At 53.6% G+C, this 57671-nt stretch carries 53 protein-coding genes, 3 tRNA genes and 6 pseudogenes (1 of these 62 running past the window's edge); 26 read left to right on the forward strand and 36 right to left on the reverse strand.

Annotated features, from left to right (window positions below):
* Positions 1–112: 112 nt before the first annotated feature.
* Positions 113–1014 (reverse strand): annotated as a pseudogene (locus tag AU511_RS06875) (LysR family transcriptional regulator).
* A 116-nt stretch (positions 1015–1130) separates the two neighbouring features.
* Between AU511_RS06875 and AU511_RS06880 the strand changes: the two are divergent.
* Positions 1131–2126: an aldo/keto reductase gene (locus AU511_RS06880; RefSeq protein WP_094109210.1), complete on the forward strand. Its 996-nt coding sequence runs from the start codon at positions 1131–1133 to the stop codon at positions 2124–2126.
* Between the two features lie 58 nt (positions 2127–2184).
* On the opposite strand, the gene rsmC is transcribed toward AU511_RS06880, so the two are convergent.
* Positions 2185–3225 carry a 16S rRNA (guanine(1207)-N(2))-methyltransferase RsmC gene (gene rsmC, locus AU511_RS06885; protein ID WP_094109211.1) on the reverse strand — a complete coding sequence of 347 codons (1041 nt, stop codon included), beginning with the start codon at positions 3223–3225 and terminating at the stop codon, positions 2185–2187.
* A gap of 112 nt (positions 3226–3337) precedes the next feature.
* Between rsmC and AU511_RS06890 the strand changes: the two genes are divergently transcribed.
* The 9 genes and pseudogenes from AU511_RS06890 (at position 3338) to AU511_RS06920 (ending at position 11264) form a co-directional block, all read left to right on the forward strand.
* Complete coding sequence (locus AU511_RS06890) at positions 3338–3775, forward strand: DNA polymerase III subunit psi (RefSeq protein WP_094109212.1); 438 nt, start codon at positions 3338–3340, stop codon at positions 3773–3775.
* Positions 3720–4163 (forward strand): ribosomal protein S18-alanine N-acetyltransferase, encoded by a 444-nt coding sequence (rimI, locus tag AU511_RS06895; RefSeq protein ID WP_094109213.1) that lies wholly within the window; start codon positions 3720–3722, stop codon positions 4161–4163. The genes AU511_RS06890 and rimI overlap by 56 nt, the downstream gene beginning before the upstream one ends.
* 135 nt (positions 4164–4298) lie before the next feature.
* Entirely contained in the window at positions 4299–4841 is a 543-nt protein-coding gene (locus AU511_RS06900; RefSeq protein ID WP_094109214.1) for a sigma-70 family RNA polymerase sigma factor, read from the forward strand.
* 20 nt (positions 4842–4861) lie between these two features.
* On the forward strand, positions 4862–5263 hold the full coding sequence (locus AU511_RS17685; protein ID WP_240503783.1) for a DUF4880 domain-containing protein: 402 nt from the start codon (positions 4862–4864) through the stop codon (positions 5261–5263).
* Positions 5260–5850 carry a FecR domain-containing protein gene (locus tag AU511_RS17690; protein ID WP_240503784.1) on the forward strand — a complete coding sequence of 197 codons (591 nt, stop codon included), beginning with the start codon at positions 5260–5262 and terminating at the stop codon, positions 5848–5850. The genes AU511_RS17685 and AU511_RS17690 overlap by 4 nt, the downstream gene beginning before the upstream one ends.
* Positions 5851–6470: 620 nt before the next feature.
* Entirely contained in the window at positions 6471–6845 is a 375-nt protein-coding gene (locus tag AU511_RS17915) for a TonB-dependent receptor plug domain-containing protein (protein WP_338037540.1), read from the forward strand.
* Positions 6818–8374, forward strand: a pseudogene (locus AU511_RS17700) (TonB-dependent siderophore receptor); the annotation flags it as partial. The gene AU511_RS17915 and the pseudogene AU511_RS17700, both read left to right, overlap by 28 nt.
* Before the next feature lie 36 nt (positions 8375–8410).
* Positions 8411–10084 (forward strand): ABC transporter ATP-binding protein/permease, encoded by a 1674-nt coding sequence (locus AU511_RS06915; protein ID WP_094109215.1) that lies wholly within the window; start codon positions 8411–8413, stop codon positions 10082–10084.
* A 259-nt stretch (positions 10085–10343) separates the two neighbouring features.
* A complete protein-coding gene (locus AU511_RS06920) occupies positions 10344–11264 on the forward strand; it encodes a DMT family transporter (RefSeq protein WP_100059651.1) in 921 nt (306 codons plus the stop codon).
* Positions 11265–11395: 131 nt separating this feature from the next.
* Here AU511_RS06920 and deoD read toward each other — a convergent pair whose 3' ends face one another.
* The 4 genes and pseudogenes from deoD to deoC all read right to left on the reverse strand — a co-directional run bounded on the left by deoD (position 11396) and on the right by deoC (position 15643).
* Complete coding sequence (deoD, locus tag AU511_RS06925) at positions 11396–12115, reverse strand: purine-nucleoside phosphorylase (protein WP_094109217.1); 720 nt, start codon at positions 12113–12115, stop codon at positions 11396–11398.
* A gap of 56 nt (positions 12116–12171) precedes the next feature.
* Positions 12172–13395: a phosphopentomutase gene (gene deoB, locus AU511_RS06930; RefSeq protein WP_094109218.1), complete on the reverse strand. Its 1224-nt coding sequence runs from the start codon at positions 13393–13395 to the stop codon at positions 12172–12174.
* A gap of 43 nt (positions 13396–13438) precedes the next feature.
* Positions 13439–14782, reverse strand: a complete 1344-nt coding sequence (deoA, locus tag AU511_RS06935; RefSeq protein ID WP_094109219.1) for a thymidine phosphorylase — start codon at positions 14780–14782, stop codon at positions 13439–13441.
* 82 nt (positions 14783–14864) lie between these two features.
* Positions 14865–15643 (reverse strand): annotated as a pseudogene (gene deoC / locus AU511_RS06940) (deoxyribose-phosphate aldolase).
* A 469-nt stretch (positions 15644–16112) separates the two neighbouring features.
* Here deoC and AU511_RS17420 point away from each other — a divergent pair.
* On the forward strand, positions 16113–16265 hold the full coding sequence (locus tag AU511_RS17420) for a hypothetical protein (protein ID WP_167372006.1): 153 nt from the start codon (positions 16113–16115) through the stop codon (positions 16263–16265).
* A 534-nt stretch (positions 16266–16799) separates the two neighbouring features.
* Entirely contained in the window at positions 16800–17105 is a 306-nt protein-coding gene (locus AU511_RS06945; protein WP_094100677.1) for a GIY-YIG nuclease family protein, read from the forward strand.
* On the opposite strand, the gene AU511_RS06950 is transcribed toward AU511_RS06945, so the two are convergent.
* Both AU511_RS06950 and ubiT read right to left on the reverse strand, forming a co-directional pair.
* On the reverse strand, positions 17092–17595 hold the full coding sequence (locus AU511_RS06950) for a GNAT family N-acetyltransferase (protein WP_094100676.1): 504 nt from the start codon (positions 17593–17595) through the stop codon (positions 17092–17094). The genes AU511_RS06945 and AU511_RS06950 overlap by 14 nt on opposite strands.
* Positions 17589–18113, reverse strand: coding sequence for a ubiquinone anaerobic biosynthesis accessory factor UbiT (ubiT, locus tag AU511_RS06955; protein ID WP_026739651.1), 525 nt, complete (start codon positions 18111–18113; stop codon positions 17589–17591). Before ubiT ends, AU511_RS06950 begins: the two co-directional genes overlap by 7 nt.
* A 315-nt stretch (positions 18114–18428) precedes the next feature.
* On the opposite strand from ubiT, the gene ubiU reads away from it, so the two are divergent.
* From ubiU to AU511_RS06970, 3 genes are all read left to right on the forward strand, one after another.
* Entirely contained in the window at positions 18429–19424 is a 996-nt protein-coding gene (gene ubiU / locus AU511_RS06960; protein ID WP_094100675.1) for a ubiquinone anaerobic biosynthesis protein UbiU, read from the forward strand.
* A gap of 13 nt (positions 19425–19437) precedes the next feature.
* Positions 19438–20316 (forward strand): U32 family peptidase, encoded by an 879-nt coding sequence (locus tag AU511_RS06965; RefSeq protein WP_094100674.1) that lies wholly within the window; start codon positions 19438–19440, stop codon positions 20314–20316.
* A 140-nt stretch (positions 20317–20456) separates the two neighbouring features.
* Positions 20457–21479 (forward strand): luciferase-like monooxygenase, encoded by a 1023-nt coding sequence (locus AU511_RS06970; protein WP_094109220.1) that lies wholly within the window; start codon positions 20457–20459, stop codon positions 21477–21479.
* A gap of 60 nt (positions 21480–21539) precedes the next feature.
* Here AU511_RS06970 and AU511_RS06975 read toward each other — a convergent pair.
* From AU511_RS06975 to rlmE, 17 genes and pseudogenes are all read right to left on the reverse strand, one after another.
* A pseudogene (locus AU511_RS06975) lies at positions 21540–23386 on the reverse strand (DEAD/DEAH family ATP-dependent RNA helicase).
* The gene (gene yrbN, locus AU511_RS17990; RefSeq protein ID WP_099049240.1) at positions 23379–23453 is read right to left on the reverse strand and encodes a protein YrbN; all 75 of its coding nucleotides are present in this window, start codon (positions 23451–23453) and stop codon (positions 23379–23381) included. Before yrbN ends, AU511_RS06975 begins: the two are co-directional and overlap by 8 nt.
* 107 nt (positions 23454–23560) lie before the next feature.
* On the reverse strand, positions 23561–24445 hold the full coding sequence (nlpI, locus tag AU511_RS06980) for a lipoprotein NlpI (protein ID WP_085651608.1): 885 nt from the start codon (positions 24443–24445) through the stop codon (positions 23561–23563).
* Between the two features lie 127 nt (positions 24446–24572).
* A complete protein-coding gene (pnp, locus tag AU511_RS06985; RefSeq protein WP_094100672.1) occupies positions 24573–26693 on the reverse strand; it encodes a polyribonucleotide nucleotidyltransferase in 2121 nt (706 codons plus the stop codon).
* Between the two features lie 261 nt (positions 26694–26954).
* Positions 26955–27224, reverse strand: a complete 270-nt coding sequence (gene rpsO / locus AU511_RS06990) for a 30S ribosomal protein S15 (protein WP_026739644.1) — start codon at positions 27222–27224, stop codon at positions 26955–26957.
* A gap of 112 nt (positions 27225–27336) precedes the next feature.
* The gene (truB, locus tag AU511_RS06995) at positions 27337–28293 is read right to left on the reverse strand and encodes a tRNA pseudouridine(55) synthase TruB (RefSeq protein WP_094109221.1); all 957 of its coding nucleotides are present in this window, start codon (positions 28291–28293) and stop codon (positions 27337–27339) included.
* On the reverse strand, positions 28293–28697 hold the full coding sequence (gene rbfA, locus AU511_RS07000) for a 30S ribosome-binding factor RbfA (RefSeq protein WP_094109222.1): 405 nt from the start codon (positions 28695–28697) through the stop codon (positions 28293–28295). Before rbfA ends, truB begins: the two co-directional genes overlap by 1 nt.
* 76 nt (positions 28698–28773) lie before the next feature.
* Positions 28774–31479: a translation initiation factor IF-2 gene (gene infB, locus AU511_RS07005; RefSeq protein ID WP_094100670.1), complete on the reverse strand. Its 2706-nt coding sequence runs from the start codon at positions 31477–31479 to the stop codon at positions 28774–28776.
* A gap of 25 nt (positions 31480–31504) precedes the next feature.
* A complete protein-coding gene (gene nusA / locus AU511_RS07010; RefSeq protein ID WP_094100669.1) occupies positions 31505–32995 on the reverse strand; it encodes a transcription termination factor NusA in 1491 nt (496 codons plus the stop codon).
* 21 nt (positions 32996–33016) lie between these two features.
* The gene (gene rimP / locus AU511_RS07015) at positions 33017–33469 is read right to left on the reverse strand and encodes a ribosome maturation factor RimP (protein WP_026739639.1); all 453 of its coding nucleotides are present in this window, start codon (positions 33467–33469) and stop codon (positions 33017–33019) included.
* 214 nt (positions 33470–33683) lie between these two features.
* Positions 33684–33760, reverse strand: a tRNA-Met gene (locus AU511_RS07020).
* 59 nt (positions 33761–33819) lie between these two features.
* Positions 33820–33907 (reverse strand) — tRNA-Leu (locus tag AU511_RS07025).
* A gap of 53 nt (positions 33908–33960) precedes the next feature.
* Positions 33961–34293 carry a preprotein translocase subunit SecG gene (gene secG, locus AU511_RS07030; RefSeq protein WP_094100668.1) on the reverse strand — a complete coding sequence of 111 codons (333 nt, stop codon included), beginning with the start codon at positions 34291–34293 and terminating at the stop codon, positions 33961–33963.
* A gap of 301 nt (positions 34294–34594) precedes the next feature.
* Entirely contained in the window at positions 34595–35935 is a 1341-nt protein-coding gene (gene glmM, locus AU511_RS07035; RefSeq protein ID WP_094109223.1) for a phosphoglucosamine mutase, read from the reverse strand.
* A 3-nt stretch (positions 35936–35938) separates the two neighbouring features.
* A complete protein-coding gene (gene folP / locus AU511_RS07040; protein WP_094109224.1) occupies positions 35939–36772 on the reverse strand; it encodes a dihydropteroate synthase in 834 nt (277 codons plus the stop codon).
* Positions 36773–36898: 126 nt separating this feature from the next.
* Positions 36899–38845 (reverse strand): ATP-dependent zinc metalloprotease FtsH, encoded by a 1947-nt coding sequence (gene ftsH / locus AU511_RS07045; protein ID WP_072000218.1) that lies wholly within the window; start codon positions 38843–38845, stop codon positions 36899–36901.
* Positions 38846–38892: 47 nt separating this feature from the next.
* Positions 38893–39522, reverse strand: a complete 630-nt coding sequence (gene rlmE, locus AU511_RS07050) for a 23S rRNA (uridine(2552)-2'-O)-methyltransferase RlmE (protein ID WP_026739634.1) — start codon at positions 39520–39522, stop codon at positions 38893–38895.
* Positions 39523–39665: 143 nt separating this feature from the next.
* On the opposite strand from rlmE, the gene yhbY reads away from it, so the two are divergent.
* The gene (gene yhbY, locus AU511_RS07055; protein WP_026739633.1) at positions 39666–39959 is read left to right on the forward strand and encodes a ribosome assembly RNA-binding protein YhbY; all 294 of its coding nucleotides are present in this window, start codon (positions 39666–39668) and stop codon (positions 39957–39959) included.
* Between the two features lie 117 nt (positions 39960–40076).
* Here yhbY and greA read toward each other — a convergent pair whose 3' ends face one another.
* Positions 40077–40553 carry a transcription elongation factor GreA gene (gene greA, locus AU511_RS07060; RefSeq protein ID WP_026739632.1) on the reverse strand — a complete coding sequence of 159 codons (477 nt, stop codon included), beginning with the start codon at positions 40551–40553 and terminating at the stop codon, positions 40077–40079.
* Positions 40554–40820: 267 nt separating this feature from the next.
* On the opposite strand from greA, the gene dacB reads away from it, so the two are divergent.
* Positions 40821–42254, forward strand: a complete 1434-nt coding sequence (dacB, locus tag AU511_RS07065; RefSeq protein WP_094109225.1) for a serine-type D-Ala-D-Ala carboxypeptidase — start codon at positions 40821–40823, stop codon at positions 42252–42254.
* 121 nt (positions 42255–42375) lie between these two features.
* On the opposite strand, the gene cgtA is transcribed toward dacB, so the two are convergent.
* The 4 genes from cgtA to rplU all read right to left on the reverse strand — a co-directional run bounded on the left by cgtA (position 42376) and on the right by rplU (position 45441).
* A complete protein-coding gene (cgtA, locus tag AU511_RS07070; RefSeq protein WP_085651596.1) occupies positions 42376–43551 on the reverse strand; it encodes an Obg family GTPase CgtA in 1176 nt (391 codons plus the stop codon).
* Positions 43552–43794: 243 nt separating this feature from the next.
* Positions 43795–44760, reverse strand: a complete 966-nt coding sequence (locus AU511_RS07075) for a DMT family transporter (protein WP_094109226.1) — start codon at positions 44758–44760, stop codon at positions 43795–43797.
* A 93-nt stretch (positions 44761–44853) separates the two neighbouring features.
* Positions 44854–45111, reverse strand: a complete 258-nt coding sequence (gene rpmA / locus AU511_RS07080; RefSeq protein WP_026739628.1) for a 50S ribosomal protein L27 — start codon at positions 45109–45111, stop codon at positions 44854–44856.
* An 18-nt stretch (positions 45112–45129) separates the two neighbouring features.
* Positions 45130–45441, reverse strand: a complete 312-nt coding sequence (gene rplU / locus AU511_RS07085; protein ID WP_094100663.1) for a 50S ribosomal protein L21 — start codon at positions 45439–45441, stop codon at positions 45130–45132.
* 257 nt (positions 45442–45698) lie between these two features.
* Between rplU and ispB the strand changes: the two genes are divergently transcribed.
* A complete protein-coding gene (ispB, locus tag AU511_RS07090) occupies positions 45699–46670 on the forward strand; it encodes an octaprenyl diphosphate synthase (protein ID WP_094109227.1) in 972 nt (323 codons plus the stop codon).
* Here ispB and AU511_RS07095 read toward each other — a convergent pair.
* Together AU511_RS07095 and AU511_RS07100 are read right to left on the reverse strand one after the other, a co-directional pair.
* Complete coding sequence (locus AU511_RS07095; RefSeq protein WP_094109228.1) at positions 46655–47050, reverse strand: DNA-binding protein; 396 nt, start codon at positions 47048–47050, stop codon at positions 46655–46657. The two genes, ispB and AU511_RS07095, sit on opposite strands and share 16 nt — an antisense overlap.
* A gap of 238 nt (positions 47051–47288) precedes the next feature.
* On the reverse strand, positions 47289–47678 hold the full coding sequence (locus tag AU511_RS07100) for a DNA-binding protein (protein ID WP_094100701.1): 390 nt from the start codon (positions 47676–47678) through the stop codon (positions 47289–47291).
* Positions 47679–47866: 188 nt separating this feature from the next.
* On the opposite strand from AU511_RS07100, the gene AU511_RS07105 reads away from it, so the two are divergent.
* Complete coding sequence (locus AU511_RS07105; RefSeq protein ID WP_094100661.1) at positions 47867–48130, forward strand: helix-turn-helix domain-containing protein; 264 nt, start codon at positions 47867–47869, stop codon at positions 48128–48130.
* A gap of 62 nt (positions 48131–48192) precedes the next feature.
* On the opposite strand, the gene mdh is transcribed toward AU511_RS07105, so the two are convergent.
* The gene (gene mdh, locus AU511_RS07110) at positions 48193–49131 is read right to left on the reverse strand and encodes a malate dehydrogenase (RefSeq protein ID WP_094109229.1); all 939 of its coding nucleotides are present in this window, start codon (positions 49129–49131) and stop codon (positions 48193–48195) included.
* Between the two features lie 449 nt (positions 49132–49580).
* Here mdh and argR point away from each other — a divergent pair, with 449 nt between their 5' ends.
* Positions 49581–50051 carry a transcriptional regulator ArgR gene (gene argR / locus AU511_RS07115; RefSeq protein WP_026739621.1) on the forward strand — a complete coding sequence of 157 codons (471 nt, stop codon included), beginning with the start codon at positions 49581–49583 and terminating at the stop codon, positions 50049–50051.
* A gap of 6 nt (positions 50052–50057) precedes the next feature.
* Here the strand turns inward: argR and tsaD are convergent, their stop codons facing one another.
* A complete protein-coding gene (tsaD, locus tag AU511_RS07120) occupies positions 50058–51071 on the reverse strand; it encodes a tRNA (adenosine(37)-N6)-threonylcarbamoyltransferase complex transferase subunit TsaD (RefSeq protein WP_094109230.1) in 1014 nt (337 codons plus the stop codon).
* A 219-nt stretch (positions 51072–51290) separates the two neighbouring features.
* On the opposite strand from tsaD, the gene rpsU reads away from it, so the two are divergent.
* The 4 genes from rpsU to AU511_RS07140 all read left to right on the forward strand — a co-directional run bounded on the left by rpsU (position 51291) and on the right by AU511_RS07140 (position 55839).
* Positions 51291–51506 (forward strand): 30S ribosomal protein S21, encoded by a 216-nt coding sequence (gene rpsU, locus AU511_RS07125; RefSeq protein ID WP_001144069.1) that lies wholly within the window; start codon positions 51291–51293, stop codon positions 51504–51506.
* A 125-nt stretch (positions 51507–51631) separates the two neighbouring features.
* Entirely contained in the window at positions 51632–53386 is a 1755-nt protein-coding gene (dnaG, locus tag AU511_RS07130; RefSeq protein WP_094109257.1) for a DNA primase, read from the forward strand.
* Positions 53387–53538: 152 nt separating this feature from the next.
* Positions 53539–55374, forward strand: a complete 1836-nt coding sequence (gene rpoD, locus AU511_RS07135) for an RNA polymerase sigma factor RpoD (RefSeq protein ID WP_094100658.1) — start codon at positions 53539–53541, stop codon at positions 55372–55374.
* Positions 55375–55449: 75 nt separating this feature from the next.
* Complete coding sequence (locus tag AU511_RS07140) at positions 55450–55839, forward strand: DUF1090 domain-containing protein (RefSeq protein ID WP_094109231.1); 390 nt, start codon at positions 55450–55452, stop codon at positions 55837–55839.
* 80 nt (positions 55840–55919) lie between these two features.
* Here the strand turns inward: AU511_RS07140 and mug are convergent, their stop codons facing one another.
* Positions 55920–56417, reverse strand: a complete 498-nt coding sequence (mug, locus tag AU511_RS07145) for a G/U mismatch-specific DNA glycosylase (protein ID WP_094109232.1) — start codon at positions 56415–56417, stop codon at positions 55920–55922.
* A gap of 141 nt (positions 56418–56558) precedes the next feature.
* On the opposite strand from mug, the gene AU511_RS07150 reads away from it, so the two are divergent.
* Positions 56559–56634, forward strand: a tRNA-Ile gene (locus tag AU511_RS07150).
* 220 nt (positions 56635–56854) lie between these two features.
* On the opposite strand, the pseudogene AU511_RS07155 reads toward AU511_RS07150, so the two are convergent.
* Positions 56855–56977 (reverse strand): annotated as a pseudogene (locus AU511_RS07155) (ogr/Delta-like zinc finger family protein); the annotation flags it as partial.
* A gap of 187 nt (positions 56978–57164) precedes the next feature.
* On the opposite strand from AU511_RS07155, the pseudogene AU511_RS17920 reads away from it, so the two are divergent.
* Positions 57165–57671, forward strand: a pseudogene (locus AU511_RS17920) (PAAR domain-containing protein); its annotated part runs 15 nt beyond the window's last position; the annotation flags it as partial.

The raw sequence follows: 57671 nt of genomic DNA on the forward strand, positions 1-57671 counted from the left end.
CCAGGGACATAACGTCACGCAATGTCACCACGGAGGCGAATTCTAGAGATTTTACGGCCGAGGTCAATGATTATTTCCCCTACGCGCGTGGGTTTGCTGCAAAAAGCGGCGGTTAATCAACCGGAGCAGGCGCAATACAGGCCTGCAACCAGTCTACGACCACCTGAATCCGCGGGGCCAGGAAGCGTCCGGCCGGGAATATGATGTAAAGCGGCATGGGCGGAGGCGGCAGGTCCGGCAGAATCTCCACCAGAGATCCCCGTTCAATAAGCGGTCGAAGACTTATACTCGGCCCTGAATAATCCCCAAACCGGCCTGAGCGGCGGCGATATACGCATCTACCCCGCTGATGTCCACCCATGTGGGCAGACTGTGCGTAAGCAACTGCCCTTCCTGTACGAACTCGAGGGGATAGCGATGCAGATTGCGCAAAGAAAAATAGCCCACCATCCGGTGACCAGCCAGCTCGGCCAGAGAGGCCGGAATGCCGTGCGCAGCACAGTAATCCACGGAGGCGCAGGAAAGCTGCGGCAGAGACGGCAGTTGACGGGCGGAGAGCGAATCATCCTCAAGCTGCCATGCCCGCACGACGCAATCCACCCCCTCGCGCTGGACGTTAATCGCCGCATCGTTGGCGCTTAGCACCAGCCGGATGCCCGGATACTGACGATAAAACGCCGGAAGCGCAGGAATAACCAAGTTACGGGCCATCGAGTGCGGCATATCGATGCGCACCTGCCCGCTGGGCTGCTTCCGCTGTTGGGTGAACATAGCATCGCTTTCATCGAAAGCCGCTAACAGCTGCGTGCAGCGTTGATAATAAAGCCGCCCTTCATCCGTAATGCGAACCTGACGCGTTGTCCGCTCGGCTAACCGGACGCCCAACCGCAACTCCAGTCGTTTCATCGTCTGGCTTACCGTCGCTCGTGGCAGCCCCAAACTCTCGGCCGTGCGGCTGAAGTTTTCCGTTTCTACGATGCGGACGAACACGCGCATCGCCTGTATGTGATCCATGACCCCGCCCGCAGGATTGTTTGACATTTACAAACAGTGTTGCATGAAATGCGTGATTTATCTTCATCAAGCAAACAACCACACTGGCATTCTTCTTCTCTACCGAGGACGTCAGCATGCAACAGAGAACATTAGGGCCTAAGGGGCCGCAGGTTTCCGCACTGGGACTAGGCTGTATGGGCATGAGCGATTTTTATTCCACCCATCAGGATGCCGACGAGTCCCTTGCCACCCTGCACCGCTCGCTTGAACTGGGCATCACGCTGCTGGATACCGCCGACATGTATGGGCCGTATACCAATGAGCTACTGGTGGGAAAAGCGATCAAGGGTAAACGCGACCGCGTCTTTCTGGCGACCAAGTTCGGGATCGTGCGCGATGCCCTCAATATGGACGAACGCGGGATCTGCGGCAGACCGGAGTATATACGTCAGTCGGTGGAAGGCAGCCTGAAGCGGCTTGGGGTCGAGACGATCGATCTTTACTATCAACACCGGGTCGATCCCACAGTGCCGATTGAAGACACCGTCGGCGCGATGGCTGATCTCGTAAAAGAGGGCAAGATTCGCTTTATCGGATTGAGCGAAGCTTCCGCCACCACACTCGAGCGCGCGTACCGCGTTCATCCTATCACCGCGCTGCAAAGCGAATATTCGCTATGGACGCGGGATGTCGAAACGGACATTCTGCCGACCTGCCGCACGCTAGGCGTCGGTTTCGTGCCCTATAGCCCGTTGGGGCGCGGTTTCCTGACCGGCGCAATCCGTGATTTGAAGACGTTGGCTAACGACGATTTTCGTCTCAAAAATCCGCGTTTTCAGGCAGATAACTTCACCCGCAACCTGCGTCTGGTCGAACATGTGGAGACATTGGCGAAGGGAAAAGGCGTGACGCCCGCGCAGCTGGCGCTGGCTTGGGTGCTGGCGCAAGGGGAACATATCGTACCGATCCCCGGCACCAAACAACGCCGCTATCTGGAGGAGAACGTCGGCGCGTTGGATGTGACATTGACCGCCGCGGAACTGGCCGCCATCGACACCCTGTTTCCGCTACAGGCCGCCGCGGGCGAGCGCTATGGCGTGGAAGGTATGAATACCATCAATAACGACTGACTCTCTGCATCCGCAGTCCAACCCCCGCGGCTTTTTGCCGCAGGGGAATCATGCCGATTTAAGCGCGCGATTTGGATTTGGCGCCGCGTCCCATAACCGATTGATACACTCGGAAACGGCCGTTTTGCGCCAGCACTTCGTGGCTGCCGAACGTTTCATCCAACAACGCCGGATAGGGCAGGAAGGCGTTGGCGACGATACGCAATTTGCCGCCGATGTTCAGATGCGCCGCCGCGCCGCGGATGAGCGCTTCCGCCGCGTGCAGGCTGGTTTGCATCCCGTCGTGGAAGGGCGGGTTGGAAATAATCATGTCGAAACGACCGGCAACATCCGAGTAGACGTTACTGGCGATGACGGCGCCTTCCAGCTCGTTACGCGCCAGCGTCGCCCGGCTCGCTTCCAGCGCAGCCGCGTTCACATCACTCAGCGTCAGACGGATTTTCGGCGCGCGCTGGGCAAACGCTACGGCCAAAACGCCCGCGCCGCAGGCGATATCCAGTACTTTGCCTTTCGAATGCGGTTCCAGCGTGCCGAGCAGGAGCTGGCTGCCGTTATCCAGCCCATCGCGGCTAAACACGCCCGGCAACGTACATACCGGTACGCCGTCAACATCATATTCATGCCACCAGCGCGCCAGATCAAAGGCCGGCGTCTGTTCCAGACGGCCGTGATACAAACCACAGCGACGCGCACTGTCGATTTTGGTCAGCGCCGTCAGGTCCGCCAGCAGCGTCTCCGCGCTGCGTACGCCGCTGCGGTTCTCGCCCACCACGAAAATGTCGCAGCCGACGGGCAACAACGACAGCAGGTTGGTCAGCTGGAACTGGGCTTCCTGTTTGCTTTTCGGCCAGTAGTAAATCAGGGTGTCACAGCCCGCTACCATGTCAGCATCGGCCAGCAGGGCGAAATGTGCCGCATCGCCCATCGTCCGGTTCAACTGCTGCCAGTGGTGGTACTGCATCGTGTGCACGCGGACGTCTTCCGCCTCAAACTGGGCGGGCAAGGTATCTTGCAAATCACCGGCAAACAGCACTCGGCGGGTGGAAAAATCATCGCTGTGACGCAGTATCACTTCACTGGCGGGGGTAAATGCGGACATCAGGCTTCAAACTCCTCAATTAACTGAGCGACGATTATAGAGGTTTGTTGCCGCATGTTCGATGGGTTTGCTAGCATAGCGGCGCATACTCGCGCTCCGGACAAGGTAAGGCATGACATCACATCGGGACAGGCTGCTACAGCAATTGGGCATGACGCAGTGGACATTGCGCCGCCCCGCCGCGCTGAAGGGCGAAATCGCCATCAGCTTGCCGTCGACAGTACGCCTGCTGATCGTCGCCGATCCGCTCCCTGCGATCGATGAACCGCTATTGCAGGATGTGCTCAGAAGTCTGCAATTGACCCCCGAACAGATCTATAGCCTGCTGCCGCAGCAGGTGGAAATGTTGCCGGACACCCGCGATTGCCCGGCCTGGTGGCTGGGCGCCACTCCCATGCAGCCGCCGCAAGGCGTGCAGCTTACCAGCCCGGCGTTGTCCGAGCTTGACCATAACCCGGACGCCAAGCGCGCGCTGTGGCGGCAAATTTGTCAATATGAACACGATCTCTACCCTGACCTCCGCCGATCTGACGACCGCCTTTCAGATTGAGCGCCTGAGCCACGCCTTTCCGTGGACGGAAAAAACCTTTCTCAGCAACCAGGGCGAACGCTATTTCAACCTGAAACTGAGCCATGGCGAGCAGATGGTCGCCTTCGCGATAACGCAGATCGTGCTGGATGAAGCCACGCTGTTCAACATTGCGGTGCATCCCGAGCATCAGCGTCGCGGCTACGGTCGGGCGCTGATGGAACACCTGATCGCCGAGATGGAGCAACGCGGCATTCTGACGCTGTGGCTCGAAGTTCGCGCGTCGAATCAACGCGCTATCGCGTTATATGAGTTTTTGGGTTTTAATGAGGTTTCCATCAGGCGGAATTACTATCCCTCGGCAGAAGGTCGCGAAGACGCCATCATGATGGCCCTGCCGCTGGGATAATCGCTGTCAGACACTTTCTGGCGGGCGAGTAGCGAATTCTTCCCATCTTGGCATAAAAATTGAAATGGAAATTATTCTCAATTAGAATGCCGGCCTCTTTTTATATTCAGGGACTGAAGGAACTCGATATTCATTATGTCTGCGGTTAACGTACCGACCTCGCCCGATTTTTGCCAGCTCTACCAGCAGCACCACGGCTGGTTGCAGAGCCTGCTGCGTAAACGCCTGGGAAACCGGTGCGACGCATCCGATCTGGCGCAGGAGGTTTTTCTGCAGTTACTGATGAAGCCCCGCGAGTTCGACAGTCACCACGGCACCCGCGCTTATTTGAGCGTCATGGCGCAGGGGATGTGCGTCGACCTCTGGCGACGCAAGGCGTTGGAACAAGCCTGGCTGGAGTCCTTGCAGCATCATGCGTCGGACGCCTCCCTGTCGGCCGAACAGCACTCCATCGTGCTGGAAACACTGTTTCAAGTGGACAGCATGCTACGCCATCTCCCTGAAAAAACGCGTTCGGCATTCGTGATGTCGCAAATTCAGGGGATGACCTACGCGCAAATCGCCTCCGTGCTGCATGTGTCTGAACGTATGGTGAAAAAGTATATGGCGCAGGCCATGCTGCACTGCATTCTTCTCGAAACAGACGCCGCCGCCGCGCCGCCGCCCCGGCGCAGCTGAGTCAGTCAGGTCGATTCCCCATGCCCTTCTCCCCTTCCCCGCCGCCCAAGCCCGGCTTCGAGTCTCTGCAAGAGGCGGCGGACTGGTATGCGCAATTATTGGAGGAGGACGGGGAGCACAGTGAGCTGCGCCAACGCTGGCAGAGGTGGCTGGATGAAAGCGCCGAGCATCGGGAAGCCTGGATCTACGTGCAGACAATTAGCCAGCGCTTTCAGCCGCTGCGGGGCGAACTGCACCAGCCGAGCGCGGAGGCTCTCCTGCGCTCGCCGCGCGTCAGCCGCCGCCGAGCGCTCAAGCTGACGGCGCTGCTGACGTCCGGCGCGCTGTTGTCCTGGTTGGGCTACCGCTATACCCCGCTGCGCGAGTCGCTGCTGGCGATGACCGCCGACAATCGCACCGTGCTGGTGAGATTAAATCCATGACGCTGACCGATGGTTCGCGTATTTGGCTGGATACCGCCAGCGCCATGGATATTCGCTATACGGCAGCGGAGCGGCAGTTGATTCTGCGCGCTGGCCAGATATTCATCGCCACCGCGCCTGACCCCCTGCGGCCTTTTATGGTCGTCAGCGAACAAGGCAGGATGCAGGCGCTGGGCACACGCTTCAGCGTCTGCCAGCAGGACGAGAGCACGCAGCTCAACGTCTACGACGGCATCGTCGCCGTCACGCCCCGACAAGACGGCGCCGCGCGCCGCGTCAACGCTGGTCAGCAATGGCGTTTCACCGCCGACGGTCTGGGAACGCTCGATCGTTTGGACAGCGTCGATGCCGACTGGCGACGGGGTAAATTAAGCGCCGACGATACCCCGCTTGGCGAAGTGATCGCCCGTCTGTCGCGCTACAGACGCGGCTATTTGTCTTGCGATCCGGATATCGCCGCGCTCCGGCTGGTGGGAACCTTCCCGCTGGACGACACCGACAAGGCGCTGGATATGATGTCCCGGGCGCTGCCGATCCGCATTCATCGACGTTTGTCCTGGTGGGTGACGGTAGAAAAAAAAGTTTAGCGATCGCTTCCGTTTTGGTTCCCTTTTTAACCGCTCGTTCGATTCAGTATAAAAACAGGTTTTATTTCTTTTGACTCTGGGTATTAAAGGCTATTCCTATGTTATTCACCGCACCACCTCGCGCTCTCCGGCCGTTGGCTCTGGCCGCCCGTCTTGTTGTTCTGGGCTCACCGGCTCTCGTTCTACCTACTGCGCCTGCCAATGCGGCGGAAAACGCCGCCGTGCAGCACTATGCCATTGCCGCGGGTTCGCTAAGCGAACAGCTTAATCAGTTCGCGCGCCAGTCCGGCATCGATCTCGCGGCCGATGCTGCGCTGACCCAAGGTCTGAACGGCTCCGCCCTGAACGGCGATTATGGCGTGGAGAACGGTCTGACGACGCTGCTGCAAAGCCACGGTCTGCAGGCGGTGAAACAGGCGGACGGCAGCTTCCTGCTGCAAAAAACGCCGACAGAGGACGAATTGGTCGTCGTGGCGCAGGTGAACCATCAGGGGATGACGGAAGGCACCGGTTCCTACACCACTCGCAGTATGAGTACGGCGACAGAATTGGCCCTTTCGCCAAGAGAAACGCCCCAGTCGGTCAGCGTGGTCACCCGCCAACGGATGAACGCGCAGCACATGACCTCGCTGGATGAAGCCATGGGCCAAACCACTGGCGTTAATGTGGTGAATAATAGTTCCTATCAGGTGCAATTTCAGTCACGTGGCTTCACGATGGACAACATCAAAGAAGACGGTGCAAATTCCTCCTCCCAGAACAGCGTATCTGGCATGGGATATTCCGAGGCGGCCTCCGAATCGCCCGATCTGGCGATCTACGATCACGTCGAGGTCTTGCGCGGCGCTTCCGGCCTGACGCAAGGCAATGGAGAACCGGGCGGCACCGTTAACCTGGTGCGTAAAAAGCCACTTACAACTTTCAGGGTTACGTCAGCGCGGGCGCGGGTTCCTGGGACAATTATCGCAATGAAATCGACGTTTCCGGTCCTCTGAACGACGATGCCACTTTACGCGGGCGCTTTGTCGGCGTTTATCAGGACAAGCAAAGTTCGGTGGACTATGTCGATAGCGACCGCAGCGTGCTATATGGGACGCTAGCCTGGGATATCACCCCGGATACGACACTGACGACCGGCGTCAATTGGCAGAAAACCCATACGGTGCCCGATCTGTACGGCATCCCGATGAGCAGCGACGGCAGCAGTCTCGGTCTTTCACACTCGACGTTCCTCGGCGCGAGCTGGAACCGCATCGAGTTTGATAAAATCAATCCCTTCATCGAATTTGAGCATAAATTCGAAAATGATTGGGCGCTGAAAAGCACACTGAATTACACACACGCCGAGGCAACAAGCAAAACTATCGGGATCTACGGCAGCGTATCGCCGAAACTCAATAACGCCCTCCAGCGTGATAATCAGTCCGACCAATGGAGCTATAACCTCAATCTAAAAGGACCTTTCGAATTGCTGGGCCGCTCCCACGAACTGGTGATCGGCGGCGAGTATCAGAAAGAAAACTTTGACAACCTCTATGGTCGAATCCTTAAAAACGACGCGGTCAATATTTACCGCTGGAACGCCAGCGAACTGGCCGAGCCTGAATGGCCGGACTACACCAATCGCTATCGCTATAACCTCTACCAACGTGCATTGTTCGCCACGACCCGACTGGAGTTGGCGGATCGCTGGAAGCTCATTCTGGGCAGCCGCTATAGCGCCTACAGCTATGACATGTACTCCACGAATCGTACTACTGACGTCACCAATCACAGCAGCGGTTACAAGGTACGCGACAAACTGATCCCCTTCGGGGGGCTGCTGTGGGACTTCAGCGATCATTACACCTGGTATGCCAGCTACAGCGATATATTCAAACCTCAGGAAGATATTGATCGCTCAGGTAATATGCTGCCTGCGGTGACAGGGAAAAACTACGAAACGGGGATCAAGGGCGAGTTCTTCGACGGTGATCTGAACACGTCTGTCGCGCTCTATCGCATCATTCAAGCGAATCGCGCCGTGGAGGACACTAACTGCCTCACCAGCGAGTACTGCTATCGTTCACAAGGTAAAGTACGCAGTCAGGGGGTAGAACTGGAAGCCTCAGGCAAGCTGGCGGAAGGATGGCAGCTATTCGCAGGCTACACGCTGACCAACACCAAATACCTTGAAGGCGAAGAGGGCGAAAAAGGGCAGACTTACAACCGCTATACGCCGCAGCATATGTTCAAACTGTACAGCAGCTACACGCTGCCAGGCCGCCTCAACCAGTGGAGCGTCGGCGTTGGGATGACCGCGCAAACCGACACCAGTTCCAACTACGATATCCATCAAGGCGGTTACACGCTGTATAACGCCAACGTCAGCTATCAGTACAACAAGCACCTCAGCTTTAACCTGGTGGGCAACAACCTGACGAATAAAGAGTATTACCGGACACTGAATAACCGCATTATCAACGGGAACAACTACTACGGCGATCCGCGTAACTTCATGCTGACGGCGAAGTGGGACTTCTGATGACCTTGATGACTCACTCTTTTAACGTGCTACGCCATGCAGACGCTTAAGCGCTTTTATCAACTGGTCGCGCCGCTGTGGTTATCGGCGCAGGCCATCGTCTTGTGGCTGCTATTGCTGGTCGTGATTGCGCTGACGCTGTCCGTCGTGGGCATCAGCGTGCTCTACAACAACTGGAGCAAGGACTTTTACGATGCGCTGGCGGACTTCTTCCAGCACGCTTCGGTGGCCGATCTGATTTGGCGCTATCTTGGGTATACCGCGCTGTTCGTCCTGGTGATTATCAGCGGCAACTGGCTGAAAAAAGCGCTGATCTTGCGTTGGCGCGACATGATGACCCAACACTACGAAACACAGTGGCTACGGGATCACGCGCATTATCGACTGCAACAGGATCCCTCGGGCACGCCGGATAACCCGGACCAACGTATTGCCGAAGATATCCGCCTGCTATGCGAGCAAAGTCTGGAACTGCTGCTATCGCTGCTGAAAAACGTGGTCGGCCTGCTGTCCTTTATCGCCATCCTGTGGGGCATTTCCGGGGTACAGACATTCACGATCGGCGGGCATACCGTCACGATCCACGGTTATCTGGTGTGGATTGCGCTGATCTACGCCCTAGTCGGCAGCATTCTTACCCACGCACTCGGCTTTCCCCTGCATCGCACCAACCATCAGATGCAGAAGGTCGAGGCCGACTATCGCGCCAGCCTGATCCGGGTCAACAGCCATAGCGAACAAATTGCTTTTTATCAGGGTGATGCCATCGAAAACAGGCGGCTTCGCGATCGTTTCCGCGCCGTGCTCGCCACCGGCTACCGTCTGATGGGGCAAGAGTTTCGATTGGAAAGCTTTACGGTCAGCTATTTTCGTTTCAGCCTGATCGTGCCGGTTTTCGCTGTGCTGCCGCTGTATCTCGCCCATAAGGTCTCGTTGGGCGCGATCATGCAGGCCAAAACCGCCTTCGGCTACGTGCTGGACGCCTTCGGCTGGTTCGTGGACAGTTATCGCCAGTTAGCGCGGTGGTCCGCCACGATCGAACGTCTCTGGCAGTTGCAACAGCGGTTGGCGGCGCTGCCGCCAGCGACCACGCGCATGCCTCAGGGCGAAGCGCTGCAAATTCACCAGTTGACCGTGCTGCGGCCACAGGGCCGGGCGCTGCTCGCCCCCTGCTCCGCACGGGTGAAACCGGGCGAGTGGTGTAGCCTGCAAGGCGCCAGCGGGATTGGCAAAACCACGCTATTACGGGCGCTGGCCGGACTGTGGCCTTATACGACCGGACGCTGGTATCTGCCAGCTGGACGCGTGCTGTTTCTGCCGCAGAAACCCTATCTGCCACAGGGTACGCTGCGGCAAGCATTGACCTATCCGCAAACAAAAGAGTTCAGCGACACGGTGTTGCAAGACGCGCTGGTCGATATGCATCTGGGGCATTTGAGCACAGAGCTGGATACTGATGAACCTTGGGCGCAACGGCTGTCCGGCGGCGAGCAACAGCGGCTTTCGCTCATCCGGGCGATCCTGATGAAACCGACGCTGCTGTGTCTGGATGAGGCGACCAGTCAGTTGGATGAGGAGACAGCAATTGAGGTGATGAAACGGCTGCGCCGACAGTTGCCGGGCACCATTGTGCTCTCCGTCACGCATCAGTCGGTGCTTAATCCGCTGTTCGAAACTCAGATCCATCTTCAACCCGCGTCACAACCGTAACCTGGTGAAGCCGGATAGCGATGCCAGCTATCCGGCCGACGGTGCCCAACGCCAGTCCTCCGCGTTTGACCCCAACGAGTCAACCGTCTCGCCTTACCCCCCATCCAACGATAGATTTTCTGCGTGCAGGCTTTCATAATCGGCAAATCAATCATCATGCTTCGCCAGGGAAAGATCGTGTAATTCGCGGTCCAATCCCAGCATTCATGCACCCTTGCCGTTAGGTATGCCCGGCAGCTTTTCTCCAGGAAACAAAGCTATGTCTCAGTCCCCGTCTGAGGTCGCTCAGCCATCGCGGCTGATCGTCTTTATTATTCTGACCCTCCCGCCGCTACTGTGGGCTGGCAACTTCATCATCGGGCGCGCGGTGCGCAACGAGGTCCCGCCGGTGACGCTGACTCTGGTGCGCTGGCTGATCGCGCTGGCGTGCATCCTGCCCTTTGCATGGAAATATATTCGCCGCGATGCCGGGCGCTATCGGGCATTTCCTGGCCGTATCGTTGCCATATCCCTCAGCGGGATCGTTTTCTTCAGTCTGCTGACCTATATCGGCTTGCATCACACTTCCGGCACCAATGCGCTTCTGCTCAACTCCTGTATCCCGGTGTTAATTATGTTGTTCGCCGGCCTGTTTTACGGTCAGCCCCTGAGGCTCTCGCAGGCGACAGGCCTGCTGATTTCTTTCTGCGGCGTATTGGCCATTATTTTCCACGGCGATCTGGCGGGGTTGCTGTCACTGTCCTTTTCGTCCGGCGACCTGATGCTGCTGGGCGCGATGGCCAGCTTCTCGCTTTATACGCTGTGGCTGAAAAAAATCCCGCCAGAGGTGAGCCGTTTAGGGTTGCTGGGCGTGCAGGTGATTATCTCGCTAATCGTCATATTTCCCGTCTGGCTATGGGAGATCCACAGCGGCGCGAGCGCCGTTTGGGATCGCACGACGCTGTCAGCCGTCCTCTACTTGGGGATCTTTCCGTCTTTTATCGCCTACCTGCTGTTTGGCCGCGGCGTCGCGCTGATCGGCGCGGCGCGAGCTGGTCTGACGATCCATCTGATTCCCGTGTTCGGCGTGGCTTTATCGGTGCTGTTTCTGGGCGAGAAAATCCATCTTTATCATCTGGCGGGGATTGCCACTATTCTGGAGGGCATCTCGCTGGCGAGCCGCAAATCAGGCACGCGATAACCCGGTTAAGAATGGAGATCAATGGGGAGCAGGCAGGAAGGTACGGCATAAAACACAGACGCCCCGCTGGATCGGGGCGTCTGGAAAGAGTGCGGTCCGGTGAAACCGGGCCACTCTCGTGACGGACAGGATTAGTCTTTGTCGCCCAGCAGAACAGATTCGAGCGCGATTTCAATCATCTCATTGAAAGTGGTCTGACGCTCTTCCGCCGTGGTCACTTCCTGGGTACGGATATGGTCGGACACGGTGCAAATCGCCAGCGCTTTAGCGCCGAATTCAGCCGCCACGCCGTAGATGCCCGCCGCTTCCATTTCCACGCCCAGCACGCCGTGTTTCTCCATGACGTCGAACATCTGCGGATCCGGCGTATAGAACAGATCGGCGGAGAACAGGTTACCAACGCGGACTTTGACGCCACGAGACTTGGCCGCATCTACCGCATGACGCAGCAGATCATAGTCGGCAATCGCCGCAAAATCATGATCCTTGAAACGCATACGATTCACTTTGGAATCGGTGCAGGCGCCCATGCCGATCACCACATCGCGAACCTTCACGTCTTCGCTGACCGCGCCGCAGGAACCAACACGAATAATTTTTTCGACGCCGAACTCGGTGATCAGTTCTTTCGCGTAGATAGAGCAGGACGGGATGCCCATGCCGTGTCCCATTACCGAAATACGACGGCCTTTATAGGTGCCGGTGAAGCCCAACATACCGCGTACGCTATTCACTTCCACCGCGTCTTCCAGAAAGGTGTCGGCGATATATTTTGCGCGCAGCGGATCGCCCGGCATCAGTACCACGTCCGCAAAATCACCCATTTCAGCATTAATGTGAGGCGTAGCCATCCTTATTGTTCCTTTTTCATCAGCATAAATAGTGGTTGTTCCGTCAGCCTACCGGCTCACAGCATTGAGGTTCCATAGTCCATCGGCGACACGCCGAAATAGCTTGCCACCGTCTGCCCAATATCCGCGAAGGTCGTGCGATGACCGCGCGATCCCGGCTCAACCCGCGGACCGTAAATCAGTACCGGTACGTGTTCACGCGTGTGATCCGTGCCTGGCCAGGTGGGATCACAGCCGTGATCCGCCGTCAGGATTAGGATATCGCCTTCACCGACCTTCGCCATCAGCTCAGGCAAACGGCGGTCAAACAGCTCCAGCGCGGCGGCATAGCCAGGAACATCGCGACGATGGCCATAGGAGGAGTCGAAGTCGACAAAGTTGGTAAACACGATTGTCTCGTCGCCGGCGGCATCCATTTCTTTCAGCGTTGCATCAAATAGCGCGTCCAGACCGGTTGCTTTGACCTTTTTGGTGATGCCGACGTTGGCGTAAATATCGGCAATCTTGCCGACCGATACAACGTGGCCTTTTTTCTCATCCACCAGCTTTTTCAGCACGGTGGGCGCCGGCGGCTCGACAGCCAGGTCGTGACGGTTCCCCGTCCGCTGGAAGTTGCCCGCTTTGTCGCCCACGAACGGGCGCGCAATCACGCGGCCAATGTTGTAGCCGCCCTCGGTCAAGGCTTCACGCGCGATCTCGCATAGCGCGTACAGGTTGTCCAGCCCGTAGGTGTCTTCATGGCAGGCGATTTGGAATACCGAATCCGCCGAGGTGTAGAAAATCGGCTTGCCGGTCTTCATGTGCTCTTCACCCAGCTCATCCAGAATCACCGTTCCGGAGGAGTGACAGTTGCCGAGATAACCGGGCAGGTTGGCGCGCTCAACCAGCAGGTCAAGCAGCGGCTGAGGAAAACTGTTCTGCGTGTCGTGAAAATAGCCCCAGTCAAACAGGACGGGGACGCCCGCGATTTCCCAATGGCCCGACGGCGTATCTTTCCCCGAGGAGATTTCGCTGGCGTGGGCATAAGCCCCGATAATGTCAGCGTGTGCATCCAGACCTGCCGGGAAGCGGCCGGTTGATGCTTCCGCCGCCTTGCCCAGACCCAGGCGGCTCAGATTCGGTAAAGACAGCGGTCCCTGACGTCCTTGATCGGCGCGGCCTTCTGCACAGGCCTGCGCGATGTGGCCCAACGTATCCGAGCCGACGTCTCCGAACCGCTCGGCATCGGCAGCGCTGCCGATGCCAAACGAATCCAGCACCATAATAAATGCACGTTTCATTTCACTCTCTCCTGCGTTCTTTTCTGGGGCCATGCTCCACACACTATTCGACAGCGTCGGCATCAGAGATGTTCAACCGGCGATAAATCATCGGGGGCGCCTCCGATGCCCGGTCGCTTACCGTCACCGCTGCCTGAATTTGCTGTGCGGCCTGCTGCCATTGCACTTCGGTATTGGCATGAATAATGGCCAGTGGACGCTGAGAATCCACCTGCTCTCCCAGGCTAACCATGTCGCTCAATCCCACGCTGTGGTCAATAGTATCATCTGGCCGCAGGCGACCACCACCCAGGGATACCACTGCCATACCTATGGCGCGTGTGTCCATGGAAGCAATCACCCCTTCGCGTTCGGCAAAAACGGGTTTACTGAGGGTGGCGGGTAGCAAGTAGCGCTCATAATGTTCAACGAAATCTGTCGGTCCACCTTGTGCGGCGACCATGCGGCCAAAGACCTCCGCCGCCCGGCCGTTTTCCAGCACGGCCATGAGCTGACGCCGGGCATCAGGTGCCGAGGTGGCCAGGTTTCCCGCCACCAGCATCTCTTCGCACAGCGCCATCGTGACCTCGAACAGCCGGGGATTTCGCTGATCGCCGGTCAGGAAGCGCACCGCTTCCCGCACTTCGAGCGCATTTCCGGCGCTCGACGCCAGCGCCTGATTCATATCGGTCAACAGCGCGCTGGTTCGGCACCCGGCATGATTGGCGACGCCGACGATAGCCCGCGCCAGCTGCTCCGACGCCGAGTAGGTCGGCATGAAGGCGCCGGAGCCTACCTTGACGTCCATCACCAGCGCATCCAGTCCTTCCGCCAGTTTTTTCGCCAGAATTGAGGCAGTGATAAGCGGGATGGTATCTACGGTGGCGGTCGTGTCGCGCGTGGCGTAGAAGCGCCGATCTGCGGGTGCCAGTGAATGGGTTTGCCCGATGATCGCGACCCCAACCTGCTTAATCATCTCACGAAAGCGATTGTCATCAGGGTAGATATCCAGACCGGGAATGGACTCCAGTTTGTCGAGCGTACCGCCGGTATGCCCGAGCCCCCTGCCGGAAATCATTGGCACATAGCCGCCGCAGGCGGCCACCATCGGCCCCAGCATCAGCGAGGTAACGTCACCCACGCCGCCGGTTGAATGTTTGTCCACCAGCGGTCCGTTCAAGTTAAGCGATCGCCAGTCAAGCACCGTGCCGGAATCGCGCATCGCCAACGTCAGCGCCACTCGCTCATCCATGGTCATATCATGGAAATAGATCGTCATCGCCAGCGCCGCAATCTGCCCCTCCGACACGGTATTGTCGCGAATACCATTAACGAAGTGGCGAATCTCATCCTCGCTGAGCGGGTGTCCATCACGTTTCTTACGAATAATTTCAGGGATTAACAACAAGGTAGCGCCTCCAACCCGCCCTGCCGTACTTTATCGCTGTACTGAGCGGGGTGCCGCCGGCCGCGTCGGCCAGCGGTGATGACTAATAATCGCTGCGAGCGGTTTCGGTAGTGCGCCCGAGCGTGTTCAGCAAGCTGCTTAACAGTCCGGAAGCCCCGAAGCGGAAGTGCCGCGCATCCGCCCAGCCCACGCCCATAATCCTATCTGCCAGCAGCAAATAGCGTGCCGCCTCTTCAGCGGTGCGCACGCCGCCGGCCGCTTTGAATCCGACCCGATCGCCGACATGCATGTCTTTGATCACGTTCAGCATGACCTCCGCACTGTGCAAGGTGGCATTAACAGGGACTTTGCCGGTCGACGTTTTGATGAAGTCGGCACCTGCGTTAATCGCGATTTCGCTGGCCTGTCGAATGCGCGCGTCCTCTTTAAGCTCACCGCTTTCGATAATGACCTTGAGTAATACCTGATGTTCTACGCACGCCTGCTTGCAGGCTTGCACCAATCGAAACCGCGCCGTGTTTCACCAGCCAGCATCGCGCGGTAAGGAAATACCACGTCGACTTCATCGGCGCCGTAAGCAATCGCGGCGCGGGTTTCCGCCAGCGCTATCGCCATATCATCGTTGCCATGGGGAAAATTGGTCACCGTCGCGATACGGATTTCCGGCGAGCCCTGTTCGCGCAGCGCCTTGCGCGCCAGCGGAATAAAACGGGGGTAAATACAGATCGCCGCCGTCTGCCCGGCGGGACTGTTAGCCTGCCGACATAGATCGCTTATTTTTTTGTCCGTGTCGTCGTCGTTCAGGGTCGTCAGATCCATCAGCCCTAGTGCGCGCTGCGCGGCAGCGGTTAATTCAGTCATATCGCCACTCCAATTGAAAGTCGACGGTGATCTTCAAGCCTCTCGACCCTCGCCCCGACCCTAGCGTTTAGCTACTGAAAGGGAGCAAACATCACATCACCGATAAAAAAGGAAGCTTTGCTACTGCCGCTATTGGACCACAGTAACGTGAATAATTTGTGCTGACGCTTCCCAGAAATAACAATAAGCCACAAAACGAAGACTCGCTATGCCTGTTTGCGCAACCAAATAAACGCGTGTTGGCGGTTTTATAAGGGGGTTATCTCGCGTTTTTTTCAGATAATTTACCTCCGCCGGGAACATGACCTGTTGAGCACACATTTATATCCACAAGCGCGATGACAGAAATATCAAGACACCAGGGATTTATGACCGCCAGCATCGCCGATCATAAATCTTGACACCCATTCAGATTACCAGTACCTAATAGCCGTTCCATTTTCGGAATATTTTAATAAGGATGTTATTCGTGAAAAAAATGACTTTTTCTATTTGTGGTTTACTGCTGCTCTCCGCTGTCGCTGGTCCTGTTATGGCGGCAAGAAGTGGGCTTGTGATCAACAAACCGAAGGATGATTCGGCGATGTGCTGTATTGCCGATGAGTGCCTCCCCTGCTCTTGATTGAGTGATAGGATGAAGAGGACCACGCGGCCTCTTCATCCATTTCAAGCCAGACAACGAGTTATACCGCTTGGGATAACTGCGCATAACACGTTGACGCTGCGCCTCTTCATATACGTCGGGACGAAAGATTATATTGTTGATCGCGCTGTTCAAAATAATGACTCGTCAGCATGACGCGGTAAAGAAAAGTGTAAATTGGAAAACCTCAATGGCATTTACGCTTTGACGGATACGGACAGAAAAATATCTCTAACTCCGCCTGATTTACCCTATATCTTCGAAATGCTTATGACTCCGTTGATGTTTTGTCGAACATCCCTGAAACGATCATGAGATTTTTTTTCCTGTCATGAAATAATGGAAAGGACGCCCATCTCGCGGCAATAAACAGACGATGACGTTCCTGCCGTCATGAATGTTATTGGCCATTCATCATCATCCGTGACCCATATAGCGACAGGCATTCACCTTTCAATCCAGAACACCGTAAAATAGCCTTTTAGTTTATCTTCGAACGAGAAAGCCACAACGATGCAGGATGCTCCATCACCAGACTGGTTTGTCTATATGCTGCGTACAGCCGGCGGCATGCTGTATACCGGCATCACCACAGATACCGCGCGCCGTTTGGCGCAGCATCAGGCGGGCAAAGGCGCCCGCTCGCTGCGCGGAAAGGGCGAACTCTCATTAGTGTATAGATGTGGGGCGAGCAGTCGCTCTGTCGCGTTGCAGTGGGAATATCGCATCAAACAGCTGAGCAAAGCACAGAAAGAGCGGCTGGTGCGCGACCAGCCAGTGTCTATCGCCCGCTTTTTAGCTGAATCTAAACGCGATTGAATGGGTCGGCGAATTCCACTTTCCCACTGACGCCTTGGAAGTGATTGTCGGCCAGCGGGTAGATCTGGAAAGTGGATGAAGGGTCTTCCCGACCGCAGCTAAGCTGATGTTCCGACGCCGCGACAAAGCCAAAACGGGAAAAGTAAGCCGGATCGCCGAAAACGACCACCGCGGTGTAGCCAAATTCATTGAGCGAATCCAAACCTTCATACACCAGTTGCTCGCCCAAACCTTGCTTTCTCAGACGCTGATCGATCGCCAGCGGCGACAGTCCGACCCACTGAAGATCCTCCCCTTCAATGCTGACCGGGCTGAAGGCGGCATAGCCCACCACGCCGCCTTCGTCATCCGTCGCCACCACACCCAGTGTTAGTTGGCCGTTTTCACGCAGTTCTTGCACCAGTTCAGCCTCAGCCGACGTCGGGAATGAGCGTCGAAGGAGGCGATCGATCCCTGGGGCATCGACAGGGATTTCAACGCGGATTAGCATGATGCCGGCGCGTGTGCCGGAGCCTGATCCGCGCCCTCCCGCAGTCCCGACTCGACAAAGTCCGCCAACTGCAGCAGCGCAACACGCAGCGGAGTCGGCATGCTTTCCAGCTCAACGGCATCCATCAGATTCTTCACGTACAGACCCAGCTCTGTATCCCCTTCGATGCGCAGACGACGCTGGAAAAACAACGTATCGGGATCTTCTTTACGCGCCGCGATCAGAATCAGATCGTTGGCATCAGCGCTGAAAGTCACTTCTGCGATTTCGTTGCGACTAACCAGCAGGCGCCCCTCTCGCTGCGTCATAAACCAACGCAGTCCCATGTCTCGGACTTCAATCTGCAACCAGCGATCTTCCAGAAACTCCAGATCGCCATCTTCCAGCGCCTGACGGAACTGCCACTTCAGCAGTTGTTCCAATATCCGGCGCTGCACGGAAAAGGGCGTCAACGCTAACGGTTTGCCCAAAAATCCCGGCCCCTGACGCACAATTTGCGCCCGTAGTTGTTCCAGCACTGGCGTACTCCTCTAAAGCTAAAGCGATACAGACGACACGATACTGCACTATTTTGCCACATTGCAGACTCGCGACAGCGGCTTACATCAACAATGTAGCCGGTTATCGCTCAAATCACGAAATACGCGCGTCTGCTATATTAATTTCATCACACTATATACTGGTTTAAATCAAAGTGTTGCCACAGCGGGTTAACTAAGATGCCTTTTCGTCAGAATTTTTAATTGACTGATAACCTGCTTCATCAATCAGACAACATCATTGATCGCCTCCGTTTAAATATAACGAAGGCCTTGATGAGTGAAGGAATAGGTATGGAACTGCTTTGCCCTGCCGGTAACTTACCGGCGCTAAAAGCCGCTATTGATAATGGTGCAGACGCGGTGTACATCGGGCTTAAAGATGATACCAACGCACGACATTTCGCCGGACTAAACTTTAACGATAAAAAACTGCAGGAAGCCCGCAGCTATGTGCATCAACATAAGCGCAAACTGCATATCGCCATCAATACCTTCGCCCATCCAGACGGTTTTCAACGCTGGCAACGCGCCGTGGATAGCGCCGCAAACGCCGGTGCCGACGTCCTGATCCTGGCTGACCTGGCGACACTGGAATACGCCGCGGAACGCTATCCGCATATCGAACGCCACGTTTCCGTGCAGGCCTCGGCCACAAACGAACAGGCTATCCGTTTCTATCAAAAACATTTCGACGTGGCGCGCGTCGTCCTGCCGCGCGTGCTGTCTATCCATCAAGTCAAACAGCTTGCTCGCACCAGCCCGGTGCCGCTGGAGGTCTTCGCCTTCGGCAGCCTGTGCATCATGGCGGAAGGACGTTGTTACCTCTCCTCTTATCTGACCGGGGAGTCGCCCAATACCGTGGGCGCTTGCTCCCCGGCGCGTTTTGTCCGTTGGCAGCAGACCGACAAAGGGATGGAATCCCGTCTGAACAATGTGCTGATTGACCGCTACCAGGATAATGAAAACGCCGGTTATCCCACGTTGTGCAAAGGTCGTTATCTGGTGGACGGCAAGCGCTACCACGCGCTGGAAGAACCGACCAGCCTGAACACGCTCTCGCTGCTGCCGGAGCTAATGGCGGCGAACATCGCCTCAGTGAAAATTGAAGGCCGCCAGCGCAGTCCGGCCTATGTCAGCCAGGTCACGCGGGTGTGGCGTGAGGCTATCGACCACTGCAAGGCATCGCCCGAACGCTATGTCCCTAACCCAGAATGGATGGACGCCCTGGGCGCCGTCGCCGAAGGGACTCAAACCACGCTGGGCGCTTATCACCGTGAATGGCAGTAGTCAGGAGAACACTATGAAGTATGCATTGGGAGCCATCCTTTACTACTGGCCCAAAGCAGATATTGAGGCTTTTTATCGGGCGGCCATGTCCAGCAGCGCGGATATCGTCTATCTCGGTGAGACCGTTTGCAGCAAGCGCCGTGGCATGAAAGTCAATGACTGGCTGGAAGTCGCCCGTCAGGTTTCCGCCAGCGGCAAACAGGTAGTTATTTCCACGCTGGCGCTGCTGCAAGCGCCCTCAGAGTTGAACGAACTCAAGCGTTACGTCGAAAACGGCGACTTTCTGATTGAGGCTAACGATCTCGGCGCCGTCAACATGGCAGAAGAGCACCACCTGCCGTTTGTCGCCGGGCATGCACTTAACTGCTACAACGCCTATACGCTGAGGCTGTTGCACAAACAAGGGATGGTCCGCTGGTGTATGCCGGTTGAGTTATCACGCGACTGGCTACAGCATCTGCTCAACCAGTGCGACGAACTCGGCTTCCGCGATAAGTTCGACGTCGAAGTGCTGAGCTACGGTCATCTGCCGCTGGCCTACTCTGCCCGGTGTTTTACCGCGCGCTCCGAAAATCGCCCCAAGGATGAGTGTGAAACCTGCTGCATTCATTATCCTCAGGGCCGTAAGGTGATGTCGCAAGAAAATCAGCAGGTATTCGTGCTCAACGGTATTCAGACCCAGAGCGGGTATTGCTACAACCTCGGCAACGAGCTGACCTCCATGGAGGGTCTCGTGGATATCATCCGGCTCTCGCCGCTGGGACTAGAGACGCTGGAGGTACTCGAGCAGTTCCGCGCTAACGAACACGGCACGCGGCCGCTGCCGCTGCATCAAGAAAGGGAGTGCAATGGCTACTGGCGCCGCCTGCCTGGGCTGGAGCTAGTAGATTGATCTTTCCGGATGCCTCGCAGTTTGGGGCGTCCGCACTCCTCATCCGCTACTGCCGCTGAATATTACGTACTATGATCATTCAATACTATTCTGCGGTTAGCCTGCTAACGGGTTGACCCACAATCCGCTGAGCCAAACCTATGTCACAACAGCCTGTTACTTTCTCCGTACTGGATCTGGCCCCCATTCCTGTTGGGGCAACCCCGCGCGATGCCTTTCACCGCTCTCTGGATTTGGTCAGACATGCTGAGCAATGGGGGTATCATCGCTACTGGCTCGCCGAGCATCACAATATGACCGGTATCGCCAGCGCAGCCACTGCCGTTCTTCTCGGCTATTTGGCGGCAGGTACCGAACATATTCGACTGGGCTCCGGTGGCGTTATGCTGCCCAACCATGCGCCGCTGGTGATCGCCGAACAGTTCGGAACGCTGGAATCACTGTATCCGGGACGTATCGATCTGGGACTGGGACGCGCACCGGGCAGCGACCGTCGCACCATGATAGCGTTGCGCCGTCATTTAAACGGCGGAGAGGATGATTTTCCTGCGGATGTTCAAGAGTTACAGCACTATCTGGCCCCCGCTCAGCCGGATCAAGCGGTGCAGGCCGTACCGGGTCAGGGACTCAACGTCCCGATCTGGCTGTTGGGGTCCAGCCTGTACAGCGCGCAGTTGGCCGCCGCGCTGGGGCTACCATTTGCTTTCGCCGCTCATTTCGCGCCGGATATGCTGATTCAGGCTTTGCAACTCTATCGCGAAAAATTCCAGCCGTCAGAGCAACAGTCGCAGCCCTATGCGATGGTCTGCGTTAATGTCGTCGCCGCGGAGAGCATGGCCGATGCGCGTTTCCTGTTTACGTCGCAACAGCAGCAGTTCATCAATTTACGCCGTGGCGCACCGGGGCCGCTGCCCGCGCCGCTACAAGAGATGGATAGCATCTGGACACCCGCCGAACAACTTTCTGTGGAGCAGACATTGCGACTCTCCATCGTGGGCGATCGCAAGCAGGTACGCCATGGATTACAGATGCTGCTGAGGCAAACCCAGGCGGATGAGCTAATGATTAATGCCTCAATCTTCGAGCATCAGGCCAGACTGCGTTCCTTTGAAATTGTGGCGGAATTACAGCAAGAAGTGGCGCGGGAAACGCGGATCGACTGACATAAAAAAAGCCAGCCCAAAGGCTGGCTTAATACGTGTTACCACGTTAGTCCGACGTCATTACGAGTTGGACGGCTGACGTGGCGCACGGTTACCGCGACGTTCACCACCGCCTTCACGACGTTCGCCGCTGAAAGAGCGACCGCGACCACCGTTACCCGGACGACCACCGTTAGGACGGTCACCGAATGAACGACCACCACGGCCGCCGTCACGACGCTCGTGCGGCTGAGCATCGCCCAGAAGCTGCATGTTCATCGGTTTGTTGAGAATACGCGTGCGCGTGAAGTGTGACAGAATATCGCCCGGCATCCCTTTCGGCAGCTCAATCGTAGAATGAGTACCGAACAGTTTGATGTTACCGATGTAACGGCTGCTGATGTCGCCTTCATTTGCAATCGCGCCCACAATGTGACGAACTTCAACGCCATCATCACGGCCCACTTCGATGCGATACAGTTCCATATCACCGACATCACGACGCTCACGACGCTGCGGACGGTCACCGTCGCGCGCATTATCACGGCGACGTTCGAAACGATCGTCACGATCGCGCATTTCACGACGCGGACGGCGATCGAATACCGGATCCGGCGGCAGAATCAGCGGACGTTCGCCCTGCGCCATTTTCAGCAGCGCAGCAGCCAGCGTTTCCATATCCAGCTCTTCCTGCGGCTGCAGTTTAGCCAGCAGCGCACGGTACATATCCAGATCGCTGCTTTCCAGCTGAACTTGAACCTTGGCGGCAAACTTGGCCAGACGGCGTTCGCCCAGCAGTTCTGCATTCGGGAGTTCCACTTCAGGGATAGTCAGCTTCATGGTGCGTTCAACGTTACGCAGCAGACGACGTTCGCGGTTATCAACGAACAGGATTGCACGACCGGCACGTCCCGCACGACCAGTACGGCCGATACGGTGAACGTAGGATTCCGCATCCATCGGGATATCGTAGTTCACAACCAGGCTGATGCGGTCAACATCCAGACCGCGTGCAGCAACGTCAGTTGCGATCAGGATATCCAGGCGACCGTTCTTCAGACGCTCCAGCGTTTGTTCACGCAGGGCCTGGTTCATGTCGCCGTTAAGCGCGGCGCTGTTGTAACCGCTGCGCTCCAACGCTTCAGCCACTTCCAGCGTCGCATTTTTAGTACGTACGAAGATAATCGCCGCATCGAAATCTTCCGCTTCAAGGAAACGGATCAGCGCTTCGTTTTTACGAACGCCGTGCACCATCCAGTAGCTCTGGCTGATATCCGGACGCGTCGTCAGACTTGACTGGATACGCACTTCCTGCGGATCTTTCATGAATCGACGAGTAATACGACGAATCGCTTCCGGCATCGTCGCGGAGAACAGCGCAGTCTGATGTTCAGCCGGGATCTGCGCCATGATGTTTTCTACGTCTTCGATGAAGCCCATACGCAGCATTTCATCGGCTTCATCCAGAACCAGACCGCTCAGGTTGGACAGGTCCAGCGTGCCGCGTTTCAGGTGGTCAAGCAAACGACCCGGCGTACCGACCACGATCTGCGGTCCCTGGCGCAAAGCGCGCAGCTGTACGTCATAACGCTGGCCGCCGTACAGGGCAACCACGTTGACGCCGTGCATATGTTTAGCGAAGTCATTACAGGCTTCAGATACCTGAACCGCCAGCTCACGAGTCGGCGCCAGCACCAGAATCTGCGGTGCTTTCAGTTCAGGTTTCAGGTTATTCAGTAACGGAACCGCAAACGCGGCGGTTTTACCGCTGCCGGTCTGTGCCATACCCAGCACATCACGACCATTCAGCAGGTGAGGAATACATTCCGCCTGGATCGGCGAAGGCTTTTCGTAGCCAGATCGGTCAGGGCATTAATAATCGGAGCAGACAGCCCCAAATCGGCAAAAGAGGTTTCAAGCTTAGTCATGTACACGTGCCTCGTAGATGGCGGCCAGTCTACATAACTCGTCGAGAAAATTTTCAGTCATTTTCATTGAAAAGTGTGAACCGGCTCAAATTGGATTAAAAAGCGAACAAAAAAGCCCTCACCAGTTAAGGCGATGGAAATCGTTTTGATTCCAGGCTGAATAATGTTCGTCAGCTATTGCTGGTCCGATCCTGATAGGTCGTCTTGCTCTTGGCCTAACTGCGCCAATTCCAACAATGCATAGCGGTGCTCAACAAAGTTATGAACGTTGTTAGCTACCGTCAGCTTGAACAGCGCCGAAGCGGTGTCCTTGTCCCCCAGACTTAGGTAATGCTTACCTAAATAGAAGTCAGTTTCACTGAGATGCTCAGCGAGCGAAGTGTTATCCTTTGCTTCTTCCTGCAAGCGCTGCATCAGTGTCTTTTCACTGATATCGCCCAGGTAGAATTCGACAATAGTCCATCCCCATACACCTTTCTTTGCTCCCTCGTAGCGCGTTCTTAATGCGCTTACGGCCTTATCCGGGTCGATTTCTCTTTCGACCAGATACAGCCACAAGGAACGGAAAGGATCATTGGGATCGTCTCGATAAAACGCTAGCAGATCATCCTGCGCCAATTGGTACCGACCGCCGTAGTACAAGGCGATCCCCCGATTGAGACGCACATAATTATAAGTTGGATCAAGCTCTAGTACAGAATCAAACGCTTCATAGGCAGCATCAAAATTGCCTGCCTGCGTTAAGTAAATCCCCAGATAATTGAAAACCTCTGGGATGTCGGGACGGATAGAAAGCGCTTGTGAAAAATCATTTCGCGCCAATGCCCGTAGCCCTAAGCTATCATACAGCACTCCGCGCTCATATAACAGCTGTGCTCGTTCATCAGGAGTGAGCGCTCGGCTGGCCAGGATTTGCTCCATACGAGCCAGAATGACTTCCTGCTGCAGCGTGGGCTGCAACGGGACCGCCAAAACGGCATTTTTGCGCCAATCCATACTGCTACATCCTGCCAGCATGAGTGCTGCCGCGACATATGACCAGCGCAAGAAAGGCTTCATTACCCACTCCCGAAGAAGACAAACAAAGGATGAACATCCTGTCCCGCGACGGTTTCTATAAGGATATCCGCTCCCTATCATACACGCAGCTCCCTAACTCGGTAAGGAGCTGCTAAAGGATTATCCGTTATTCTTGGTCTGGGGCTGCCGCAGGTTCCTGAGACTGAGGCGTCGCTTCCTTCATGCTCAGGCGGACACGACCCTGACGGTCGACTTCCAGTACCTTAACGGGAACTTCCTGACCCATTTCCAGATAATCAGTCACTTTCTCAACACGCTTGTCGGCGATCTGAGAGATGTGAACCAAACCTTCTTTACCGCCGCCAATAGCGACAAACGCGCCGAAATCAACGATACGGGTTACTTTACCCTGATAGATACGGCCGACTTCGATTTCAGCCGTGATTTCTTCGATACGGCGAATCGCGTGTTTAGCTTTTTCACCGTCGGTAGAAGCAATTTTCACCGTACCATCATCTTCGATTTCGATCGTCGTACCGGTTTCTTCGGTCAAAGCACGGATGACTGAGCCGCCTTTACCGATAACATCTTTGATCTTATCAGTGCTGATTTTGATGGTATGAATACGCGGTGCGAATTCAGAGATATCGCCACGCGGCGTGCTGATCGCTTCTTCCATCACGCCCAAGATGTGCAAACGCGCGCCTTTGGCCTGGTTCAGCGCCACCTGCATGATTTCACGGGTAATGCCTTCGATCTTGATATCCATCTGCAGCGCGGTGACGCCATCACGGCTACCAGCAACTTTGAAGTCCATGTCGCCCAGGTGGTCTTCATCACCCAGAATGTCAGACAGTACGACGAAGTTCTCGCCTTCTTTCACCAGACCCATCGCAATACCGGCAACAGCCGCTTTGATCGGCACGCCTGCATCCATGAGCGCCAGTGAAGCACCACATACGGAAGCCATGGATGAAGAACCATTGGACTCCGTGATTTCAGAAACCACACGTACGGTGTACGGGAATTCGCTCGCCTTCGGCATAACGGCCAACACGCCGCGTTTCGCCAGACGACCGTGACCGATCTCACGACGTTTAGGCGATCCGACCATACCCGTTTCACCCACAGAGTAAGGAGGGAAGTTATAGTGTAGCAGGAAGCGGTCGGTGCGCTCGCCGGTCAGTTCGTCAATGGTCTGCGCGTCGCGTTCTGTACCCAGAGTGGCGGTCACCAGCGCCTGAGTTTCACCGCGAGTGAACAGTGCAGAACCATGCGTACGCGGCAGAACGCCTGTGCGAACGTCCAGACCACGGATCATATCTTTTTCACGACCATCGATACGCGGCTCGCCGCTCAGAACACGGCTACGAACGACATTTTTCTCAACACTGCCCAGAATGTCGCTGATTTCACCTTCGTCCAGCGTTTCGTCTTCGGCCAGCAGCGTAGCAGCGACATCAGATTTGATGACATCGACCTGAGCATAACGCTCCTGCTTCTCGGTGATACGGTAAGCGTCACCGAGACGGGATTCGGACAGCGCTTTCACACGGCTGTACAGCGTTTCATTCACTTCTGGCGCATGCCATTCCCATTTCGGCTTGCCAGCTTCTGCGACCAGAGAATTGATATTCTCAATCACAACCTGCTGCTGTTCGTGACCAAAAACAACCGCGCCCAACATCTGATCTTCGCTCAGCAGGTCGGCTTCTGATTCCACCATCAGCACAGCACCTTCTGTACCAGCGACAACCAGATCCAGACGACTCTCTTTCAGCTCATCGGTGGTCGGGTTAAGCACGTACTGGTCGTTGATGTAACCGACGCGAGCGCAGCCGATCGGGCCGTTGAACGGAATGCCAGACAGGCTCAGCGCAGCGGATGCGCCGATCATCGCGACGATATCCGGGTTCACCTGCGGATTCACGGAAACAACGGTAGCGATAACCTGAACTTCATTCAGGAAACCTTCCGGGAACAGCGGACGAATAGGACGGTCAATCAGGCGAGAAATCAGTGTTTCGCCTTCGCTCGGACGCCCTTCACGACGGAAGAAGCCACCCGGGAAGCGGCCAGCAGCGTAAGTACGCTCCTGATAGTTGACGGTCAGCGGGAAGAATCCCTGACCCGGTTTAGGCTGTTTAGCGCCGACAACAGTAACGAATACCGCGGTGTCGTCCATGCTAACCATAACGGCAGCCGTGGCCTGACGAGCCATCATACCGGTTTCGATGGTGACGGTATGCTGACCATATTGGAATTTACGAATGATCGGATTTAGCAAAATTATATCCTTGTCACAGAGGGTTGCTGCGCCACTTATCTCGGACGCTACAGACCAGTTTACACCCGATCCAGTCACTACATCCTCGCGACTAATGACAATCTTCAATCTGCTCCTCGGCAGAATAAAGTCTCTCATTAGCCGCGCGAATAGCTGTAATAACGGACCATTTTTTACTTCAGCAATACATTACTCTGTTTCAGCAACGCATCCTAGAAGAAAGGGGCCATAATAGGCCCCTTTCTACTGAAACTCGTCGGATTAGCGACGCAGACCCAGACGCTCGATCAGGCTGGTGTAGCGTGCTACTTCTTTACGCTTCAGGTAGTCCAGCAGCTTACGACGCTGAGAGACCATGCGCAGCAGACCACGACGGCTGTGGTGATCTTTTTTGTGCTCAGCAAAGTGACCCTGCAGGTGGTTGATCTGTGCGGTCAGCAGTGCAACCTGAACTTCAGTAGAACCGCTGTCGTTAGCATCACGACCAAAATCCGCAACAATTTTTGCTTTAGCTTCAACGCTTAGAGACATAGTAGAACTCCAATAATATTATATAAGATAAAAAGGGTGCCGATCTCTAATTCAGCGACCCGGTACTTGAGCCGCGCTATTCTACCCGCAGTATAAGGTGATAGCAAGGCGGTCAAACAACCTCAGGTTCGGGGTATTCGACCACCAGACGGCGAGGTGCAACGCGGCCTTCATCGTCGATAACGCCCATACCAATAAACTTTCGCGCGTCGCCTTCTGTAATGCGTACCATCCCTTCATCAGGGGCGTTGGCGGCACGCACCGCCTGTCCCAATTTCAGGTATCCGGCAACGACTTCCGGCAGATTGACCTCAGGAAATTCCTGAACAGCGCTGTCCATCGGCAAAAGTAGAGGATCAAGCAGCGCGCCGACTGGCTGTTCTTCTTCAGCGGCACGATCGGCCAACGCTCGCAGCTGTTCCAACGTAACCATCCGTTCTACCGGATACGTTGCCACCTGGAGTCGGCGCAGATAAATCACATGTGCGCCGCAGCCAAGTTTTTCACCCAGATCGTCAATAATCGTACGGATGTAAGTGCCCTTTGAACAATGAATCTCCAGTTCCAGCTCATCCCCTTCCCAACGAATCTGCTGCAGCTCATAGACCGTGATTTCACGCGCTTCGCGAGGAACGGTTTGCCCCTGACGGGCATATTCGTATAGCGGGCGTCCCTGATATTTCAGAGCAGAAAACATGGACGGGACCTGCGGGGTTGTACCACGAAATCCATCCAATGCCTGCGCCAACGCGTCGGGTGTAAACTTCACAGGACGCTCTTCGACGACGTTACCATCGGCATCCGATGTATCCGTCCGCTGGCCCAACCGAGCAATTACGCGATAACGTTTGTCTGAGTCCAGCAAATGCTGGGAAAACTTGGTCGCTTCACCCAGACAAATCGGCAGCATCCCCGTCGCAAGCGGGTCCAGCGCGCCAGTATGTCCGGCCTTGTTAGCATTAAAGAGACGTTTAACTTTTTGCAGCACATCGTTGGACGATGTTCCCTGCTGTTTATCCAGCAGCAGAACGCCATGAACGTCCCGGCCGCGACGACGAGGACGCCCCATCAGTCCTCCCGATCTTCATCCGAAGAGGAAGAAGAGCGACGCTCGGCATCTTTTCTGACGACATTGGTCACCAGATTCGACATCCGCATACCTTCAACCAACGAGTTGTCGTAGGAGAAGGTCAGCTCGGGCACCACGCGCAGGCGCATTGCTTTACCCAGCAGTACGCGAATAAATCCGGAGGCGTCTTGCAACGCTTTGATGCCGGTTTTCACCTGCTCGGGCTCGTTATCGTTTAGAAAGGTCACGAAAACTTTGGCGTAAGCCAGATCGCGGGACATTTCAACCCCAGAGATGGTCGCCATACCCACGCGCGGATCTTTTACTTCGCGCTGCAGAATGATGGCGATCTCTTTTTGCATTTCCTGCGCCACACGCTGTGTGCGGCTATATTCTTTTGCCATGATAAACCTCACGGAAAAATGAGGGGGCACAAAGGCCCCCTCACTGGAAAAGTAGAATGGTGTGGCGATGGAAGTATTACGCAATAGAGCGTTTAATCTCGATGATTTCGAACACTTCGATCATATCGCCAGAACGAACATCATTGTAGTTCTTAACGCCGATACCACATTCCATGCCGTTACGAACTTCATTGACGTCATCTTTGAAGCGACGCAGAGATTCCAGTTCGCCCTCATAGATAACGACGTTATCACGCAGTACACGGATTGGGTTATGACGTTTAACCACACCCTCGGTCACCATACAGCCTGCGATTGCGCCAAATTTCGGTGATTTGAACACGTCGCGAACTTCAGCCAGACCAATGATTTCCTGCTTGTACTCAGGCGCCAGCATACCGCTCATTGCCTGCTTAACTTCATCAATGAGATCATAGATGACTGAGTAATAGCGCAGATCCAGACTTTCTGCTTCGACAACTCGGCGAGCGGAAGCGTCTGCACGCACGTTAAAGCCCAACAGAATAGCGTTGGATGCCGCAGCCAGCGTAGCGTCCGTTTCAGTAATCCCACCCACGCCAGAACCGACAATTTTGACTTTCACTTCGTCGGTAGACAGCTTCATGAGAGAGTCGGAAATCGCTTCGCAAGAACCCTGTACGTCGGACTTCAACACGATGTTCAATTCAGAAACTTCGCCTTCGCTCATGTTCGCAAACATGTTTTCCAGTTTAGACTTCTGCTGGCGAGCCAGTTTGACTTCACGGAATTTGCCCTGACGATACAGCGCGACTTCACGTGCTTTCTTCTCATCGCGAACGACTGTCGCTTCGTCACCTGCTGCCGGCACGCCGGACAAGCCCAGAATTTCGACAGGAATAGAGGGGCCCGCTGTGGCGACTTCGCGTCCCAACTCGTCACGCATCGCACGAACACGACCATACTCGAAGCCACACAGGACGATATCGCCTTTGTTCAAGGTACCTTCACGAACCAAGACAGTCGCAACCGGACCACGGCCTTTATCCAGGAAGGATTCGATCACCGCGCCACTAGCCATACCGTTACGGATTGCTTTCAGCTCCAGAACTTCGGACTGCAGCAGAATAGCGTCCAGCAGTTCATCGATACCCGTACCCGATTTGGCAGAAACGTGTACGAACTGGCTTTCGCCGCCCCAGTCTTCCGGCATGATGCCGTGCTGAGACAGTTCGGTTTTAACGCGATCCGGATCGGCTTCCAGCTTATCGATTTTATTTACAGCAACGACAACCGGCACTTTGGCGGCTTTAGCATGCTGAATAGCTTCGATAGTCTGCGGCATCACGCCATCATCTGCGGCAACCACTAGAACGACGATATCTGTCGCCTGCGCACCACGTGCACGCATTGCGGTAAACGCGGCGTGTCCTGGGGTATCCAGGAAGGTAATCATGCCGTTGTCGGTTTCTACGTGGTAGGCACCGATGTGCTGAGTGATACCACCCGCTTCGCCAGAGGCGACTTTGGTAGAGCGAATATAGTCGAGCAGAGACGTTTTACCATGGTCGACGTGACCCATGATAGTGACGACAGGCGCACGCGGTTCAGCAGCGGCACCGGTATCACGATCGCTCATCAGCGCTTCTTCCAGCTCATTTTCGCGGCGCAAGATCACTTTGTGACCCATTTCTTCCGCAACAAGCTGAGCCGTTTCCTGGTCGATAACCTGGTTAATGGTCGCCATTGCGCCCAGACGCATCATCGTTTTGATGACCTGAGAACCTTTAACGGCCATCTTGTTCGCGAGTTCAGCCACCGTCACGGTTTCGCCAATCACTACATCGCGGTTGACCGCCTGGGCAGGCTTGTTAAAGCTCTGCTGCAGAGTGCTTGGTTTACGTTTGCCTTTACCACCGCGAGTTACAGCGCGCGCTTCTTCGCGATCGGCTTTAGATTCAGACAGGCGACTGCCTTTCTTCTGCTTGGTCGCTTTACCGCCGCGAGTGCGAGCACGACGTTCGCCTTCAACCTTGCGGTCATTTTCATCTTCGGCTTCACGTGCATGATGCGATGTCGTTACGTGGTAGTCAGAAGTTTCGGTTTCGTCTTTCTGATTTTCCCAACGACCGGCGTTTTCTTCAGCCATGCGGCGAGCTTCTTCTGCCACGCGGCGGGCTTCTTCTTCAACCTTCTGGCGTGCCGCTTCTTCCGCTTTGCGCTTAAGCTCTGCTGCTTCGGCTTCGCGACGCGCTTTCTCAGCCTGAGCTGGTTTGGTCATGGTGTTGTTTTGTTGATTGGTCACTTTTTCTTTTTCCGCTCCGTCGCGCTTAGCTTTGTCGGCGGCCTCACGTTTGGCTTGCTCTTCAGCAGCGCGCTTCGCTTTTTCAGCAGCTTCGCGCTGGGCTTTTTCTTCAGCCTCGCGTTTAGTCTGCTCTTCAGCAGCGCGTTGTGCCTGTTCTTCCGCTTCTCGCCGCGCCAGCTCTTCTTCGGAGGCCTGCTGACCATCCTGAGAATCGCGTTTTACATAAGTGCGTTTCTTGCGGACTTCGATCTGTACCGCTTTACTCTTACCACCGGTACTTGGAACATTCAATGTGCTGCGCGTTTTGCGCTGCAGCGTCAGTTTACCCGGCGCACTGCCGCGTTCACGGTTCAGGTGCGCCAGCAAGCTTTCTTTCTCGTGCTGGGTCACAGAGTCTGATGCGGACTTGGTTATACCGGCATCAGCAAACTGCTGTATCAGGCGGTCAACCGGAGTCTGAATCTCTGCGGCCAGCGATTTTACGGTTACATCTGTCATGCTGTTCCTTTCCTGCTACAGTTCGTTATTCGTTGTTGTCGCCAAACCAACAGATATTACGCGCGGCCATAATCAGCTCACCAGCTTGCTTCTCATCAAGCTCTTCAATATCTGTCAGGTCATCGACACCCTGCTCAGCAAGATCTTCCAGCGTACATACGCCGCGTGCAGCCAGAGCAAACGCCAGCTCACGGGATAAACCAGGCAGGTTTAGCAAATCATCGGCTGGCTGACCGTCACCGAGGCTTTCCTCGCGAGCCAGCGCCAATGTTGTCAACGCTGCCTTCGCACGGTCACGCAGCGCCTCGATCGTTTCTTCGTCCAGCCCGTCGATTTCAAGCAGTTCTTTCATCGGCACATAGGCCAGCTCTTCTAAGGTAGAGAAGCCTTCTTCCACCAGAACGATGGCGAATTCTTCGTCGATGCCTAGATGCTTGGTGAAGACATCAATCGCCGCATGCGCTTCGGCCTGATGTTTAGCCTGCAGGTCTTCAATCGTCATCACGTTCAGTTCCCAGCCGCTGAGCTGTGATGCCAGGCGAACGTTCTGACCGTTACGGCCGATTGCCTGAGCCAGATTTCCTGACTCTACAGCAATATCCATGGTGTGATTGTCTTCATCTACTACGATGGAGGCAACATCTGCTGGCGCCATCGCATTGATAACGAACTGAGCCGGATTATCATCCCACAGCACGATATCGATTCGCTCACCGCCCAGTTCGCTGGAAACGGCCTGAACGCGCGCACCGCGCATACCCACACAAGCGCCGACGGGGTCGATGCGTTTGTCGTTGGTCTTAACGGCGATTTTAGCGCGTGAACCTGGATCGCGCGCTGCAGCTTTAATTTCGATAACTTCTTCGCCGATTTCCGGTACTTCGATGCGGAACAGTTCGATCAGCATTTCCGAACGAGAACGGCTGACGAACAGCTGAGCGCCGCGCGCTTCGGGACGGACAGCATATAGCACGCCGCGAATTCGGTCGCCGGGACGGAAGTTTTCGCGCGGCAGCATGTCTTCACGGCCAATAACCGCTTCGGCGTTGCTACCCAGATCCAGAGAGATGTTATCGCGGGTCACTTTCTTAACCACGCCGGTGACAATCTCACCTTCTTGCTCACGGAACTGCTCAACGACCATAGCACGTTCAGCTTCACGTACTTTCTGTACGATAACCTGTTTAGCCGTTTGGGTCGTGATGCGGTCAAAGGTTACAGATTCAATCTGATCTTCAACGTAGCCGCCCAGCTCAATGCTCGGGTCTTCGAATTGCGCTGCTTCCAGCGTAATTTCGCGGGTGGGCTGAGTCACTTCATTGACGGCGACCCAACGGCGGAATGTGTCAAAATCGCCAGTTTTGCGGTCGATGCAAACACGTACGTCAATTTCCTGCTCGTATTTTTTCTTGGTTGCCGTTGCCAGTGCGATTTCCAATGCTTCAAAAATCTTTTCACGCGGAACAGCTTTCTCATTGGAAACTGCTTCAACAACAGCCAGAATCTCTTTGTTCATCCTAGTTGCCTCATCCAAACTTTAAAAGTGGGGTACCAGATTCGCTTTCTGGATGTTGCTCAGCGCGAACACTTCATCTTTGCCTTCCACCGTTACCGTGATCATCTCACCCTCAACGGCTTTGATTATTCCTTGCCACTTACGGCGGTTCTGGACAGCCATACGCAATACCAGACTCACTTCTTCACCGAGGAAACGCACGTAGTGTTCGGCCGTGAATAAAGGACGATCCAGACCTGGCGAAGATACTTCCAGGTTATAAGCTACGGTGATCGGATCTTCAACATCCAGCACCGCACTGACCTGATGGCTGACATCAGCACAATCATCAACAGTGATCCCATCGTCACTATCAATATAGATACGCAGCGTCGATTGGCGACCCCGGACGAACTCAATGCCCACCAGCTCAAAGCCTAATGCTGCAACGGGTGCTGAAATCATCTCTGTTAACTTTTGCTCTAATGTGGACAAGCCCACCCCCAAGACATAAAAAAAGGGCTTAATAGCCCAGTAATTCTGTTGTCAGATAACAAAAAACCCCGATATACGGGGCTTTATGCAACTGGACCCTATTACCACGGATGTCCGCGGTATAACTTACCGTTAAGAATTCTTTCAAAACTGACTATGGAATCAATAGAAACTTACTGAGCAGCTTTGAAAGAAAACCTACAGGAAAGTTAATTGGTTGCGGGGGCCGGATTTGAACCGACGACCTTCGGGTTATGAGCCCGACGAGCTACCAGGCTGCTCCACCCCGCGTCCGAAAACGTGGCAAATACTACGCTGATAACCGCAAAAATGCAAGTTATCTCTAGGATTGGTACCGAGGACGGGACTTGAACCCGTAAGCCCAATTTGGGCACTACCACCTCAAGGTAGCGTGTCTACCAATTCCACCACCTCGGCATCATTTCTTACTTCTTACTTTGGCAATAATGTTGGTTGCCGGTAACGCTATATTACTTAGGAATATCGCTCGACGGCGTAGCTGGTGCCGTATTCTGCTGAGTTTTCGCCGGTTCAGGCTGGCTTAAACTTTCCCACTCACTGCCTTTTTGGCTGTGGTTAGAGCTCATGTTGCCCAGAATCAGACTGATGACAAAGAATAGCGTTGCCAAGACAGCCGTCGTCCGAGTCATAAAATTGCTGGAGCCGTTTGAGCCAAACAGCGTAGCTGACGCACCTGCTCCGAACGAGGCACCCATATCGGCACCTTTACCTTGCTGCAGCATGATCAAAACAACCAGACCAATTGACACCAGCAGGAAAATGACTAAAAGCGCTTCGTACATAGATGTACCTATTACTTTATCCCCAATGATTTTATGAGGATGCTGAATTCTTGCGGCCAAACCGCTCGCTATCCGCAGTCGGAATATAAAAGCCATCCCTTATAAAGCGGGTTTGAATACTAACCAAAGCATTCTGTCTAAGCAAGGCTAATTTGGCGCGCAATGATTGATTGGAGGAAAAATCAGCAACAGAGTTGAGTACGCCAACAAGCCTTAAACTATCTGGCTGATTCTTTGGTAATTAACGCCATTGGAAAATGCAAGAATATCACCGATGGCGTTACCATTTCAGAAGATGAAATTACCCCGCCGCTTTCACAGCATCGGCAATCCCATTGGCTAAAGCCGTCACCGTAGGCTCATCTTCACCTTCAACCATAACTCGGATCAGCGGTTCGGTGCCCGACTTACGTAACAGAACCCGACCGCGGCTGCCCAGTTGTAACTCCGCATCCTGCACAGCCTGTTTAACTGCGTCGCTTTCCAGCGGGTCATGTTCGCCGGCGAAGCGGACGTTGACCAGCACCTGCGGAAACAGTTTCATGCCGCTACACAAATCGTGCAACGTCATGTGGTTGCGGGCCATTGCGGTCAAGACCTGCAACCCAGCGATAATACCGTCCCCTGTGGTCGTTTTATCTAGCAGGATCACGTGACCTGAATTTTCAGCGCCAATACGCCAGCCTTTGGACTGCATCAGTTCTAACACATATCGGTCCCCGACCTTTGCTCTGGCGAACGGAATGCCAAGCTGCTTCAGAGCAAGCTCCAGACCCATATTGCTCATTAACGTCCCGACAGCACCACCGCGGAGCTGACCTTGACGAAGGCCTTCGCGTGCGATGATGTACAAAATTTGATCACCATCGACCTTATTACCCTGGTGGTCGACCATAATCAGGCGATCGCCATCTCCGTCAAAGGCCAAGCCCACATCGGCTTTTTCCGCGAGAACCCGATTCTGAAGCTGTCTTACATCCGTTGCGCCACACTCTTCATTGATGTTCATTCCGTTGGGATTACAACCAAGCGTGATCACCGTCGCGCCCAATTCTCTCAATACGCTGGGCGCAATGTGATAAGTCGCGCCGTTGGCGCAATCCACCACGACTTTGAGGCCGTTAAGGTTAAGCTCGCTCGGGAAGGAGCCTTTGCAGAATTCGATGTAACGACCTGCCGCATCTACAATTCGACTTGCTTTACCGAGCTCGGAAGACTCGACGCAGGTGATGGCCTTCTCCATTTCGGCTTCGATCGCTTCCTCAACTTCGTCAGGCAATTTGGTGCCGTCGATGGAAAAGAACTTGATGCCGTTATCGTAGAACGGATTATGGGAAGCCGAGATCACGATGCCGGCTTCAGCCCTGAAGGTGCGAGTCAAATAGGCTACAGCGGGCGTTGGCATCGGCCCCGTGAAGGATGCTGATAATCCCGCGGCAGCCAGGCCGGCTTCCAACGCAGATTCGAGCATATAACCCGAAATTCGGGTGTCTTTACCGATGATGATCTTTCTGGAGCCGTGCCGAGCCAAAACCTTTCCGGCCGCCCAGCCCAGCTTTAATACGAAATCGGGGGTAATGGGAGAGTCACCGACTTTGCCACGAATACCGTCAGTACCAAAATATTTACGGCTGCTCGTCATCTTTTATTCCTTAGCTGAAAGTGTAGCTTCAACAACACGCATAGCATCCACGGTTGCTTTTACGTCATGAACACGAATGATTCGCGCTCCCTTTAGCGCAGCAATGACTGCGCAGGCGACACTGCCATAAACACGTTCTTTAGGCGGAACATTGAGCAGTTGGCCAATCATTGATTTTCTGGACATCCCCACCAATAGGGGTAAACCGAATTGATGCAGGCTTTCCATTTGAGCCAGCAGGCTGTAGTTGTGCTGCAAGTTTTTGCCAAACCCAAATCCGGGATCGAGTAATATTTGCTCGCGAGGAATTCCTGCAGTCGCGCAGCGACTGAGATGATGCTCAAAAAAGGTGAAAACATCCTTCATCAGGTCATCATAGTGCGGAGCCTGTTGCATCGTCTGCGGCATTCCTTGCATATGCATCAGACATACGGGCAGTTGTGTCGCGGCGGCGGCATCCAACGCGCCCTTTTCCTGCAAAGAGCGCACATCGTTAATGAGATGCGCTCCAGCGGCAGCCGCCGCGGTGATCACTTCCGGTTTTGAGGTGTCGACGGATATCCATACCTCAAAACGCTGCGATAACGCTTCTACGACGGGGACGACGCGATCCAGCTCTTCCGCGACGCTGACTTCATCCGCACCAGGCCGTGTTGACTCGCCGCCGACATCAATAAATGTTGCGCCAGCCATGACCATATCCTGTGCATGAAACAGCGCTTTATCGAGAGTATTGTGTTGGCCGCCATCGGAAAACGAATCCGGTGTCACATTCAAGATGCCCATCACCTGCGGGCAGGAGAGATCAATGACCGATCCCCGAGCGTTCAATTTCATTCCTTCTTCCTCAAAACCACAGCCCGCCCATGCTGCTATGCCTGGACGTAATCAGCAAAAAACCCCGGCAAGCCGGGGTTTATAAACTACTGGTGTCAGTTTCAGCAACACGCTGTCACACCGCGCTTACTTGTCGCTCAACGGACCTGACATAGAGTTGCCCGTGCCTGGCTTCTCCGGTTCATCAACCGGGGTCGGCGCATTAGGCGTTCCGCTATCATCAGAGTTGTTATTGTTGGACGAAGGTTCTTCCCAGCCAGCCGGCGGACGAACATCCTTGCGCCCCATCAGATCATCAATCTGCGGCGCATCAATGGTTTCATATTTCATCAACGCATCCTTCATGGAATGCAGGATATCCATATTCGCCATCAACAATTCGCGAGCACGCTGATAGTTGCGTTCGATCAAGGCTTTAACTTCCTGATCGATGATGCGGGCCGTTTCATCTGACATGTGTTTCGCTTTCGCCACGGAGCGTCCAAGGAATACTTCCCCTTCTTCTTCCGCGTAGAGCAACGGTCCCAGCTTTTCTGAGAAGCCCCACTGCGTCACCATGTTACGAGCAATAGAGGTTGCGACTTTGATGTCGTTAGACGCCCCCGTCGAAACATGCTCAGAACCATAAATGATCTCTTCAGCCAGACGACCGCCGTATAGCGTTGAAATCTGGCTTTCAAGCTTCTGGCGACTGGCGCTAATGGCATCGCCTTCCGGCAGGAAGAAAGTCACGCCCAGTGCCCGGCCGCGCGGGATAATAGTCACTTTATGCACAGGATCGTGCTCTGGCACCAAACGTCCGATGATGGCGTGGCCCGCTTCGTGATAAGCAGTCGACTCTTTTTGAGATTCCGTCATCACCATAGACCGACGTTCTGCACCCATCATGATCTTATCTTTGGCTTTCTCGAATTCGACCATGGAGACAACACGCTTGCTGCCGCGTGCGGCAAATAATGCGGCTTCATTGACCAGGTTAGCCAAGTCGGCACCGGAGAACCCAGGTGTGCCGCGGGCAATCACAGAAGCATCAATATCTGGTGATAGAGGAACGCGACGCATGTGGACTTTAAGAATCTGTTCACGACCACGGACATCCGGCAGCCCTACTACAACCTGACGGTCGAAACGACCAGGCCGCAGCAGCGCAGGGTCAAGCACATCAGGTCGGTTGGTTGCAGCAATGACGATAATACCTTCATTACCTTCGAACCCGTCCATTTCCACCAGCATCTGGTTCAGCGTCTGCTCACGTTCGTCGTGACCGCCGCCCAAGCCGGCGCCGCGCTGACGACCAACAGCATCAATTTCATCAATGAAGATGATACACGGCGCCGCTTTTTTCGCTTGTTCGAACATGTCACGAACGCGGGATGCGCCCACGCCCACGAACATTTCGACGAAATCAGAACCGGAAATCGTAAAGAATGGGACTTTCGCTTCGCCCGCGATAGCTTTAGCCAGCAAGGTTTTACCGGTACCTGGAGGGCCGACCATCAGCACGCCTTTCGGTATCTTGCCGCCCAGCTTCTGGAAACGGCTAGGCTCACGCAGGTACTCGACCAGCTCGGCCACTTCTTCTTTGGCCTCATCACATCCGGCAACGTCCGCAAACGTCGTTTTGATCTGGTCTTCGGTGAGCATGCGTGCTTTGCTTTTGCCGAACGACATGGCACCTTTGCCACCACCGCCCTGCATTTGACGCATGAAGAAAATCCAGACGCCGATCAGCAGAAGCATCGGGAACCATGAGATAAAGATAGAAGCCAGCAGACTCGGTTCTTCTGGGGGTTCGCCGACTACTTTTACGTTTTTAGTCAGAAGGTTATCCAGCAACTTGGGATCGTTGACAGGAATATAGGTCGTGTATCGGTTGCTGTCTTTTTTGACCACAGTGATCTCACGCCCATTGATTCGTGCTTCACGGACCTGATCCTGATTCACTTCAGTTAAAAAGGTTGAATAATCCACCCTACGGCCATTCGACTCGCTGGGCCCAAAGCTCTGGAATACAGACATCAGCACAACTGCGATGACTAACCAGAGAATCAGGTTTTTCGCCATGTCACTCAAGGGATTAACCTCATATTACAACTGTGTTAAAAAATAGCGTAAGGGTACTACAGTTTACGCCCTGTCGCTACAATGTACACCTCGCGGGACCTGGCCCGGGAGGATTCAGGCTTACGCGTCTTCACCGTCGTAAACAGGGATCTTACTTCACGTAAATACTCGTCAAAGCCTTCTCCCTGAAATACTTTAACGACAAAACTGCCGCCCGGAGCCAAGATATCTCGACACATCTCCAGCGCAAGTTCCACCAGATACATGGAACGCGGAATATCGACTGCCGGAGTACCGCTCATGTTAGGGGCCATGTCGGACATCACCACCTGAACTTTCTGATCGCCAACCCTTTCGAGCAACGCTTTCAGTACCATTTCATCGCGGAAGTCGCCCTGAAGAAAGTCGACACCTACGATAGGATCCATCGGTAAAAGGTCGCAGGCAATAATCCGCCCTTTACCACCAATTTGACTGACGACATACTGCGACCAGCCGCCTGGAGCGGCCCCCAAGTCCACCACGGTCATGCCGGGTTTGAACAGTTTGTCGCTCTGCTGTATCGCATCAAGTTTAAACCAAGCGCGTGAGCGAAGCCCTTTTTTCTGCGCTTGCTGCACATATTTATCGCTAAAGTGTTCCTGCAACCAACGACTGGAACTCGCAGAACGCTTTTTGTTAGCCATCTATTTTCCAACTATTCTTAATTAAAGCGCTTTTGTCGTACTAAACGTCTCATTGAGCGCCAACCAACCACTCTACAATGGTGATAATGGTGAGATGGCGGTAGAATGACCCGTTTTCAATCCCAACCTAAGCAAAAAAGACCATGAATCTGAGTAACAAACAAAAACAGCACCTAAAAGGCCTGGCACATCCATTAAAACCAGTTGTCTTGTTAGGCAACAACGGCCTTACCGAGGGTGTACTGGCTGAGATCGAGCAGGCTTTAGAACATCACGAACTGATCAAAGTAAAAATCGCTGCTGAGGATCGTGAAACCAAAGGGTTAATCGTCGAAGCGATCCTGCGCGAAGCCAAAGCCGTCAAAGTCCAGGTTATTGGCCATACCTTAGTGCTCTATCGTGCCGCTAAGGAACGGAAAATCGTATTGCCACGATAACATTTTTTACCTCAGGTTACTTTGCATTGACTGCAAAGTGCCATGACCTCTGGTAAGAGAAAAGGCCGCGTGCGGCCTTTTGCTTTTCTTTACAAATACTGTCGATATCACGAGCAATCAAAGGTACTCGACCTTCAAAATCTCATATTCCACCAGCCCCCCGGGGGTGTTGATGGCGACGATGTCGTCTTCTTCTTTGCCGATTAAGCCGCGCGCGATGGGCGAGTTAACCGAGATCAGATTTTGTTTGAAGTCAGCCTCATCATCACCAACGATGCGATAGGTCTGTTCTTCTTCTGTATCGACATTCATCACTGTAACAGTGGAGCCGAAAATAACACGACCGTTAGCGGCCATTTTGGTGACGTCGATCACCTGAGCGTTTGAAAGCTTCGCTTCGATTTCCTGAATACGGCCTTCGCAGAACCCTTGCTGTTCACGGGCTGCATGGTATTCCGCATTCTCTTTCAGGTCACCGTGTTCGCGCGCATCAGCAATCGCCGAAATGATTTCTGGTCGGCGAACCATTTTCAGATACTCAAGCTCTTCGCGTAACTTTTCAGCGCCACGTAACGTCATCGGAAACTGTTTCATATTGTCTATACCTCTAAAAATCCATAGGACTTAAATCACCGTCTTCCTGACGCGATAGAATTAACGTGCGACGGGGTGTCTTTCTTCTGCAGCGTACCCTGACAATTCAAACAAAAGCGGCCCAACCCGGAAATAATTTTTCCAGGGCAGGCTCAGTTTTGCATTTTGATACGTATTTTACCCCAGAGTTCCATGGGGATCATCGTTTACTTTAGCCCACCTTGGGCCGTAGTATTGCCACACGTTACCCTGTGCTAAACCGAGATTATGCGTTTTTCATCTATTGTTACCGGCCTTCTCTGCACCTGTATTCTGCATACTGCCTCGGCTGCCGCCCCGGTAGAAGACTATATACAATACCTGCCTGACGGCGCCAATCTGGCGTTAGTGGTGCAGAAAGTGGGGGCGCCGTCTCCCGTGCTTGATTATCACAGCCAACAAATGGCGCTCCCGGCCAGCACGCAAAAAGTCATTACTGCATTGGCGGCATTACTCCAGCTCGGTCCTGACTTTCGATTCATAACGACAATGGAAAGCACAGGCTCTGTCAGTAACGGCGTTTTGCGTGGAAATCTGATCGTGCGTTTCAGCGGCGATCCAACGTTGAAACGCCAGCAGATTCGTTCCATGGTACAGGGATTGAAAAAAAATGGTATCCGCGAAATTACCGGCGACGTGCTGATCGATACTTCCGTATTCGCCAGTCATGACAAAGCACCCGGCTGGCCGTGGAACGATATGACGCAGTGTTTTAGCGCGCCCCCGGCCGCCGCCATCGTCGATAGAAACTGCTTCTCGGTATCGCTCTACAGCGCCCCTAATGCCGGTGACAATGCTTTTATTCGCGTAGCGTCTTATTACCCCGTTCAGATGTTTAGCGAAGTCAGAACGCTCGCGAAAGGCTCAGCCGATGCGCAATATTGCGAACTTGATGTTGTTCCGGGAGAACTAAATCGTTTTACCCTTACCGGCTGCTTAACGCAGCGCCCAGACCCCCTCCCCCTGGCATTTGCCATTCAGGATGGCGGAAGCTATGCCGGCGCAATCGTGAAAGACGAATTGATGGAAGCGGATATCCGTATCGGCGGCAGCCTGCGTAGGCAAACCCGGCCGGGAATAACGGGACCAATTTTGGCACAGACGCAGTCCGCCTCACTGCATGAACTCCTGACCACCATGCTGAAAAAGTCAGACAACATGATCGCGGACACCGTCTTTCGCACCATCGGGCATGAACGATTCAATGTGCCTGGCACCTGGCGGGCAGGCTCGGATGCGGTGCGTCAGATCTTAAGGCAGAAAGCGGGCGTCGATCTTGGCAACAGCATCATCGTGGATGGCTCCGGGTTGTCGCGCCACAACCTCCTTGCCCCCGCCACCATGATGCAGGTGCTGCAATACATCGCTCAGCACGATAATGAGTTGAACTACATCAAGATGCTGCCGTTGGCGGGATATGACGGCACGCTTCGCTATCGGGGCGGATTACATGAAGCAGGCGTAGACGGCAAGGTTTCAGCAAAAACGGGAGCGTTGCAGGGCGTATACAACCTGGCTGGGTTTATCACGACGTCCAGCGGTCAGAGAATGGCCTTCGTCCAGTATCTCTCCGGGTACTCCGCCGATGACCAGAAAACGCGTCGTGTTCCACTGGTTCGCTTTGAGAGCAGACTCTACAAGGATATTTACCAGAACAATTAAAGCGCGTGAGCGCCTAGATAAAAAACACCCTTATCTGCATAAGCAGATAAGGGTAACTGATACAACAAGCAAACTTTTATTATTCGTGAACAACATCTATTATTCGTGAACAACATCGGGCTTAATGCTGGTAGATAATCTCTACGCCATCATCATCCTCTTCGTCCCAGTCATCGTCCCACTCTTCTTCTGCTTCGTCTTTAACCGTTTCAAGCTGTTCGCGATGATAGTCATCCCACATGAACTCAACTTTCTCTGGTGTCGCTTTCTCTTCTTCCGCCTGCATTTTCGGCTGCGTTTTCAGGAAGCTCATGACATCCCAGCACAGGGCATTGACGCCATCATGGCTCGCGGCGGAGATCAGGTAGTAATTACCTTCCCAAGCCAGCGCGGCGGCGATATCACGCGCGCGTTTCTCTGCTTCTGCTTTGTCCAGTAGGTCGCTTTTGTTGAAGACCAGCCAGCGCGGCTTCTCAGCCAGCGTCTCACTGTACTGATGAAGTTCATTGATGATGACTTTCGCATTTTCGATCGGATCGGATTCGTCTATCGGCGCCAGATCAATCAGGTGAAGCAGCACGCGGCAACGTTCCAAATGTTTCAGGAACCGGATACCCAGACCTGCGCCTTCGGAAGCACCTTCAATCAGGCCTGGGATATCAGCGACGACGAAGCTTTGTTCGCTATCCATACGCACAACACCCAAGCTCGGAACTAGTGTTGTAAACGGATAGTCGGCCACTTTAGGTTTAGCCGCAGAAACAGCGCGAATGAACGTTGATTTACCCGCGTTAGGCAATCCCAACATCCCTACATCGGCCAGCAGCAACAGCTCCATCAGCAGTTCGCGCTCTTCGCCCGGCGTGCCATTCGTTTTTTGACGAGGAGCCCGGTTAACCGAAGATTTAAAGCGGGTATTGCCCAGACCGTGCCATCCCCCTTTCGCTACCATCAGGCGTTGCTGATGACGGGTCATATCCCCCAAAATCTCCCCAGTGCCAGTATCTTTGATACGGGTCCCGACAGGAACTTTGATGGTGATATCTTTACCCCGTTTGCCCGTACAGTCGCGGCTTTGACCATTCTGACCACGTTCTGCGCGAAACGATTTTTCAAAGCGATAGTCGATCAGGGTGTTCAGGTTCTCATCGGCAACGAGATAAACGTCGCCGCCATCGCCGCCGTCCCCACCATCAGGGCCGCCGTTGGGGATATATTTTTCACGACGGAAGCTGACGCAACCATTACCACCATCGCCAGCCACCACCAGAATGTTGGCTTCATCTACAAACTTCATGAACTCTCTCCGCAAAAAAACCAATAGAGAATAATTGACTTTTTTTAACTGTTATTGGTTCTCTTTGGCGTAACTCTTTGATTTTATAAAGGACAGCTATTGAAGCCATCCGTCACTGAAAACGACGCAGTCAGAACCATCACGGTAAAATGGGCGCTGATTGTACCTGCTTAGCGCGAAGATTTCACCTGTATTAAAAATAAACAGTCATTACGACCCGTGAAGATTGACCGACAAGCTGGCTCATTTATCATCTGAATTGATGCCCGGAGCTTTGCTTACCTGCTGTTTTACCGGGAAAAAACGATGCCCAATCGCTGAAAACATCGCCCCAGCCACGACCACAAAAGCACCGATGTAACCAATAAAATTGAGCGAGAGAGGAGTAAAGACCGAAGGCCACCCCAATGCCAATAAATCGGAAAACAACAACGTGAACAAGGGGGTTAGCGTAATAATGGCGCTGACCTGAGCCGCCTGCCATCGCGCCATCGCCTCTGCCAGCGCACCATAACCTACAACCGTGTTTACGCCGCAAAATAACAGGCATATCAGTTGCCAACTACTCATTTGAAACACGACGCCGGGTTTTGCTATCGGCGTAATAAAAATTACGCACAGTACATAGAGCAGAAACAGCAGCTGTTGGGATGACAGACGTCGTAGAAGGACTTTCTGAGCGACGCCATAAGTGACCCAGACCGTAGCGGCCCCCACACCTAATAACACGCCCAAGGTGTAATCACTCAATCGAGTAAAAATCTCAATCAGGCTGGTATTAAAAAACATCAACAAACCGCTTAATAGCGTGATCGCGCCAATCACCTGCGTCACCCGCATCTTTTCTTTTAGAATGAGAACGCTGGCAAACATCATCCCAACGGGAGAGAGTTGGCCGATGACTTGAGAAGCGGTGGGGCTAAGATATTTTAATGATGAGCTGAACAGGACAAAGTTACCCAGCAGCCCGCAAGTTGCGATAAGCAGCAATATCCACCAGCGCCGACGCCGCAGCAAACGAAATCGGGGTATCGTCCCTTTGAAGTAGATAAGGATAAAAAGCCCGAACGCAGCCATCAGAAATCGATACCAAACAACGGTATACGGATCCATAACACTCAAAACTTGCTTCATGGCGATAGGCAAAGCGCCCCAGCAAACAGCCGTGGTTAAAGCCAGAGAAAGCCCCAAGCCTGCATTCTGTTTCATAGCGTTATCCGCAGCGGATGATGTTTACAGTATTGCCAAACGAAAAAAGCCCTGCAACATGTGCAGGGCTTTTATAAGGCTTAAAAACTGTAATTATTCAGCAACGATGCTGATAAATTTACGGTTTTTAGGGCCTTTGATTTCGAACTGAACTTTTCCGTTAGACAGTGCAAACAGCGTGTGGTCTTTACCACAACCAACGTTAGTGCCTGCATGGAACTTAGTACCACGCTGACGAACGATGATGCTGCCTGCCAGAACGGATTCACCGCCGAAACGTTTTACGCCCAGGCGTTTGCTTTCTGAGTCACGGCCGTTACGAGTGGAACCGCCAGCTTTTTTATGTGCCATTATTCGCTCTCCTAAGACTTAAGCGCTGATGCCGGTGATTTTCACATCAGTGAACCACTGACGGTGACCGGCTTGTTTACGGTAGTGTTTACGGCGACGAAACTTAACGATTTTAACTTTCTCGCCACGACCGTGAGCAACAACCTCAGCCTTGATTTTACCGCCATCGACGTAAGGAACGCCGATTTTGATGTCTTCACCATTAGCGATCATCAGAACCTGGTCAAACTCAACGGCTTCACCAGTTGCGATTTCCAGCTTTTCCAAGCGAACGGTTTGGCCTTCGCTTACTCGGTGTTGTTTACCACCACTTTGGAAAACTGCGTACATATAAAACTCCGCTTTCCGCGCACCCTATTGATTTTGGAAGTGCGCTATAAATATTCACAATAGGGCGCGAATTCTACGCAAAAATCCGAAGCATGACAAGTGCAGAATTGAGCAACATGAAGAAAAAGGATACAAGCCATTAACTGCCGTTTATCTGCGTCATTTTTCAAGTACAATCACCCCAACCTTTTCTTATTTAACGCCGATCAAGAACATCAGTACGGCGATAGCGTTGAAGAAATCAGCTGGCAGAAACAATGAATCTAGAACAAATCACAGCGTTGAGCTCCCAGGATATGTCCGCCGTTAATACGATTATCCTGGAACATCTGTCCTCCGATGTCGCGCTTATCAATCAGTTGGGCCATTACATTGTCAGCGGCGGTGGGAAACGTATTCGGCCAATGATTGCTGTTCTGGCTGCCAGAGCTTTAGCCTATCAGGGCGACAAGCACGTTACCGTTGCGGCGTTAATTGAATTCATCCACACCGCTACCCTGCTGCACGACGACGTTGTCGATGAATCTGACATGCGTCGGGGAAAAGCAACAGCAAATGCCGCCTTTGGCAACGCTGCCAGCGTCTTAGTCGGCGACTTTATCTATACACGCGCTTTTCAGATGATGACAGGGCTTGGTTCGTTGCAGGTTCTCACAGTGATGTCCGATGCGGTCAACGTCATCGCAGAAGGCGAGGTATTGCAGTTGATGAACTGTAACGATCCTGATATCACCGAAGACAGCTACATGCGTGTGATTTATAGCAAAACGGCACGCCTATTCGAAGCCGCCTCTCAGTCTTCCGCTATTCTGGCCGGCGCGACCGTTGAGCAAGAGAAAGCGTTAAGGGACTACGGACGTTATTTGGGAACCGCATTCCAGCTTATTGACGACTTGCTGGATTACAGCGCTGACGGCGAGACGCTGGGCAAAAATACCGGTGACGACCTTAACGAAGGCAAACCTACTTTACCGCTGCTGCATGCCATGCGTCATGGCACCCCAGAACAAAGCGCTATGATCCGTGAGGCGATTGAACACGGCAATGGCCGTCATTTGCTGACCCCGGTGCTTACGGCGATGCAGAAGTGCGGCTCTCTCGGCTACACACGCCAGCGAGCGGAAGAAGAAGCAGACAAAGCCATCAGCGTCCTGCAATGTCTGCCAGAAACCCCTTATCGCCTTGCCTTGGAAGGGTTGGCGCACATGGCCGTTCAGCGAGAGTTCTGATCCTCCCTTTGGGCATCGCTCGCTTGCGGCGAGCTGCCCAGCCGAGCCAACATCGCCAGAGCGCCTTCATGCAGAATGTGGTTTATCAGTTGCGTGCGTTCGCTTCCCGTTAATTGATGATAAACCTGAATCCACGTCGTCAATAACTCAGTCTCTGCCGGTGTGGCGTACTCTGGAGCAGGTGACTCCTCCATCATCAGCGAATGCTTAACGCTATCAGGTAAGCTCCAGATAGCGTATTCCACGCCTTTCCCCTGAACGCCTTTACGACGCCGTTTCTCCCAGCCGTTTTCTTTAGCCTTCTTATTCAGTCCCTGTCTGGACGTTGGTAATCCAGCCACACCCAATAATTCTTTAGTCGCAAACCACTTCTTATCCATATATCCCTCCGCGTTGGCCTGACATTCCATGCTTAACAATTCCCAATAGGACGAGAGTAGACAACAAGATTACATAAAGTTTCCACATAATAGATCAACATAAAGGAAAGCTCTAATCATTAAGCATAAGAAGAGTCGTAATGCGTTAACGCACTATAAAACGTGAAGCCAGGGGGTAGATAAAGAAGGTATAAGCACAAGAATCGCTGCCATTCCTGCAACAGGAATGGCAGGAAGATCATTCAGAGGTCTCGTTTGTAATGGGTGAGGTAGAGGGAGCGTACAACCCTAACTGTTTAAGAGTCGCATAGACGCCTTCCCGCATAATGTAGCTAATCAACTTTTCGCGTTCAGAGACTGAAAGCTGCTGATATATCTGCATCCACACCGGTAGCATATCCGATGGCTTCGCTGAATATTCTCCGGGTGTCTCCTGCATCAGCAATAAAGACTGCTGTACAGATTCGGGCAAGCTGTGGATAGAATATTCAACTCCACGCCCTTGCACACCTTTTCTGCGACGTTTTTCCCAACCATCTTCTCGGGCACGTTTATTCAATCCTTGCCGTGATTTAGGGAGTCCGCCGATGCCAACCAACTCGCTGGTCGCAAACCACTCTTTTTTCATGTCCATTTCATCCCGATAGTGCTACTCATTACAAAAAAAGATTTATTGGGAAATTAATTTGGAAATAATTAGAAAACTGATGATATATTATTTCCAAATAATGGTTTTTTAGTTAATGAAACCATTTAACCCAATTCGTTAGTTATACCACTAATACACTGTCGTCTTATAGCACTAAGGGAAGGATTATGAATTCAAGGAAACATGACTGGCACCCTGCTGATATCATCGCGGCGTTGAAGAAAAAAGGTACCACCCTTGCCGCGGTATCACGGTCTGCCGGATTAAGTTCGTCCACGCTTGCTAATGCTATATCTCGCCCATGGCCGAAAGGAGAGTGGCTGATTGCGGACGCGTTAGGGGTTCATCCTGCCGAAATTTGGCCCAGTCGGTACTACAATCCTGAAACGAATGAACTGATCGATCGGAAAAAATTGATTCGGCCGCAGTGAACAAAAAGCCGGAGAAAGAATTCTCCGGCTTTTTGTTCAAGTGTTAGACGTACCAGTAACGGCTACTTATTGACGAAGGCGACGCCCATCGCAATGTCTTCTTGTAACGTCTCCAGCATCTCGTCCAGAGAACGCTGCTCGAAGTCGCTCAGAGAACCAATAGGCATACGTTGGGCAATGCCCTCTTTGCCCAGTAACAACGGCTGAGCGAAGAAGCGGGCGTATTCGCTATCGCTTTCAACGTAAGCACATTCAACAATATCGCCTTCGCCTTGCAACGCGCGAACCAAAGAGACGCCGAAACGTGCGGCTGCCTGCCCCATAGACAAGGTAGCAGAGCCTCCTCCGGCTTTGGCTTCAACGACTTCCGTGCCCGCGTGCTGAATGCGATCCGTCAGCTCAGCCGCTTCTTGTTCGGTAAAGCTGAGTCCAGGAATCTGCGACAACAACGGCAGAATAGTCACGCCGGAGTGTCCCCCAATCACAGGCACTTCGATGTCCTGCGGTTGCTTGTCTTTGAGCTCGGCGACAAAGACATTGGAACGAATGATATCTAGCGTGGTGACACCGAAGAGTTTGTTTCGATTATAAACCCCAGCCTTTTTCAACACTTCTGCGGCAATCGCCACGATGGTGTTTACCGGATTGGTGATAATGCCAAGGCAGGCGTTAGGGCAAACATGAGCGACTTGTTCAACCAAGTTACGGACGATGCCGGCATTCACGTTAAACAGGTCAGAACGATCCATGCCCGGCTTACGAGCAACACCGGCGGAGATGAGAACGACGTCAGCCCCACTCAGTGCGGGAGTCGCATCTTCACCGCAAAAACCTTTGATTTTTACCGCGGTGGGTATATGGCTTAGATCTACAGCAACACCTGGCGTTACGGGCGCAATATCATAAAGCGATAGCTCTGAGCCTGAAGGAAGCTGGGTTTTGAGAAGAAGTGCCAGAGACTGACCGATACCGCCGGCGGCTCCAAGAACAGCAACTTTCATCTTAAATTCCTTATTTTATTATCATTAGTTAAATATGCCGTGGATTTGTTTCGTTACAAACGTCCGTGCTCATAATAAAAAGTAGAATCAGGCAGCCAATCAACGCGTCGAGAGCGCATCGAGGCTCATAATAAATTAAAATCCACATAGGTTACAAAATTGTAACTAAGGTAATTAAAGTAATAGGACGCTATGCCAGACAGAATTCATCCTGTTCATTACCTGAACACATACAGATTAATCATGGCAAAAAAATAACAACGCGCAGCATTTGCGTAACACCACGATCACCTTTGTGTGAGTAGGCGCACATTCTCCATTTTTATTTTCGACTAGCAACTTTTTCCTTACCCATGCCTATTCTATCGATTGGTTAGGCGCCTACATTGCATAAAAATTCATTTAACCGCATAATATAGCCATGAATAACTTTGATGGACCGCAGCCAAATGCGTCATTCAACTAAGCAAGAAGATTTGGTTAAGGCGTTCAATGCGCTATTAAAAGAAGAAAAATTCAGTTCTCAGAGCGAGATTGTGCAGGCATTGCAGGACGAGGGATTTGAAAATATTAACCAATCCAAAGTGTCGAGGATGCTCACCAAATTTGGCGCAGTTCGTACGCGTAACGCCAAGATGGAGATGGTTTACTGCCTCCCCGCTGAACTTGGCGTGCCGACCACATCCAGTCCCTTGAAGAATCTGGTGCGGGACGTGGACTTTAATGAATCCGTCGTCGTCATTCACACCAGCCCGGGTGCTGCACAGCTCATCGCTCGTCTATTGGATTCTCTGGGAAAATCGGAGGGGATTCTCGGGACAATCGCCGGGGATGACACCATATTCACTACCCCGGCAAAGGGGTTCAGCGTGAAGCAGCTCTACGAAGCCATTCTCTCTTTGTTCGAACAAGAACTCTAAGCCGCCTTAGAGAGACGGCAACTCCGCCAGCGGCCAACGCGGCCGCACCGTTACACCTAATGACGTTTCCCCACCTTGCTGCAGACGGATGGCGCCTGCGTAGGCGATCATCGCGCCATTATCCGTACAGAACTCGGGACGGGCATAAAACACTTCGCCACCGCGTTTAGCCATGACCTCGGCCAGCCTCTCCCGCAACGTACGGTTAGCGCTGACTCCGCCGGCGATGACGAGTCGTTTAAATCCGGTGTCATCCAGCGCACGTCGGCACTTGATCGCCAACGTATCCACCACCGCATCTTCAAATGCACGTGCGATATCCGCCTGGGTCTGCTCATCGTTGCCCTGTGCACGGATAGTGTTTGCGGCAAAAGTTTTCAGCCCGGAAAAACTGAAATCCAACCCAGGTCGGTCGGTCATAGGCCGTGGAAAAGTGAAGCGTCCAGCCTGCCCGGACTGCGCCATTTTTGACAACAGCGGGCCGCCGGGATAATCGAGTCCCAGCAGCTTGGCCGTTTTATCAAACGCTTCTCCAGCCGCATCGTCGATTGACTCACCCAACAAGCGATATTCGCCGATCCCCGTCACACTGATTAACTGGGTGTGCCCACCAGAGACCAAAAGCGCAACAAAGGGAAACGCCGGAGGATTCTCTTCCAGCATGGGGGCCAGCAGGTGCCCTTCCATATGATGTACCGGGATAGCCGGCACATCCCACGCGAATGCTAAGGAGCGCCCGACCGTCGCGCCAACCAGCAGCGCGCCGACCAATCCAGGCCCCGCGGTATAGGCGATCCCGTCGATGTCTTTACGCTGCATCCCGGCTTCCTGCAATGCCGCTTGAATCAAGGGTACGGTTTTACGGACGTGATCGCGTGAAGCCAGCTCAGGGACCACACCGCCATAATCCGCGTGCAGTTTTACCTGGCTGTAGAGCTGGTTTGCCAGCAGACCGGCTTCAGTGTCATAAATCGCGACTCCCGTTTCATCACAGGACGTTTCAATACCCAATACGCGCATTGCTGTTTTTCACTCTCGGTTACGGTTAACAAGCGGCTTGCTTCAAGCGGCGAATAGTCTACCATAAGCGCTCCCATTTGAGCGTGGACATAAGACCGCGAGGTTTGTTATTGCCGCAGTGCTTTACAACAGCCTCGTAGTTGCAGTAGAATTCCGCACCATTTTGAAAAGGCTGGCACCAGGTCAGCGACAAACCGAATTTATTGAGGTGAGAGGCACATGCCGGTAATTAAAGTACGTGAAAACGAGCCGTTCGACGTAGCTCTGCGTCGCTTCAAGCGTTCCTGCGAAAAAGCAGGAGTTTTGGCCGAAGTTCGTCGTCGTGAGTTTTATGAAAAACCGACTACTGAACGTAAACGCGCTAAAGCATCTGCAGTAAAACGCCACGCGAAGAAACTGGCTCGAGAAAACGCACGCCGCACTCGTCTGTATTAATTTTAGGAGGTGCCGCCTCCGATCGCGTGATTAATCCGCAGACTTAGCAGTTGCATACGAAGGCCGTGCATTTCCGAAAGGAATGCGCGGCTTGTTGTCGTTTATAAGCTATGAATCAGGGGCTTATGGCTGGACGAATCCCACGCGTATTTATTGGTGACCTGTTGGCTCGCACCGACATCGTCGACTTGATCGACGCGCGCGTGAAGCTGAAGAAACAGGGCAAGAATTATCACGCGTGTTGTCCATTTCATCACGAGAAGACCCCTTCGTTCACCGTTAACGGCGACAAGCAGTTCTATCACTGCTTTGGTTGCGGCGCCCATGGTAATGCCATCGATTTTTTGATGAATTTCGACAGGCTGGAGTTTGTTGAAAGCATTGAAGAACTGGCGACCATGCACGGCCTTGAGGTGCCTTACGAGGCCGGTTCAGGGCCCACTCAGCTTGAACGTCATCAGCGGCAAAGTCTGTACGAGCTGATGGAACAATTAAGCGCGTATTACCAACAGACTCTACATCAGCCCGCCGGCACCCCAGCCAAAACCTATCTGGCGAAACGTGGTCTAACTGACGACATCATCAGGCATTTTGCGATTGGATGTGCGCCGCCCGGTTGGGATAACGCGTTAAAACGTTTTGGCCGCAGCAGCGAAGATAAAAGAACGCTGAACGATGCGGGCATGTTGGTGACTAACGATCAAGGGCGCACTTACGACCGGTTCCGCGAACGCGTTATGTTTCCTATTCGGGACAAACGAGGACGCGTTATCGCCTTTGGCGGTCGAGTATTGGGGGACAGTGTTCCCAAATACCTTAACTCGCCGGAAACGGAAATCTTTCATAAGGGTCGCCAGCTTTACGGCCTGTATGAAGCCCAGCAAAAACACCCCGAGCTCAGACAGCTATTGGTGGTTGAAGGGTACATGGACGTCGTCGCTCTGGCGCAGTTCGGCATTGACTATGCCGTGGCTTCGCTGGGGACGTCAACGACCGCTGATCACATTCAGCTGCTCTTCCGCGCCACCGACCGTGTTGTCTGCTGTTACGACGGTGATAGAGCCGGGCGGGATGCGGCATGGCGCGCGCTGGAAACCGCCCTGCCTTATTTGGACGATGGACGCCAACTGCTGTTCATGTTTTTACCTGATGGCGAAGACCCGGACACGCTGGTGAGGCAAGAAGGAAAGGCCGCTTTTGAGCAGCGTATCGAACAGGCAATGCCGCTATCTTCATTCCTGTTCGACACGCTGTTGCAGCAGGTCGACATGAGCACGCCGGATGGCCGCACCAAGCTGAGCACGTTGGCGCTGCCGCTGATCGGTCAGGTGCCGGGCGAGACGCTGCGGTTGTATTTGCGCCAGCAGTTGGGCAAAAAACTGGGATTGCTGGATGATTCCCAGCTTGATCGTTTGATGCCTAAGACGACGGAGCACTCATCGTCTTATCAGCCTCCACGGCTAAAAGTCACAACTATGCGTATACTGATAGGACTTTTAGTACAAAACCCCCGGCTGGCGGCCGAGGTGCCTGAGCTGGCTCTGGAAGGCAGTGACGAAAGTAAAATGGCGGGACTGGGCTTATTCCTCGATCTGGTTCAGACCTGCAATGAAAGTCCAGGCATGAGCATGGGGCTGTTGTTGGAAAGATATCGCGACAGTCAATATCGCAAACAGCTTGAAACCATGGCCGCCTGGAACCATATGATCGTAGATGAGGAGATCGAGGAAAAATTCAGGATTAGCCTGGCTGAACTTTACGATCAATTGCTGCAGCTTCGTCTGGACACACTGATAGCCCGAGACCGAACACATGGGCTCAGCGCGGAAGAACGAAAGGAACTCTGGTCATTGCAGCTGGCCCTTACAAGAAAAAACTGATTACCGAGGCTTAATTGCCGATGAATAGTAGGGTTGAACCCTACAGAGTGCCGTGACGGGGGCTGCGGCGATAGCAAAAACCCCTACTGTTATTGTCAGCGATTACGCTGACCGACACCAACCCAAATACTCTGAAGTGTGGATACCGTCTTATGGAGCAAAACCCGCAGTCACAGCTCAAGCTTCTTGTCACCCGTGGTAAAGAGCAAGGCTACCTGACCTATGCTGAGGTCAATGACCATCTGCCGGAAGATATCATCGACTCCGACCAGATCGAAGACATCATCCAGATGATCAATGACATGGGCATCCAGGTGATGGAAGAAGCACCGGATGCAGATGATCTTCTGCTGGCAGAAAATACCAATGACGCAGACGAAGATGCGGCAGAGGCAGCTGCGCAGGTGTTATCCAGCGTTGAATCCGAAATTGGCCGCACGACCGACCCAGTGCGCATGTACATGCGTGAAATGGGTACCGTTGAACTATTGACGCGTGAAGGTGAAATCGATATCGCCAAACGCATTGAAGATGGTATTAACCAAGTTCAGTGCTCTGTGGCCGAGTATCCGGAAGCCATCACTTATCTGCTGGATCAGTACGATCGCGTTGAAGCAGGCGAAAGCCGCTTGTCCGATCTGATCACTGGCTTCGTCGATCCCAATGCGGAAGAAGACATCGCGCCTACCGCGACTCACGTGGGCTCCGAGCTTCCTAGCAAAGAACTCGAAGATAGCGATGACGACGATGACGATGACGACAGCGATGACGACAACAGCATCGATCCAGAACTGGCTCGCCAGAAATTCACCGAGCTGCGCGATCAGTATGAAGTGACCCGTCAAACCATCAAGGCCAACGGTCGCAGTCATGCCAAGGCCGCGCTGGAAATTCTAAATCTGTCCGAGGTCTTCAAACAGTTCCGTCTGGTACCTAAACAGTTCGATTTCCTGGTCAACAGCATGCGCACCATGATGGATCGCGTGCGTACGCAGGAACGTCTGATCATGAAGTACTGCATCGAGCAGTGCAAAATGCCGAAGAAAAACTTTGTGACGCTGTTTGGCGGCAACGAAACCAACGATAAGTGGTTCGATGCGGCTCTGGCCATGAATAAACCATGGTCCGAAAAACTGCGCGAAGTGCAGGACGACGTTCATCGCAGCATGTTGAAACTGCAGCAGATCGAAGAAGAAACCGGACTGACGATCGAACAAGTCAAAGACATCAATCGTCGTATGTCGATTGGTGAAGCGAAGGCGCGTCGTGCCAAGAAAGAAATGGTTGAGGCGAACCTGCGTCTGGTGATCTCCATCGCTAAGAAATACACCAACCGTGGCCTGCAGTTCCTGGATCTGATTCAGGAAGGGAACATCGGTCTGATGAAAGCCGTAGACAAATTCGAATACCGTCGTGGTTACAAGTTCTCAACTTACGCCACGTGGTGGATTCGTCAGGCCATCACCCGTTCCATTGCCGACCAGGCGCGCACCATCCGTATTCCGGTGCATATGATTGAAACTATCAACAAACTCAATCGTATATCACGTCAAATGCTGCAGGAAATGGGTCGTGAGCCGACGCCGGAAGAGTTAGCTGAACGTATGCTGATGCCGGAAGACAAGATCCGCAAAGTGTTGAAAATCGCCAAAGAGCCGATTTCGATGGAAACACCAATCGGTGATGACGAAGATTCGCATCTGGGTGATTTCATTGAAGATACCACGCTGGAGCTGCCGCTGGACTCAGCCACGTCTGAAAGCCTGCGCTCCGCAACGCACGACGTTCTTGCTGGCCTGACGGCACGCGAAGCGAAAGTGCTGCGTATGCGCTTCGGTATCGACATGAACACCGACCACACGCTCGAAGAGGTCGGCAAACAGTTTGACGTCACACGTGAACGTATTCGTCAGATTGAAGCTAAAGCGCTGCGCAAACTGCGCCACCCCAGCCGTTCTGAAGTGCTTCGCAGCTTCCTGGACGACTAATCCTGTCTGTTTAAGTATAGGGTCGGCAAGCCGATCCTATACTTACCCTTCCTACAGACATACAGGCAAAAACAGATGAAAACCTACTACCTCAACGCAGGCATCGCTCTTGCGGCATTACTCACCTTTTCCTCCTTCGCCGCCAACCACGCACTGAGCGGTTGTCAGGCAAAAGAGCACAACATCGAGCAGGAAATTTCGCAGGCCAAGGCGCACGGTAATCAAAACCGCGTTGCCGGACTGGAAAAAGCGCTGAAAGAAGCGAAGGCGAACTGTACGGATAGTGCGCTGCTCCATAAGCGTCAGCAAAACGTCGATGAGAAGCAGCGCAAGGTTCAGGAGCTCGAACGCGAAGTTCAGGAGGCTAAACAGTCTGGGAAAGCGGATAAAGTGAGTAAGAAAACCGCCAAACTGGAAGAGGCGCGCCATGGCCTGAAGCAGGCCCAGGCAGAGCTTAGCCACTAAGTCATCATCACCCGGTTGGCAGCTAATGGCGGTGCTGGCATCCTTCCTCCGACCGGGTTTCCTTTATTTCCTCACCTTCGCTAGGCATGCAACGCCTGATATAGCTCGTGATAGGATGCCGTCAGCGATTCCAACGTCGCGCGATTCAAGCCACTCGGATTCGGCAAAACCCACACCTGAGTCTCTCCCAGAGAGATATTTTGCTGACCCCAGTCCACTTTACTTCGACCGAATGCCTGAGAATAGGCCTGCTTGCCCAACACAGCGAGCGCTCGCGGCTGAAATCGCATGATCTTTTCACGTAATCGCTCCCCACCCTGCTTTAGTTCGTGGCGAGCCAACTCTAAGGCTTCCACGGTGGGCCTTTCCACTAGCATGGTTATTCCGCAGCCATAATCCGGCAGGAGGGTTTCCTCTTCCGGCGCCAATTGGCGATCGGTAAATCCCGCCAGATAAATCACCCGCCAGAAGCGATTGTTGGCATTCGCGAAATGATAGCCGTGATGAGCCGTTGAAAGCCCCGGGTTAATACCACAGAAAACCACCTGCAGATGTGGAGCCAGAATATCCGTAATCATCTCAACCTCGTTATGTTACCCCGAATGTTTATGACAAATTCCAGCAATAATAACAACAGGCTAGCCCTGTCTAGAAAACCGCCACCTGGCCGTACGTCTATAGACCTACCTATAAAGGGTAACGTATAATCAGCACCCGCTGGCCCCTTAGCTCAGTGGTTAGAGCAGGCGACTCATAATCGCTTGGTCGTTGGTTCAAACCCAACAGGGGCCACCAAATTTAAGCTTTAAAACTATGAAATTAAACCACTTTAACCAGAGTGGTTTTTTTGTTGCTTGAATATAGATGGGCAGCAAAATGGCAGCAGGTAATTTCCCCAGACCAATAAACATCCCGCCGTAGCAAAGTAGCGAATTCATTTGTCAGAAATTCATATGCCCCTGGCCATCATTTGATGAATGCGGAGAAGTATGTTCATCAACCCCGGAGCAACGATTTAGCACATGACGGTTTCATGACTCACAAAGGTGGCGACACAATTAACATTCTGGCACTGGTGATAAAGTCCATTCGTTTCACGTGAGATAGAGCAGCTGTTCTTGGCATAGGCGGCGGTTTGGCAAAACGGGCAACACCCCGCAGCAGCGTTTAATCATGACACCCTGGCAGGACATAGGTAGCCGTGTAATAATTGATCATCGGTCTATGATGTAACATCGCCGGTTATGCCAGGACGGCTCAAGCCTTTCCGACACAACACCCTATTCTATTGATATTGTTAATTTTATAGTAAAAGGATTGTTACTATGCCGGGAGCCGCCCGTCTCAACGATATAGGCAGTGGTCACGCGTGTTTTCCAGCTACTCCCGTCGTCGAAGGTAGTCAGGACGTTATCATCAATGGCCAGCCCGCCGCACGACAAGGTGACGCCGTTCAGCTCCACGGTTGCCCCTGCCCCAATATGCCCCACGGTCTTCATCCGCGTCAGATAGCCGCAGGTTCCTCCACCGTCATCATTAACGGTAAGCAAGCCGCCCGTATCGGCGACGATATCAACTGCGGTGGCAATATAGTGACCGGAAGCAGTAACGTCATTATCGGGGATACCCCCTATCAATCTCCGGTTGCTGGCTGTGCGCAACAATCCGCCCAGCGGCGTGATCCGCTCCTCGCTTTATCGCCTATGTTGACCATCCCGCCGGTTTTTGCGAAATCCTGCCTGCGCGGTGAAGGCTGTACTGACGCGGGAACGGAGAAAGAGACGGTTGATAACTTTGGGCAGATGGCGTTATTTGCTCAGCCCGTCGTCGAC

Origin of the sequence: Lonsdalea iberica (genome assembly GCF_002111585.1) — a bacterium.
Lineage (GTDB): Bacteria > Pseudomonadota > Gammaproteobacteria > Enterobacterales > Enterobacteriaceae > Lonsdalea > Lonsdalea iberica.

What these genes read in the sequence shown, in the direction of transcription:
- rpsO (WP_026739644.1), bottom strand. Translation starts at nt 27,224, where the DNA reads ATGTCTCTAAGCGTTGAAGCTAAAGCAAAAATTGTTGCGGATTTTGGT.
- rplU (WP_094100663.1), bottom strand. Translation starts at nt 45,441, where the DNA reads ATGTACGCAGTTTTCCAAAGTGGTGGTAAACAACACCGAGTAAGCGAA.
- AU511_RS07075 (WP_094109226.1), bottom strand. Translation starts at nt 44,760, where the DNA reads ATGAAACAGAATGCAGGCTTGGGGCTTTCTCTGGCTTTAACCACGGCT.
- rimI (WP_094109213.1), top strand. Translation starts at nt 3,720, where the DNA reads ATGAACACGATCTCTACCCTGACCTCCGCCGATCTGACGACCGCCTTT.
- mdh (WP_094109229.1), bottom strand. Translation starts at nt 49,131, where the DNA reads ATGAAAGTTGCTGTTCTTGGAGCCGCCGGCGGTATCGGTCAGTCTCTG.
- AU511_RS17690 (WP_240503784.1), top strand. Translation starts at nt 5,260, where the DNA reads ATGACGCTGACCGATGGTTCGCGTATTTGGCTGGATACCGCCAGCGCC.
- dnaG (WP_094109257.1), top strand. Translation starts at nt 51,632, where the DNA reads ATGGCTGGACGAATCCCACGCGTATTTATTGGTGACCTGTTGGCTCGC.
- rpmA (WP_026739628.1), bottom strand. Translation starts at nt 45,111, where the DNA reads ATGGCACATAAAAAAGCTGGCGGTTCCACTCGTAACGGCCGTGACTCA.
- nlpI (WP_085651608.1), bottom strand. Translation starts at nt 24,445, where the DNA reads ATGAAGCCTTTCTTGCGCTGGTCATATGTCGCGGCAGCACTCATGCTG.
- rbfA (WP_094109222.1), bottom strand. Translation starts at nt 28,697, where the DNA reads ATGGCAAAAGAATATAGCCGCACACAGCGTGTGGCGCAGGAAATGCAA.
- secG (WP_094100668.1), bottom strand. Translation starts at nt 34,293, where the DNA reads ATGTACGAAGCGCTTTTAGTCATTTTCCTGCTGGTGTCAATTGGTCTG.
- cgtA (WP_085651596.1), bottom strand. Translation starts at nt 43,551, where the DNA reads ATGAAGTTTGTAGATGAAGCCAACATTCTGGTGGTGGCTGGCGATGGT.
- dacB (WP_094109225.1), top strand. Translation starts at nt 40,821, where the DNA reads ATGCGTTTTTCATCTATTGTTACCGGCCTTCTCTGCACCTGTATTCTG.
- AU511_RS17915 (WP_338037540.1), top strand. Translation starts at nt 6,471, where the DNA reads ATGACCTCGCTGGATGAAGCCATGGGCCAAACCACTGGCGTTAATGTG.
- yhbY (WP_026739633.1), top strand. Translation starts at nt 39,666, where the DNA reads ATGAATCTGAGTAACAAACAAAAACAGCACCTAAAAGGCCTGGCACAT.
- ispB (WP_094109227.1), top strand. Translation starts at nt 45,699, where the DNA reads ATGAATCTAGAACAAATCACAGCGTTGAGCTCCCAGGATATGTCCGCC.
- nusA (WP_094100669.1), bottom strand. Translation starts at nt 32,995, where the DNA reads ATGAACAAAGAGATTCTGGCTGTTGTTGAAGCAGTTTCCAATGAGAAA.
- AU511_RS07140 (WP_094109231.1), top strand. Translation starts at nt 55,450, where the DNA reads ATGAAAACCTACTACCTCAACGCAGGCATCGCTCTTGCGGCATTACTC.
- truB (WP_094109221.1), bottom strand. Translation starts at nt 28,293, where the DNA reads ATGGGGCGTCCTCGTCGTCGCGGCCGGGACGTTCATGGCGTTCTGCTG.
- deoB (WP_094109218.1), bottom strand. Translation starts at nt 13,395, where the DNA reads ATGAAACGTGCATTTATTATGGTGCTGGATTCGTTTGGCATCGGCAGC.
- folP (WP_094109224.1), bottom strand. Translation starts at nt 36,772, where the DNA reads ATGAAATTGAACGCTCGGGGATCGGTCATTGATCTCTCCTGCCCGCAG.
- rpoD (WP_094100658.1), top strand. Translation starts at nt 53,539, where the DNA reads ATGGAGCAAAACCCGCAGTCACAGCTCAAGCTTCTTGTCACCCGTGGT.
- tsaD (WP_094109230.1), bottom strand. Translation starts at nt 51,071, where the DNA reads ATGCGCGTATTGGGTATTGAAACGTCCTGTGATGAAACGGGAGTCGCG.
- AU511_RS06890 (WP_094109212.1), top strand. Translation starts at nt 3,338, where the DNA reads ATGACATCACATCGGGACAGGCTGCTACAGCAATTGGGCATGACGCAG.
- AU511_RS07105 (WP_094100661.1), top strand. Translation starts at nt 47,867, where the DNA reads ATGAATTCAAGGAAACATGACTGGCACCCTGCTGATATCATCGCGGCG.
- deoD (WP_094109217.1), bottom strand. Translation starts at nt 12,115, where the DNA reads ATGGCTACGCCTCACATTAATGCTGAAATGGGTGATTTTGCGGACGTG.
- argR (WP_026739621.1), top strand. Translation starts at nt 49,581, where the DNA reads ATGCGTCATTCAACTAAGCAAGAAGATTTGGTTAAGGCGTTCAATGCG.
- AU511_RS06920 (WP_100059651.1), top strand. Translation starts at nt 10,344, where the DNA reads ATGTCTCAGTCCCCGTCTGAGGTCGCTCAGCCATCGCGGCTGATCGTC.
- rpsU (WP_001144069.1), top strand. Translation starts at nt 51,291, where the DNA reads ATGCCGGTAATTAAAGTACGTGAAAACGAGCCGTTCGACGTAGCTCTG.
- AU511_RS06915 (WP_094109215.1), top strand. Translation starts at nt 8,411, where the DNA reads ATGCAGACGCTTAAGCGCTTTTATCAACTGGTCGCGCCGCTGTGGTTA.
- rlmE (WP_026739634.1), bottom strand. Translation starts at nt 39,522, where the DNA reads ATGGCTAACAAAAAGCGTTCTGCGAGTTCCAGTCGTTGGTTGCAGGAA.
- AU511_RS06900 (WP_094109214.1), top strand. Translation starts at nt 4,299, where the DNA reads ATGTCTGCGGTTAACGTACCGACCTCGCCCGATTTTTGCCAGCTCTAC.
- mug (WP_094109232.1), bottom strand. Translation starts at nt 56,417, where the DNA reads ATGATTACGGATATTCTGGCTCCACATCTGCAGGTGGTTTTCTGTGGT.
- infB (WP_094100670.1), bottom strand. Translation starts at nt 31,479, where the DNA reads ATGACAGATGTAACCGTAAAATCGCTGGCCGCAGAGATTCAGACTCCG.
- greA (WP_026739632.1), bottom strand. Translation starts at nt 40,553, where the DNA reads ATGAAACAGTTTCCGATGACGTTACGTGGCGCTGAAAAGTTACGCGAA.
- AU511_RS07095 (WP_094109228.1), bottom strand. Translation starts at nt 47,050, where the DNA reads ATGGATAAGAAGTGGTTTGCGACTAAAGAATTATTGGGTGTGGCTGGA.
- AU511_RS06945 (WP_094100677.1), top strand. Translation starts at nt 16,800, where the DNA reads ATGCAGGATGCTCCATCACCAGACTGGTTTGTCTATATGCTGCGTACA.
- AU511_RS06950 (WP_094100676.1), bottom strand. Translation starts at nt 17,595, where the DNA reads ATGCTAATCCGCGTTGAAATCCCTGTCGATGCCCCAGGGATCGATCGC.
- glmM (WP_094109223.1), bottom strand. Translation starts at nt 35,935, where the DNA reads ATGACGAGCAGCCGTAAATATTTTGGTACTGACGGTATTCGTGGCAAA.
- AU511_RS06965 (WP_094100674.1), top strand. Translation starts at nt 19,438, where the DNA reads ATGAAGTATGCATTGGGAGCCATCCTTTACTACTGGCCCAAAGCAGAT.
- AU511_RS06970 (WP_094109220.1), top strand. Translation starts at nt 20,457, where the DNA reads ATGTCACAACAGCCTGTTACTTTCTCCGTACTGGATCTGGCCCCCATT.
- rsmC (WP_094109211.1), bottom strand. Translation starts at nt 3,225, where the DNA reads ATGTCCGCATTTACCCCCGCCAGTGAAGTGATACTGCGTCACAGCGAT.
- AU511_RS17685 (WP_240503783.1), top strand. Translation starts at nt 4,862, where the DNA reads ATGCCCTTCTCCCCTTCCCCGCCGCCCAAGCCCGGCTTCGAGTCTCTG.
- AU511_RS07100 (WP_094100701.1), bottom strand. Translation starts at nt 47,678, where the DNA reads ATGAAAAAAGAGTGGTTTGCGACCAGCGAGTTGGTTGGCATCGGCGGA.
- ubiU (WP_094100675.1), top strand. Translation starts at nt 18,429, where the DNA reads ATGGAACTGCTTTGCCCTGCCGGTAACTTACCGGCGCTAAAAGCCGCT.
- AU511_RS06880 (WP_094109210.1), top strand. Translation starts at nt 1,131, where the DNA reads ATGCAACAGAGAACATTAGGGCCTAAGGGGCCGCAGGTTTCCGCACTG.